At 72.0% G+C, this 55,959-nt stretch carries 53 protein-coding genes, 2 rRNA genes and 2 pseudogenes (1 of these 57 only partly in view); 35 read left to right on the forward strand and 22 right to left on the reverse strand.

Annotated elements, in window-relative coordinates; genetic code table 11:
- The 11 genes from ACF1A5_RS00005 to ACF1A5_RS00055 all read left to right on the forward strand — a co-directional run.
- Positions 1–73, forward strand: a 23S ribosomal RNA gene (locus ACF1A5_RS00005); the annotation flags it as partial.
- An 86-nt stretch (positions 74–159) separates the two neighbouring features.
- Positions 160–276 (forward strand): 5S ribosomal RNA (gene rrf, locus ACF1A5_RS00010).
- A gap of 70 nt (positions 277–346) precedes the next feature.
- Entirely contained in the window at positions 347–991 is a 645-nt protein-coding gene (locus ACF1A5_RS00015; protein ID WP_392190538.1) for an HAD family hydrolase, read from the forward strand.
- A 92-nt stretch (positions 992–1,083) separates the two neighbouring features.
- Complete coding sequence (locus ACF1A5_RS00020; protein ID WP_392190539.1) at positions 1,084–1,872, forward strand: VC0807 family protein; 789 nt, start codon at positions 1,084–1,086, stop codon at positions 1,870–1,872.
- A 146-nt stretch (positions 1,873–2,018) separates the two neighbouring features.
- Positions 2,019–3,245: an MFS transporter gene (locus ACF1A5_RS00025; RefSeq protein WP_392190540.1), complete on the forward strand. Its 1,227-nt coding sequence runs from the start codon at positions 2,019–2,021 to the stop codon at positions 3,243–3,245.
- Positions 3,196–4,368: an acetoin utilization protein AcuC gene (locus tag ACF1A5_RS00030; RefSeq protein WP_392190541.1), complete on the forward strand. Its 1,173-nt coding sequence runs from the start codon at positions 3,196–3,198 to the stop codon at positions 4,366–4,368. The genes ACF1A5_RS00025 and ACF1A5_RS00030 overlap by 50 nt, the downstream gene beginning before the upstream one ends.
- 185 nt (positions 4,369–4,553) lie before the next feature.
- Positions 4,554–5,369, forward strand: a complete 816-nt coding sequence (locus ACF1A5_RS00035) for a phosphatase (RefSeq protein ID WP_392190542.1) — start codon at positions 4,554–4,556, stop codon at positions 5,367–5,369.
- A gap of 129 nt (positions 5,370–5,498) precedes the next feature.
- Positions 5,499–5,711, forward strand: a complete 213-nt coding sequence (locus ACF1A5_RS00040; RefSeq protein ID WP_004984898.1) for a helix-turn-helix domain-containing protein — start codon at positions 5,499–5,501, stop codon at positions 5,709–5,711.
- Positions 5,712–5,866: 155 nt separating this feature from the next.
- On the forward strand, positions 5,867–5,965 hold the full coding sequence (locus tag ACF1A5_RS00045) for a 30S ribosomal protein bS22 (protein ID WP_003948845.1): 99 nt from the start codon (positions 5,867–5,869) through the stop codon (positions 5,963–5,965).
- Between the two features lie 291 nt (positions 5,966–6,256).
- Positions 6,257–7,318, forward strand: a complete 1,062-nt coding sequence (locus ACF1A5_RS00050; RefSeq protein WP_392190543.1) for an NAD-dependent epimerase/dehydratase family protein — start codon at positions 6,257–6,259, stop codon at positions 7,316–7,318.
- 14 nt (positions 7,319–7,332) lie between these two features.
- A complete protein-coding gene (locus ACF1A5_RS00055) occupies positions 7,333–8,394 on the forward strand; it encodes a lysophospholipid acyltransferase family protein (RefSeq protein ID WP_392190544.1) in 1,062 nt (353 codons plus the stop codon).
- An 82-nt stretch (positions 8,395–8,476) separates the two neighbouring features.
- Here ACF1A5_RS00055 and ACF1A5_RS00060 read toward each other — a convergent pair whose 3' ends face one another.
- From ACF1A5_RS00060 to ACF1A5_RS00070, 3 genes are all read right to left on the reverse strand, one after another.
- Positions 8,477–9,718 carry a DUF5667 domain-containing protein gene (locus tag ACF1A5_RS00060; protein WP_392190545.1) on the reverse strand — a complete coding sequence of 414 codons (1,242 nt, stop codon included), beginning with the start codon at positions 9,716–9,718 and terminating at the stop codon, positions 8,477–8,479.
- A 234-nt stretch (positions 9,719–9,952) separates the two neighbouring features.
- Positions 9,953–10,777 carry an ECF subfamily RNA polymerase sigma factor, BldN family gene (locus ACF1A5_RS00065; protein WP_392190546.1) on the reverse strand — a complete coding sequence of 275 codons (825 nt, stop codon included), beginning with the start codon at positions 10,775–10,777 and terminating at the stop codon, positions 9,953–9,955.
- A gap of 428 nt (positions 10,778–11,205) precedes the next feature.
- Positions 11,206–12,129, reverse strand: a complete 924-nt coding sequence (locus tag ACF1A5_RS00070) for an HAD family hydrolase (RefSeq protein WP_392190547.1) — start codon at positions 12,127–12,129, stop codon at positions 11,206–11,208.
- 184 nt (positions 12,130–12,313) lie between these two features.
- Here ACF1A5_RS00070 and ACF1A5_RS00075 point away from each other — a divergent pair, with 184 nt between their 5' ends.
- The 5 genes from ACF1A5_RS00075 (at position 12,314) to ACF1A5_RS00095 (ending at position 18,107) form a co-directional block, all read left to right on the forward strand.
- Positions 12,314–12,598, forward strand: coding sequence for a glutaredoxin family protein (locus tag ACF1A5_RS00075; protein ID WP_392190548.1), 285 nt, complete (start codon positions 12,314–12,316; stop codon positions 12,596–12,598).
- A gap of 280 nt (positions 12,599–12,878) precedes the next feature.
- Entirely contained in the window at positions 12,879–13,637 is a 759-nt protein-coding gene (locus ACF1A5_RS00080; RefSeq protein WP_392190549.1) for a redox-sensing transcriptional repressor Rex, read from the forward strand.
- Positions 13,634–15,448 (forward strand): glutamyl-tRNA reductase, encoded by a 1,815-nt coding sequence (locus ACF1A5_RS00085; protein WP_392190550.1) that lies wholly within the window; start codon positions 13,634–13,636, stop codon positions 15,446–15,448. Before ACF1A5_RS00080 ends, ACF1A5_RS00085 begins: the two co-directional genes overlap by 4 nt.
- Complete coding sequence (gene hemC, locus ACF1A5_RS00090; protein ID WP_392190551.1) at positions 15,445–16,404, forward strand: hydroxymethylbilane synthase; 960 nt, start codon at positions 15,445–15,447, stop codon at positions 16,402–16,404. The genes ACF1A5_RS00085 and hemC overlap by 4 nt, the downstream gene beginning before the upstream one ends.
- Entirely contained in the window at positions 16,401–18,107 is a 1,707-nt protein-coding gene (locus ACF1A5_RS00095) for a uroporphyrinogen-III synthase (protein ID WP_392190552.1), read from the forward strand. The genes hemC and ACF1A5_RS00095 overlap by 4 nt, the downstream gene beginning before the upstream one ends.
- 54 nt (positions 18,108–18,161) lie before the next feature.
- Here the strand turns inward: ACF1A5_RS00095 and ACF1A5_RS00100 are convergent.
- Both ACF1A5_RS00100 and ACF1A5_RS00105 read right to left on the reverse strand, forming a co-directional pair.
- A pseudogene (locus ACF1A5_RS00100) lies at positions 18,162–18,308 on the reverse strand (DUF397 domain-containing protein); the annotation flags it as partial.
- 113 nt (positions 18,309–18,421) lie between these two features.
- A complete protein-coding gene (locus tag ACF1A5_RS00105) occupies positions 18,422–18,682 on the reverse strand; it encodes a hypothetical protein (RefSeq protein WP_392190553.1) in 261 nt (86 codons plus the stop codon).
- Between the two features lie 77 nt (positions 18,683–18,759).
- On the opposite strand from ACF1A5_RS00105, the gene hemB reads away from it, so the two are divergent.
- Together hemB and ACF1A5_RS00115 are read left to right on the forward strand one after the other, a co-directional pair.
- Positions 18,760–19,752 (forward strand): porphobilinogen synthase, encoded by a 993-nt coding sequence (hemB, locus tag ACF1A5_RS00110; protein ID WP_392190554.1) that lies wholly within the window; start codon positions 18,760–18,762, stop codon positions 19,750–19,752.
- 164 nt (positions 19,753–19,916) lie between these two features.
- Positions 19,917–20,819, forward strand: coding sequence for an SAM-dependent methyltransferase (locus ACF1A5_RS00115; protein ID WP_392190555.1), 903 nt, complete (start codon positions 19,917–19,919; stop codon positions 20,817–20,819).
- A gap of 66 nt (positions 20,820–20,885) precedes the next feature.
- Here the strand turns inward: ACF1A5_RS00115 and ACF1A5_RS00120 are convergent, their stop codons facing one another.
- From ACF1A5_RS00120 to argS, 4 genes are all read right to left on the reverse strand, one after another.
- Positions 20,886–21,767: a DUF4253 domain-containing protein gene (locus ACF1A5_RS00120; protein ID WP_392190556.1), complete on the reverse strand. Its 882-nt coding sequence runs from the start codon at positions 21,765–21,767 to the stop codon at positions 20,886–20,888.
- A gap of 174 nt (positions 21,768–21,941) precedes the next feature.
- Complete coding sequence (locus tag ACF1A5_RS00125; RefSeq protein ID WP_392190557.1) at positions 21,942–22,346, reverse strand: hypothetical protein; 405 nt, start codon at positions 22,344–22,346, stop codon at positions 21,942–21,944.
- 92 nt (positions 22,347–22,438) lie between these two features.
- Positions 22,439–22,951 (reverse strand): hypothetical protein, encoded by a 513-nt coding sequence (locus ACF1A5_RS00130; protein WP_392190558.1) that lies wholly within the window; start codon positions 22,949–22,951, stop codon positions 22,439–22,441.
- A gap of 384 nt (positions 22,952–23,335) precedes the next feature.
- A complete protein-coding gene (gene argS, locus ACF1A5_RS00135; protein ID WP_392190559.1) occupies positions 23,336–25,099 on the reverse strand; it encodes an arginine--tRNA ligase in 1,764 nt (587 codons plus the stop codon).
- A 291-nt stretch (positions 25,100–25,390) separates the two neighbouring features.
- Between argS and lysS the strand changes: the two genes are divergently transcribed.
- Positions 25,391–27,133, forward strand: coding sequence for a lysine--tRNA ligase (gene lysS, locus ACF1A5_RS00140; RefSeq protein ID WP_392190560.1), 1,743 nt, complete (start codon positions 25,391–25,393; stop codon positions 27,131–27,133).
- Positions 27,134–27,201: 68 nt separating this feature from the next.
- Here lysS and ACF1A5_RS00145 read toward each other — a convergent pair whose 3' ends face one another.
- From ACF1A5_RS00145 to ACF1A5_RS00155, 3 genes are all read right to left on the reverse strand, one after another.
- Complete coding sequence (locus ACF1A5_RS00145) at positions 27,202–28,557, reverse strand: DUF2637 domain-containing protein (protein ID WP_392190561.1); 1,356 nt, start codon at positions 28,555–28,557, stop codon at positions 27,202–27,204.
- A gap of 151 nt (positions 28,558–28,708) precedes the next feature.
- The gene (locus tag ACF1A5_RS00150) at positions 28,709–29,572 is read right to left on the reverse strand and encodes a DUF3558 domain-containing protein (RefSeq protein ID WP_392190562.1); all 864 of its coding nucleotides are present in this window, start codon (positions 29,570–29,572) and stop codon (positions 28,709–28,711) included.
- Positions 29,573–29,692: 120 nt separating this feature from the next.
- Complete coding sequence (locus ACF1A5_RS00155) at positions 29,693–30,580, reverse strand: DUF3558 domain-containing protein (protein WP_392190563.1); 888 nt, start codon at positions 30,578–30,580, stop codon at positions 29,693–29,695.
- Between the two features lie 206 nt (positions 30,581–30,786).
- Here ACF1A5_RS00155 and ACF1A5_RS00160 point away from each other — a divergent pair, with 206 nt between their 5' ends.
- Positions 30,787–31,980, forward strand: coding sequence for an RtcB family protein (locus tag ACF1A5_RS00160; RefSeq protein WP_392190564.1), 1,194 nt, complete (start codon positions 30,787–30,789; stop codon positions 31,978–31,980).
- A gap of 120 nt (positions 31,981–32,100) precedes the next feature.
- Here the strand turns inward: ACF1A5_RS00160 and ACF1A5_RS00165 are convergent, their stop codons facing one another.
- From ACF1A5_RS00165 to ACF1A5_RS00175, 3 genes are all read right to left on the reverse strand, one after another.
- The gene (locus tag ACF1A5_RS00165) at positions 32,101–32,253 is read right to left on the reverse strand and encodes a hypothetical protein (RefSeq protein WP_392190565.1); all 153 of its coding nucleotides are present in this window, start codon (positions 32,251–32,253) and stop codon (positions 32,101–32,103) included.
- Positions 32,250–33,029, reverse strand: a complete 780-nt coding sequence (locus tag ACF1A5_RS00170; protein ID WP_392190566.1) for an SDR family NAD(P)-dependent oxidoreductase — start codon at positions 33,027–33,029, stop codon at positions 32,250–32,252. The genes ACF1A5_RS00165 and ACF1A5_RS00170 overlap by 4 nt, the downstream gene beginning before the upstream one ends.
- 98 nt (positions 33,030–33,127) lie before the next feature.
- Positions 33,128–33,466, reverse strand: coding sequence for a YnfA family protein (locus ACF1A5_RS00175; protein ID WP_392190567.1), 339 nt, complete (start codon positions 33,464–33,466; stop codon positions 33,128–33,130).
- 78 nt (positions 33,467–33,544) lie between these two features.
- Here ACF1A5_RS00175 and ACF1A5_RS00180 point away from each other — a divergent pair, with 78 nt between their 5' ends.
- The 6 genes and pseudogenes from ACF1A5_RS00180 to ACF1A5_RS00205 all read left to right on the forward strand — a co-directional run bounded on the left by ACF1A5_RS00180 (position 33,545) and on the right by ACF1A5_RS00205 (position 40,680).
- Entirely contained in the window at positions 33,545–34,891 is a 1,347-nt protein-coding gene (locus ACF1A5_RS00180) for an MFS transporter (RefSeq protein WP_392190568.1), read from the forward strand.
- A gap of 33 nt (positions 34,892–34,924) precedes the next feature.
- The gene (locus ACF1A5_RS00185) at positions 34,925–36,016 is read left to right on the forward strand and encodes an LLM class flavin-dependent oxidoreductase (protein ID WP_392190569.1); all 1,092 of its coding nucleotides are present in this window, start codon (positions 34,925–34,927) and stop codon (positions 36,014–36,016) included.
- Positions 36,013–36,694: pseudogene (locus tag ACF1A5_RS00190) on the forward strand (CE1759 family FMN reductase). Before ACF1A5_RS00185 ends, ACF1A5_RS00190 begins: the two are co-directional and overlap by 4 nt.
- 201 nt (positions 36,695–36,895) lie before the next feature.
- The gene (locus ACF1A5_RS00195; protein ID WP_392191178.1) at positions 36,896–37,609 is read left to right on the forward strand and encodes a response regulator transcription factor; all 714 of its coding nucleotides are present in this window, start codon (positions 36,896–36,898) and stop codon (positions 37,607–37,609) included.
- Positions 37,610–39,079 (forward strand): ATP-binding protein, encoded by a 1,470-nt coding sequence (locus tag ACF1A5_RS00200; RefSeq protein ID WP_392190570.1) that lies wholly within the window; start codon positions 37,610–37,612, stop codon positions 39,077–39,079.
- A 197-nt stretch (positions 39,080–39,276) separates the two neighbouring features.
- A complete protein-coding gene (locus tag ACF1A5_RS00205; protein ID WP_392190571.1) occupies positions 39,277–40,680 on the forward strand; it encodes an ArgE/DapE family deacylase in 1,404 nt (467 codons plus the stop codon).
- 242 nt (positions 40,681–40,922) lie between these two features.
- Here ACF1A5_RS00205 and ACF1A5_RS00210 read toward each other — a convergent pair whose 3' ends face one another.
- Positions 40,923–42,740 (reverse strand): phosphatidylglycerol lysyltransferase domain-containing protein, encoded by a 1,818-nt coding sequence (locus ACF1A5_RS00210; RefSeq protein ID WP_392190572.1) that lies wholly within the window; start codon positions 42,738–42,740, stop codon positions 40,923–40,925.
- A gap of 223 nt (positions 42,741–42,963) precedes the next feature.
- On the reverse strand, positions 42,964–43,434 hold the full coding sequence (locus ACF1A5_RS00215; protein WP_392190573.1) for a hypothetical protein: 471 nt from the start codon (positions 43,432–43,434) through the stop codon (positions 42,964–42,966).
- Between the two features lie 333 nt (positions 43,435–43,767).
- Between ACF1A5_RS00215 and ACF1A5_RS00220 the strand changes: the two genes are divergently transcribed.
- Positions 43,768–44,217, forward strand: coding sequence for a hypothetical protein (locus ACF1A5_RS00220; RefSeq protein WP_392190574.1), 450 nt, complete (start codon positions 43,768–43,770; stop codon positions 44,215–44,217).
- On the opposite strand, the gene ACF1A5_RS00225 is transcribed toward ACF1A5_RS00220, so the two are convergent.
- Both ACF1A5_RS00225 and ACF1A5_RS00230 read right to left on the reverse strand, forming a co-directional pair.
- Positions 44,144–45,259 (reverse strand): sensor histidine kinase, encoded by a 1,116-nt coding sequence (locus ACF1A5_RS00225; protein WP_392190575.1) that lies wholly within the window; start codon positions 45,257–45,259, stop codon positions 44,144–44,146. The two genes, ACF1A5_RS00220 and ACF1A5_RS00225, sit on opposite strands and share 74 nt — an antisense overlap.
- Positions 45,256–45,960: a response regulator gene (locus ACF1A5_RS00230; RefSeq protein WP_392190576.1), complete on the reverse strand. Its 705-nt coding sequence runs from the start codon at positions 45,958–45,960 to the stop codon at positions 45,256–45,258. Before ACF1A5_RS00230 ends, ACF1A5_RS00225 begins: the two co-directional genes overlap by 4 nt.
- 440 nt (positions 45,961–46,400) lie before the next feature.
- Here ACF1A5_RS00230 and ACF1A5_RS00235 point away from each other — a divergent pair, with 440 nt between their 5' ends.
- The gene (locus ACF1A5_RS00235) at positions 46,401–47,522 is read left to right on the forward strand and encodes a DUF418 domain-containing protein (protein WP_392191179.1); all 1,122 of its coding nucleotides are present in this window, start codon (positions 46,401–46,403) and stop codon (positions 47,520–47,522) included.
- On the opposite strand, the gene ACF1A5_RS00240 is transcribed toward ACF1A5_RS00235, so the two are convergent.
- The gene (locus ACF1A5_RS00240) at positions 47,515–47,949 is read right to left on the reverse strand and encodes an arsenate reductase ArsC (protein WP_392190577.1); all 435 of its coding nucleotides are present in this window, start codon (positions 47,947–47,949) and stop codon (positions 47,515–47,517) included. The genes ACF1A5_RS00235 and ACF1A5_RS00240 overlap by 8 nt on opposite strands.
- A 102-nt stretch (positions 47,950–48,051) precedes the next feature.
- Here ACF1A5_RS00240 and ACF1A5_RS00245 point away from each other — a divergent pair, with 102 nt between their 5' ends.
- Positions 48,052–48,360, forward strand: a complete 309-nt coding sequence (locus ACF1A5_RS00245) for an ArsR/SmtB family transcription factor (RefSeq protein ID WP_392190578.1) — start codon at positions 48,052–48,054, stop codon at positions 48,358–48,360.
- A complete protein-coding gene (arsB, locus tag ACF1A5_RS00250) occupies positions 48,357–49,466 on the forward strand; it encodes an ACR3 family arsenite efflux transporter (protein WP_392190579.1) in 1,110 nt (369 codons plus the stop codon). The genes ACF1A5_RS00245 and arsB overlap by 4 nt, the downstream gene beginning before the upstream one ends.
- 110 nt (positions 49,467–49,576) lie before the next feature.
- On the opposite strand, the gene ACF1A5_RS00255 is transcribed toward arsB, so the two are convergent.
- Positions 49,577–49,957: an ArsR/SmtB family transcription factor gene (locus ACF1A5_RS00255; RefSeq protein WP_392190580.1), complete on the reverse strand. Its 381-nt coding sequence runs from the start codon at positions 49,955–49,957 to the stop codon at positions 49,577–49,579.
- 197 nt (positions 49,958–50,154) lie between these two features.
- On the opposite strand from ACF1A5_RS00255, the gene ACF1A5_RS00260 reads away from it, so the two are divergent.
- The 3 genes from ACF1A5_RS00260 to ACF1A5_RS00270 all read left to right on the forward strand — a co-directional run bounded on the left by ACF1A5_RS00260 (position 50,155) and on the right by ACF1A5_RS00270 (position 53,439).
- On the forward strand, positions 50,155–50,634 hold the full coding sequence (locus ACF1A5_RS00260; protein ID WP_392190581.1) for a DinB family protein: 480 nt from the start codon (positions 50,155–50,157) through the stop codon (positions 50,632–50,634).
- Positions 50,635–50,801: 167 nt separating this feature from the next.
- Positions 50,802–52,163: an FAD-dependent oxidoreductase gene (locus tag ACF1A5_RS00265; RefSeq protein WP_392190582.1), complete on the forward strand. Its 1,362-nt coding sequence runs from the start codon at positions 50,802–50,804 to the stop codon at positions 52,161–52,163.
- Positions 52,164–52,560: 397 nt separating this feature from the next.
- Complete coding sequence (locus ACF1A5_RS00270) at positions 52,561–53,439, forward strand: hypothetical protein (RefSeq protein WP_392190583.1); 879 nt, start codon at positions 52,561–52,563, stop codon at positions 53,437–53,439.
- Positions 53,440–53,486: 47 nt separating this feature from the next.
- On the opposite strand, the gene ACF1A5_RS00275 is transcribed toward ACF1A5_RS00270, so the two are convergent.
- Positions 53,487–54,125, reverse strand: a complete 639-nt coding sequence (locus ACF1A5_RS00275) for a hypothetical protein (protein ID WP_392190584.1) — start codon at positions 54,123–54,125, stop codon at positions 53,487–53,489.
- Between the two features lie 333 nt (positions 54,126–54,458).
- Between ACF1A5_RS00275 and hemL the strand changes: the two genes are divergently transcribed.
- Positions 54,459–55,775, forward strand: coding sequence for a glutamate-1-semialdehyde 2,1-aminomutase (hemL, locus tag ACF1A5_RS00280; protein WP_392190585.1), 1,317 nt, complete (start codon positions 54,459–54,461; stop codon positions 55,773–55,775).
- A gap of 32 nt (positions 55,776–55,807) precedes the next feature.
- Positions 55,808–55,959, forward strand: the start of a protein-coding gene (locus tag ACF1A5_RS00285) for a histidine phosphatase family protein (protein ID WP_392191180.1). It continues 559 nt past the right edge of the window; only the first 152 of its 711 coding nucleotides appear in the window; the start codon lies at positions 55,808–55,810; the stop codon falls past the right edge of the window.

Below are 55,959 nucleotides of genomic sequence, written 5' to 3' on the forward strand. Positions count from 1 at the left end.
GTTGATAGGCCGGATCTGGAAGCACGGTAACGTGTGGAGGTGACCGGTACTAATAGGCCGAGGGCTTGTCCTCAGTTGCTCGCGTCCACTGTGTTGGTTCTGAAACCACGAACAGCCCCGCCCGTAATGGGTGGTGTGGCGTTCACAGTTTCATAGTGTTTCGGTGGTCATAGCGTGAGGGAAACGCCCGGTTACATTCCGAACCCGGAAGCTAAGCCTCACAGCGCCGATGGTACTGCAGGGGGGACCCTGTGGGAGAGTAGGACACCGCCGAACAAATTTTGAAGAAAACCCCGCACCTCACGGTGCGGGGTTTTCTGCGTTCAGGGTCGTCTAGGGTCGAGCCATGCGCTATGACCTCGTCATCTTCGACAACGACGGTGTCCTCGTCGACAGCGAGCCGATCTCGAACCGGCTGCTCGCCGCCCAACTCACCGAGCTGGGTCACCCCACCTCTTACGAGGACTCCATCCGGGACTACATGGGATCCGCGATGCACCGCATCCACGACCTCGTCCTGGAGCGCACGGGAAGGGCGCTGCCGGCCGACTTCGACGACGTCTTCCACGCCCGTGTCTTCGCCGCGTTCCAGCGGGAGTTGAAGCCGGTGGCCGGCGTCGCCGACGTACTGGAGAAGCTGACGGCGGACGGGACGCCGTACTGTGTCGCGTCCTCGGGGAGTCATGAGCGGATCCGGGTGGGGCACCGGACGACGGGGCTCGACCGGTGGTTCGACGAGGACCGGATCTTCAGTTCGCAGGACGTCGGGCGGGGCAAGCCGGCGCCGGACCTGTTCCTCCACGCGGCCGAGCGCATGGGAGTCGCGCCCGGGCGGTGCGTGGTGGTCGAGGACTCGCCGCTGGGCGTGCAGGCCGCCGTCGCGGCCGGGATGGACGTCTACGGGTTCACCGCCATGACGCCCGCGGACCGGCTGACGGAGGCCACGCAACTGTTCTCCCGCTTCGACGAGTTGATGGACCTGCTGATATGACCCGCCCCGTCGTGCGGCACTGACATTTGTCATGCGGAGCTCCGGACGATCGTTTCTACTGCCGAGCGGGGGCCGGCCGCGAAGCTGAGGGCATGACGACGGACACGGGCAAGAGCCAGAGCAAGCTGAAGAACCTCGCGCCGCTGCTCATCGACGTTGCGGTGCCCATCGGGGGCTACTACCTGCTCAAGAACGGGTTCGGGACGAGCACGCTCGCGGCCCTCGGCTGGAGCAGCGTGGTGCCGGCCCTGCGGACGGTGTGGGGTGCGGTCAGGGAGCGGCAGGTCAACGGGCTGGCCGCGCTCATCCTCTTCGTGAACGTCGTCGGACTTCTGCTCACCTTCGTCTCCGGTGACCCGCGGCTGATGCTCGCGAAGGACAGCGGGGTGAGCAGTGCCATCGGGATCGGCATTCTGGTCTCGGTGGCCCTGGGCAAGCCGATGATGACCGTCGGCATGAAGCCGTGGCTGATCAAGGGGCAGGCGAGCCGGGAGGCCGCCTGGACCCGGCTGCGGGACGGGTCCGAGGCGTTCCGGCGGGCCGAACGGCGCTTCTCGCTGGTGTGGGGCGGGGTGCTGCTCGGCGAGTGCGTGGCGCGGGTCGTGGGCGCCTTCACGCTGCCCGTCGACACGATGGTCTGGCTGGGCTCGGTCGTCATGGTGGCCGCGATGGTCCTCGGTTTCCTGGTCAGCGGCGCGGTGGCCGCCGGTCCGATGGCCCGCATGCTGATCGCCGAGGCAGAGGCAGAGGCAGAGGCAGGGACGAGGACCGGGACCACGGCCACGGCGTCCATGGGCGCCGAAGCCGACTCTCCCGCCCCTCGGCCTACCCCCTCGGCGCCCCTGCCCGCCCCCGTGCCGGCCGTGACGCCCGCCCAGTGATGCCCGCTCAGTGACGGCCGCCCGTGCGGCCCCCGCCCCGTGAGGCCCAGCCGCAGGGCGGGCCGAGAACCGAACCGAAAAACTGAGCCGAATTCATCTTTGGCCGGATCTACCCACGGGTAGCCCGGGGTCCTACGCTCGCCGCCATGACAGAAGTGCTGCGGCGCGGCAGGGCCTCGTTGGCGTTCAGCTTCTTCGCGCAGGGCGCCGCCTTCGCCCTTCTCGTGACGCGCATTCCCGCGATCCAGGACCGCTACGGCGTCTCGGACGCGCTGCTCCCCGCCTTCCTCGCGGCCGTGCCGGTCCTGGCCGGCGTCGGCAGCGTGACGACCGAGCACCTGGTGAAGCGGATCCGGCCCAGCCGGGTGCTGCGCTGGTCCCAGCCCGTCGTGATGCTGGCCCTGCTCGGAGTCGGGGCCGGCGGCCAGGTCGCCGAACTGGCCGCCGCACTCGCGGTCTTCGGACTCGCCGTGGGGGCGCTGGACGCGTCGATGAACATGCTCGGGGTGAGCCTGCAGCGGACGTACGGCCGCAGCATCATGCTCGGCTTCCACGCGGCCTACAGCCTGGGCGGGATCGTGGGTGCCTCGCTGGCCTGGGCGGGGGCGCACTGGCATCTGGCACTGGTCGTGTCGTACCTGCCGGTCGTGCTGGTGCTGCTGCCGGCGGCCTTCGTGGGGAGCCACTGGTACGTCGACGGCGACGGCACCGCCGTACCGGACACCGACAGCGGGGCCGGGAGCCCGGGCGGCGGGTCCGTCGTCTTCAGGCTGCTGCTGCCGCTGTGTCTGGTGATGACCTTCGCGTACATCGGCGACTCGACCGTCTCCAACTGGAGCGCGAAGTACCTCCAGGACGTGCTGGGCAGCTCGGAGCAGCTGGCGACGGTGCCGTACAACGTCTACATGGTCACCACGCTCCTCGGGCGGGCGATCGGGGACTTCGGGGTGCGCCGGTTCGGGGCCGTGGCCGTCGTGCGTCTGGGCGCGCTGGTGGCGGCCGCGGGGTTCGCGGTCGTCGCCGGGGCGCCGGGGGCCTGGGCGGGGATGCTCGGGTTCACCCTGGTGGGCCTGGGGCTGTGCGTGCTCGTGCCGCAGACCTTCGCGGCCGCCGGCCGGCTGTTCCCGGGGGCGTCGGACGCGGCCGTCGCCCGGCTCAACATCTTCAACTACGTCGGTTTCCTGGTCGGTTCGCCCTTGGTGGGGGCGCTCGGCGACGCCTGGAACTACCGCGGGGCCATGCTGGTGCCGATGGTGTTGGTGCTGGTGACGTTGGTGTACGCCCGGTCGTTCGCTCGTCAACCGGACCGATACGGTGACCACCATGAGCGGCCGCGCACAGCTGATGTGGGACGAGGCAGTAACGGGCTATGACTTCGGGCCGGACCATCCGATGGATCCGGTCCGGCTGGCCCTGACCCGGAAACTGGTCGACGCCCTCGGGCTCGATCGCGCGGCGCGGATCGTCGCGGCCAAACCGGCCGGTGAGTCGACGCTGCGGCTCGTCCACCGGCAGGACTACATCGAGGCGGTGAAGGCCGCGTCGGCCGCCCCGCAGGCCTGCGACGGGTCGTACGGGCTCGGGACGCTGGACGACCCCGCCTTCGCCGGGATGCACGAGGTGTCCGCACTGATCGCGGGGCAGTCGGTGGGGGCCGCGGAGGCCGTGTGGCGCGGGGAGGCGCTGCACGCGGTGAACTTCGCCGGCGGGCTGCACCACGCCATGCCCGGCAGCGCCTCCGGGTTCTGCGTCTACAACGACGCCGCGCTGGCGATCGCGCGCCTGCTCGAACTGGGGGCGGAGCGGGTCGCGTACGTCGACGTCGACGTGCACCACGGGGACGGTGTGCAGGCGGCGTTCTGGGAGGACCCCCGGGTGCTGACGATCTCGCTGCACGAGCATCCCCGGACGCTGTTCCCGCAGACCGGATGGCCGGAGGAGACCGGGGCGCCGTCCGCCGAGGGCTCGGCGGTGAACGTGGCGCTGCCGGCCGGCACCGGGGACGCGGGATGGCTGCGGGCGTTCCACGCGGTGGTGCCGGAGCTGCTCGCCGGCTTCCGTCCGCAGGTCCTGGTGACACAGCACGGCGCCGACACGCACTTCGAGGACCCGCTGGCGCACCTGGCGGTGTCGCTGGACGCGCAGCGGGCGGTCCAGGTGGCCTGCCACGACCTGGCGCACGAGCACGCCGGCGGGCGCTGGGTGGCGCTGGGCGGGGGCGGGTACGCGGTGGTGGAGGTCGTACCGCGGTCCTGGACGCATCTGGTGGGCATCGCGGCCGGGCGTCCGGTGGAGCCGGAGACGGTGATCCCGGAGAGCTGGCGGCAGGAAGTGTTCGCCCGGACACGGCGGTTGGGGCCGATGCGGATGACGGACGGGCGCTGGCCGGTGTCCTGGAGCGACTGGGAGGCGGGGTACGACCCGGCGGACCGGCTGGACCAGGCGGTCCTGGCGACCCGCCGGGCGGTGTTCCCGCTGCGGGGACTGCTGGCGTAGGCGGGGCGCTTCAACGTTCGTCAGGCTCGACGCCGCTCAGGTTCAAGGCTGCTCAGGTGCAAGGCTCTTCGGGGTCGGCGCTGCTCGGGCTCAATGCTCTTCAGGCTGCACGTCCTTTAGGCCAACTGTGCGGTGTTCCCCTGTTTTCGTGACGCCTGTGTCCGTGGTCCGTCACCATCGCTGGCGTGTTGAGCACCGCGGCGCTGCGCGCCCATCTGGTGGCGGCTCGTCTGGCCGGGACCGTGGCCACCTCCCGGGAGGAGAGCCTGCGGCGGTACCGCTTGTTCGCGGCCCGCGATCCCCGCGCGCTGATCGGCATCGATCCCGAACGCGCTTGGGCGCAGGGGGATTTGATCGCGTTGATGGCCGAGAAGTGCGGCGTCTCGGCGGATCCGGACCATATCTCCGGCCATGATGTGATCGACCCGGAGCTGACCCTCGCCGCCCTGGAGGCCTTCGCCGAGCGGCTCGCCACGGCCGCCCGGCGCGGCGCGCCGGTGCTGCTCGGCACCGGCCACCCCCATCGGCTGCTCGGTTTCTACGCCGCCTTGGCCGACGCCCTGTCGGCGGCCGGATGTACCGTCCTCACCCCGGCGCAGGGTCGCTGTGTCGACATAACGACCCGGTTCGGTCTACGCACGCACAACCTCGCCTACGTACGGGGAGTCGCCCTGGTCCGGCGGCCGGGGACGGAACGCCCCGGTTGTGAGCCCGGCGCGCACACGCACTCACCGCTGCCGGTTCGGCTCGCCCTGGCCGCGGCCGCCGACGCCGGCGGTCCGCTGCCCGAGCTGGTGATCGGTGACCATGGATGGGTCTGCGGAGCAGGTCAGCTGGGGTTCGAGGCCATCGGTCTGGCCGACACGGACGACCCGGCGCCGTTCGTGGGGGAGGCGGAGGGGCGCGTGTCCGTCGTCGTTCCGCTCGACGACGCCGTACGGCCCGCTTACTACCGCCCGCTCACCCGCTACGTACTCAATCGAGCGTGTCTGTCACAGTAGGCCGCCGATGGGTGCACCTCTTCCCCACTCGCATCACAGGCCCCTACATTGGGGAGTGAGCACGCAACGACGAAGAGTCACCGGAAGGGGAAGCCGGTGGCCGTCGAGTGCGGAAGGTTCAGGTGTGTCATGGCTGCAGCTGGCGAGAGGCCTCTGAACGAGGTTCAGTTCCTTACCGTGGCGGAGGTCGCCTCGGTGATGCGAGTGTCGAAGATGACCGTGTACCGGCTGGTGCACAGCGGTCATCTGCCCGCGATCCGGGTGGGGCGGTCCTTCCGCGTCCCCGAGCAAGCGGTTCACGAGTACCTTCGCGAGAGTTACGTGGGGGTGGAAACCGCCTGACGACGAACCGGCGGGATCCGGTACCGAGCACTTCCCGGGTCCCCCGGTCACCTCGATTACGACCTCAGCGCTCGGACGGGTAGGCTGGCCCCTCGTAGGTCGTATGGGCCCATGGCGCCCAAACACCGAGTGATGAGAAGTGAGCGAGGGTAGTCGTGGGCTCTGTAATCAAGAAGCGGCGCAAGCGGATGGCCAAGAAGAAGCACCGCAAGCTGCTCAAGCGCACCCGCGTCCAGCGTCGCAACAAGAAGTAGTGACGCCAGTCGCTACGAGGTAGCGCGACATCGCGAGAGCGTGTCCGTGGCCCCCCACCGCATCAGGTGGGGGGCCACGCGTCTGTCCGGGCCCGTCCGCGGCGCGGCCTCTTCGGCGGCCTGGTTCCGGCCGTCGGCCGTCCCCGTCCGGCGGCCGGGTCTGTTCGTACGTTTGCGCGTATCGTCACTTCACGCATCGGGTGGTCATCACAGCGCAACATCGACCCGATAGGTTGGCCGCAGACGGGGAACGCGGCGGGATACGGGGTCCTGGAGAGGAAGGCGCTGATCTTGGGACAGATCGTGCTGGTGACCGGAGTGGCCCGTCAGCTGGCAGGCCGGTTCGTACGGCGGATCCAGCGTGACCCGCAGGTGGACCGGGTCGTCGGCGTGGACGCGGTCCCGCCCGAGCACCATCTGGGCGGTGCCGAGTTCATCCAGGCGGACATCCGGCAGCCCGGCATCGCGCGCGTGCTCGCCGAGACCTCCGCCGACACGGTGGTCCACATGGACGTCTCGGGCACCCCGCTCGGCAGCGGCAACCGGGCCACGGTCAAGGAGACCAACGTCATCGGGACCATGCAGCTGCTCGGCGCCTGCCAGAAGTCGCCGGGCGTCCGGCGGCTGGTGGTGAAGTCCAGCACCAACGTCTACGGGTCCGCGCCCCGGGACCCGGCCGTGTTCACCGAGACCACCCCGCCCAAGTCGCTGCCCAGCGGCGGCTTCGCCAAGGACGCGGTCGAGGTGGAGGGATACGTCCGGGGCTTCGCGCGGCGGCGGCCGGACGTCGCGGTGTGCGTGCTCAGGTTCGCCAACATCCTCGGCCCGACCGCCGACGCGCCGCTCGCCTCGTACTTCTCGCTGCCGCTCCTGCCGACGGTGTTCGGCTACGACCCGCGGCTGCAGTTCGCGCACGAGGACGACGTGATCGAGGTGCTGCGGCTCGCCTCGCACGAGCCGCGCCGCGGCACGCTCAACAGCGGCACCTTCAACATCGCCGGGGACGGTGTGCTGCTGCTCTCCCAGTGCGCGCGACGGCTCGGCCGCCCCACCGTGCCGCTGCTGCTGCCCGCGGTCACCTGGACGGGCTCGCTGGTGCGTACTCTGGGCATGACGGACTTCTCACCCGAGCAGATCCGACTGCTCACTCACGGCCGGGTCGTGGCGACGGACCAGATGCGCGAGACCCTGGGTTTTGTGCCGAGGTACACGACCGCGGAGACCTTCGCGGACTTCGCCCGCAGCCGCGGCCCCGGACTCCTGCCGCCGGAGGCCCTCGCGAGGGCCGTCGACCGGATCGTCGCGCTGTCCCCCGGGGACAGCGGCCACCCCCCGACGCACAGCGCCAACTGAGGAGCGCAGCAACGATGGCGGACGCCAAGGTCATTCCGTTCGACGACGACCGGTCCCGCGGGGGCGCCGCGCAGCGGCCGCAGCGGCGCCGGAGCACGGGGAGCCGGCGCACCGGCGGCGAACCGGCCCTGGTCCGGGAGGTCCAGCCCCTGCCCACCAGGGGCGTTCCGCAGGAGGATGTCCCTGTGACCCGGGAGGAACAGCAGCCCCAGGAGCCCCGCCCGCCGCAGTGGCACGGCGGGCTCGAACGGCGCCTCGCGAGCGGCCTGTCGTTCCTGCGCCGCCGCCTCACCGGGGACTACGAGGTCGACGACTTCGGCTACGACGCCGAACTCACCGACCAGGTCCTGATGTCCCTGCTCCGGCCGGTGTACGAGAAGTACTTCCGGGTGGACGTGAAGGGCGTGGAGAACATCCCGGACAAGGGCGGAGCGCTGATCGTCGCCAACCACTCCGGGACGCTCCCGCTGGACGGCCTGATGATGCAGGTCGCCGTGCACGACCACCATCCCGCCGGCCGGCATCTGCGGCTGCTGGCGGCCGACCTGGTCTTCGTGCTGCCGGTGGTCAATGAGCTGGCCCGCAAGCTCGGCCACACGCTCGCCTGCGCCGAGGACGCCGAACGGCTCCTGCGGCAGGGCGAACTGGTCGGGGTGATGCCGGAGGGCTTCAAGGGCATCGGCAAGCCCTTCGGCGAGCGCTACAAGCTCCAGCGGTTCGGCCGCGGCGGCTTCGTCTCCACCGCTCTGCGCCAGGGCACCCCGATCATCCCCTGCTCGATCGTCGGGGCCGAGGAGATCTACCCGATGATCGGCAACGCCAAGACGGTCGCGCGGCTGCTGGGCTTCCCGTACTTCCCGCTCACGCCGACCTTCCCGTGGCTGGGCCCGCTGGGCGCGATCCCGCTGCCGACGAAGTGGACCATCCAGTTCGGGGAGCCGATCCCGACGGACGGCTATCCGCCGGAGGCGGCCGAGGACCCGATGCTGATGTTCAACCTGACCGATCAGGTCCGGGAGCAGATCCAGCACACGCTCTACAAGCTGCTGGTGCAGCGCCGGTCGGTCTTCTTCTGACCTCTGCGCGCTCTGTACGGCCCGCCACGACGACGGGGGCGCCCTCTGGGGAAAGAGGGCGCCCCCGTCGTCGTACGCCTGTCTACGACGCGTTCTCCCCCTCGATGCCGAGGCCGGGGAGGAGGCCCGGCAGCAGCGGCGGGATGGTGACGGCCGGGGCGCTGCTGGGCGACGTGCCGGCGGACGGCGAGGCGCTGCCGGTCTTCGGCGGGTCGAGCAGGCCGCCGGTGCTGCCGCCGATCAGTCCGTCGCTCTCGCTACCGGAGCCGGCCGGCTTGCTGGGGCTGCCGCTGCCGGACTGCCGGCCGCCCGCGGTGGGGCCGCCGCCGGTGCTGGGCTGCGCCGAGTGGGCGGAGCCGGACGAGGCGCCGCCGGACGAGGACGGGGTGGTGCCCTGCCGCCCGCCGTCGCTTCCCCCCTGGCTCGGGGACGGGGGGAGCAGCGACTGCAGCGGGGCCACCTCTTCGTCTATGGCGGCGAACACCGACGACACCTGCTGACTGACGTCCCCGAGCTGCACGGGCAGCCGGTCGCGCAGTGCGCCCCAGGCGTCGCGGTGGGACCGGGAGAAGGTGGAGAGGGCCTGGATGGGGCCCAGGGAGTCGGGGTCGCGCTCGTAGGCCTCGTGCAGCAGGCGGTGGCCCTCCGCAGCGTCGTGCTGCATGCCCACCAGGGTGCGCCGGATCTCGCCGAGGGACTCGTGGTCGAGCGCGCCGCTGCGGCCACGCTCCATCAGCCGGCGGGCCTCGTTCAGCCGGGTGGAGGCCAGGTCGAGGTAGGCCTGGCCCTGTTCGTCGGCGTTCTCGGTCAGGTAGTTGAGCTTGAAGTCCTCGATGCCGCGTTTGAGGCCGTAGAGCGAGTCACCGGGCAGGGCGTCGGAGCTGGCAGCGGCCACTCCGCCGAAGGCGCTCGCCGCCACACCCACGCTGAGCCCGCCCGCGGCCAGGCCCTTGGTCAGCCGGGTGCGCGGCCGCAGTTTCCCCAGGCCGCTCGCCCGGTGGGCACCCCGCGCCCGATGGCCTCGCTGCTCGGGGACCAGCTCGCCCGCTTCGCCGCTCGCGGTGCCCTCCTGCAGCATGGCCTCCATCGCGGCCACCAGTTGGGCCCGCTGGACGACCTTGACCTCGGGGTCCAGCTCCGGCCTGGGCAGTGCGCCGAGACCGGTGGCGAGGGCCAGCAGACGGCCCCGCTCGGTCTGTTCCGCATCAGCCGGGGCCGGTGCCAATCCTTCGGACTGCTCGGCCGCTGTGCCCTGGTCGGACAGCTCCTCCAGGGCCTGGGCGAAGGCGTTCGCCCGCCGGTGCGCCGATACGTTCGCGATCACTGGCGGCACCTCCTCTCGTCATGACGGTCGACTCCCCAGGGGACCTGAGGGTTGCACGTCCACACCCGCGTCCACGCGATCGGGTGACCAGCGTGGGCCAGGACGTGACCACAGGGAGCCTGTATCCCGCACAACGAGCGGCTCGGCAATTGGGTTACGGACGAACGAGGATCAGGTCGGGAAGTCAACGCAGAGCAACAGAACGTGAGTTGAACGTCGCTGAGCGTGTACGGCTCAGCGGGCGTCTTCGGGCAGAAGACGGGCGAGGGTTCGCACGGCCCGGTACTGGAGAGTCTTGATGGCGCCCTCGTTCTTTCCCATCACTCGTGCGGTCTCCGCGACGGACAGGCCCTGCAGGAAGCGGAGCGTCACGCACTCCTGCTGCTGGGGGTTGAGCCGCCGTACGGCGTCCAGCAGGGCGGCGTTGGACAGGGACTCCAGGACGGAGTCCTCCGGGGAGCGCTCGACCTCGTTGGCGTCGAGCATCTCGCCGGTGGTGACCTCCAGCCGGAAGCGGCTGGACTTGAAGTGGTCGGCGACGAGGTTGCGGGCGATGGTGACCAGCCAGGCGCCGAAGTCGCGGCCCTGCCAGGTGAAGGTGCCGATGCGGCGCAGGGCCCGCAGAAATGTCTCGCTGGTGAGGTCCTCGGCCGTCGCCTTCCCGCCCACCCGGTAGTAGATGTAGCGGTACACCGTGTCGCTGTACTGGTCGTAGAGGCGGCCGAAGGCCTCGGCCTCGCCGGCCTGTGCGCGCTCCACGAGGTCCATCATCCGGGCGCTGTCGCTGTCCGCGGCCGGGCGGCGGACCGTGGCCGCGCCGGCCGGGCGCCCTCGCCTGCCGGCTGCCCGCCCGTCCCCCGAGCGGCGTCCGTCGACGACGGCGCTGCGCGCCTGCGCCTGCTCCATGCCGTCGGCCAGCGCGTAGCGTGGGCCCATGGGGGCGGCAGTGGCGAATGCGGGGCCGGCGTACGCGGTGGGGACGAGACCGCGCAGCAGGTCCAGGACCGTAGCGCGGAGCGTAGCCAGGCCCGAGGCGTCAACCCCGACGTTTGCGTACACGGGACTCCCAGAGGCAGAGCTTCCATCACGTGCAGTGCGGAACCGTTCACCCGTCGTAGCGACGGAGGGGTACCGGTTTGCGTCTGAGGAGAATAACGCTTCGTATAGGCGCTGCTACACCGAGTTGCTCAAATCGTCGATTACGTCGCTTCCGTAACCGATTGGCGCCCGATCAAGTGCAACAGAGTGACCGTTTGTTGATCGATCGAGTTCGCGTTCCGGTGACTCCGGGGCATGTTGTGGCGGTGTACGGCCAACAGGAATGGCCAGGCCAGTGCGTGGGTACGTTCGACCGCTTGCCCCGGGAACCGGGTGTGGCGCGGCCCGATCAGAGGCGTCACCCGGAAACGTGCCGTCAACCGAGTCATCCGGCCACCTCGGGGACGGGGTGACGCCGTCCCGCGGGCGGTTGACGCGGGCCGTCCCGGTTACCGGCGTCGCCGGTGCAGCGCGATCGCGGCCGCCGTGCCGCCGGCCACCGCGCCCACGCCCGCCGCCGCGGGGATGCCGACCTTGGCCGCCTTGCGGCCCGTGCGGTAGTCGCGCAGCCGCCAGTCCATCTCGCGGGCGTGCCGGCGGAGCTTGCTGTCGGGGTTGATGGCGTAGGGGTGGCCGACCAGGGACAGCATGGGGATGTCGTTGTGCGAGTCGCTGTACGCGGCGCACCGGGACAGGTGCAGGCCCTCCGCCGCCGCCAGGGCGCGTACCGCCTCCGCCTTCGCCGGGCCGTGCAGGGGCTCGCCGACCAGTCGGCCGGTGTAGACGCCGTCGATCGACTCGGCCACCGTGCCGAGCGCGCCGGTCAGCCCCAGGCGGCGGGCGATCACCTGGGCGATCTCCACCGGTGCGGCCGTGACGAGCCACACCTTCTGGCCCGCGTCCAGGTGGGCCTGTGCCAGCGCGCGCGTGCCCGGCCAGATCCGCTCGGCCATGTACTCGTCGTAGATCTCCTCGCCGATCGACTGCAGTTCGGCGACGCGGTGGCCCTGGACGATGGACAGCGCCGAGTCGCGCGCCTCCTGCATGTGCTCGGGGTCCTCGACGCCGGCCAGCCGGAACCACGCCTGCTGCCAGGCGAACCGGGCCAGGTCGCGCGTCTCGAAGAACTTCCGCTTGTACAGGCCCCGGCCGAAGTGGAACAGCGCGGCGCCCTGCATGACGGTGTTGTCCAGGTCGAAGAAGGCGGCTGCCTTGTCGTCCCCCTGGACCGGGAACGGCGTGGCCTCCGGAGTGGAGGGAACGTCCTGTTCCTGGGTGGACTTGCGCGCTGCCTCCGCCGAGGCCTCGCCTGCCAACACGCTCCGCGCCGTGGCGGAGCGCCTACGGGGAGTGAGCCATCCGAGAGCGGCCATGGCGTGAGCATAGCCAGTGCGCGGGGTGGTTCCGGACGCGTGAGGTTCGCAGCCCGTGAACTCTCCGCGACGGTGTCGTTAAAGAAGTCGCGCGACCGGCGTGTCGGCGCGCGGATCCGGCAGGCCGGGCGTTCGCGGCCCGGCTCGCGCGGGCGGGGTCCCGCACCGCCGCGACGGCGCGAGAATGGCCGACATGAGTCCCATCTTCCGCCGCAAGTCCCCGGCTCCCCAGGACCGGCTCGTCACGCTGATCCGCAAGCCCGGCTGTCATCTGTGCGACGACGCACAGGTGGTCGTGGAGAAGGTCTGCGCCGACCTCGGTGTCTCCTGGGAGGCGAAGGACATCACCCTGGACCACCGGTTGCACGACGCGTACTGGGAGCAGATCCCGGTGGTCCTCGTCGACGGCGCCCAGCACACCTTCTGGCGCGTGAACGAGGAGCGTCTGCGCAAGGCACTGACCGACTAGTACAAACATCGGGAATTTCGCTTAGGATCGACGGCGTCCTGGTCTCGGGGGTGGGGATCGTAGAGGAGAGTGTGCGGTTTTGCCCCCAACAACGAAGGAGCGCGGGCGCCTGTGCGCCGGTTCCTCGCCGGTGCGCCGGGGGCGCGTGACCCCGGTCACGTTGGCCGGGCAAATCGGACACCATCTTTGTGCACGCGTTCACAAAGACATAGCCTGCATTCGACGGGGCGGTCCGGGGACGTATGACCGCCCACAGCCCCGCTCTACCCGCAGGAGCACCGTGGCAACTGGCCGAACTCACCGACCGGCGACCCGCAGCCGAGGGATTCCCGAGGCCACCGTCGCCAGGCTTCCGCTGTACCTCCGAGCCCTGACCGCGTTGTCGGAGCGCTCGGTCCCCACGGTCTCCTCCGAGGAGCTCGCGGCCGCGGCGGGAGTCAACTCCGCCAAGCTGCGCAAGGACTTCTCCTACCTCGGCTCCTACGGGACGCGGGGCGTGGGCTACGACGTCGAGTATCTCGTCTACCAGATCTCCCGCGAACTGGGCCTGACCCAGGACTGGCCGGTTGTGATCGTCGGTATCGGCAACCTCGGCGCCGCGCTCGCCAACTACGGCGGCTTCGCCTCCCGCGGGTTCCGGGTCGCCGCCCTCATCGACGCCGACCCGGCGATGGCCGGAAAGCCCGTCGCCGGCATCCCGGTCCAGCACACCGACGAGCTCGAGAAGATCATCCAGGACAACGGCGTGTCGATCGGCGTGATCGCGACCCCCGCGGGCGCCGCCCAGCAGGTCTGCGACCGTCTGGTGGCCGCCGGGGTCACCTCCATCCTGAACTTCGCCCCGACCGTGCTGTCCGTCCCCGACGGCGTCGACGTGCGCAAGGTCGACCTCTCCATCGAGCTGCAGATCCTCGCCTTCCACGAGCAGCGCAAGGCCGGCGAGGAGGCCGCCGCCGACGCGCTGCCCGCCGCCGCTGCCCGCGGCGGGTCCGCCGACCAGGGACCCGACGGGGACGTGCCCGCCGTGATGCCGGCATGAGTCTCCTCGTCGTCGGGCTGAGCCACCGCAGCGCCCCGGTCAGCGTCCTGGAGCGGGCCTCGCTGAACCCGGACGCGCAGTGCAAGCTGCTGCAGGACACCGTCGCCGCCGAGCCGGCCGCCGAGGCCGCCCTGCTGGCCACCTGTAACCGCATCGAGCTGTACGCCGACGTGGACAAGTTCCACGCCGGTGTCGCCGAGCTGTCCACGCTGCTCGCCCAGCACAGCGGGGTCGGCCTGGAGGAGCTCACCCCCTACCTCTACGTGCACTACGAGGACCGGGCCGTCCACCACCTGTTCTCGGTGGCCTGCGGCCTGGACTCGATGGTCGTCGGCGAGGGCCAGATCCTCGGCCAGATAAAGGACTCGCTGGCCAGGGCGCAGGAGCTGCACACCGCCGGACGCCTGCTGAACGACCTGTTCCAGCAGGCGCTCAGGGTCGGCAAGCGGGCCCACTCCGAGACCGGCATCGACCGCGCCGGCCAGTCCCTGGTCACCTTCGGCCTGGAGCAGCTGTCCGCGGGCGCGGACGTGCAGACCTGGGCCACCGGCAAGAAGGCCCTGGTCATCGGCGCCGGGTCGATGTCCTCGCTGGCCGCCGCGACGCTCGCGCGCGCCGGGGTCGCCGAGATCGTCATCGCCAACCGCACCCACGACCGCGCCGCGCGCCTCGCCCGGATCCTCACCGAGGGCGACGACACGGACGTGCTGGCCCGCGCGGTACCGATGGACGCGGTGCCGTTCGAGCTGACACGTGCCGACGTCGCCGTCTCCTGCACCGGCGCGACCGGGCTGGTCCTGCCGGCCGGGACGATCGCCGCGGCGGTGGAGGGCCGCACCGGACGGCCCGTCCCGGACGCCGGCGGCGAGCGCCGGACCGAGGACGCCGAGGACCGCCGTACGCCGGCCGGGAAGGACGTCCGGGACACGCCGCTGCCGCCCACCGGCGTGGGCGGCGAGGAGAACTGCCCGCTCGACCTGACCGCCGTGCAGGCAGGTTTCTCCGTGATGGGCGATGCCGCCGTGGCCGGCATGGACGCGGCCACCCTGGAGCAGCACGCCACCTGGGTGGACAACGGCACCGTCGACCGCCGCGAGTCCGGCCGCCGCAGCGCCGAGGCCGACGCCGAGCTGATCACCGCGCTCGCCGCGACCGTCGCCACCGTCGGCCGCATCCCCGAGCGCCGCAAGCCCGAGCAGGTCACCGAGGCCCCGCGGCCGGAGCCGGTGCTGTTCCTCCTCGACCTCGCCATGCCGCGCGACGTCGACGCGGCCGTGCACCGGCTGGCCGGGGTGCGCCTGGTCGACATCGAGTCCCTCGCGGAGGCCTCCGCGGACGCGCCGATGGCGGCCGACGTCGACGCCGTACGGCGCATCGTCTCCGACGAGGTCGCCGCCTTCGGCGCGGCCCTGCGGGCGGCGCACATCACGCCCACCGTGGTCGCGCTGCGCAGCATGGCCGCCGACGTGGTGGCCGGTGAGATCGCCCGCCTGGAAGGGCGGCTGCCCGGCCTCGACGACAAGCACCGCGCGGAGATCACCCAGACCGTGCGGCGCGTCGTGGACAAGCTGCTGCACGCGCCGACCGTCCGGGTCAAGCAGCTCGCAGCCGAGCCCGGCGGCGCCGGGTACGCGGACGCGCTGCGCACCCTGTTCGACCTCGATGCCGAGACGGTTGCCTCCGTCTCCCGGGCGGACGGCGAAAAGAACATCGACGACAAAGTCGACGCGACCGTCAAGAGCGTCGACTCGAGCGTCAGGAAAGTCGGCGCGAACGTCGACACGAACGGCAGGAACCGAGGGCCGGCATGAGTGACAAGGCACTGCGGCTGGGGACCAGGCGAAGCAAGCTCGCCATGGCCCAGTCCGGGCAGGTGGCGGACGCCGTGAGCCAGGTGACCGGACGGCCCGTCGAGCTCGTCGAGATCACCACTTACGGTGACACCTCGCGCGAGCACCTCGCGCAGATCGGCGGCACGGGCGTGTTCGTCACGGCGCTGCGCGACGCGCTGCTGCGGGGCGAGGTCGACTTCGCGGTTCATTCGCTCAAGGACCTGCCGACCGCGCAGCCGGAGGACCTGGTCCTGGCCGCCATACCGGAGCGCGAGGACCCGCGCGACGTGATCGTCGCCCGGGACGCGCTGAAGTTCACCGACCTGCCCCGCGGGGCGCGCATAGGCACCGGCTCGCCGCGCCGCATGGCGCAGCTGAACGCGTACGCGCGCAGCCACGGGCTGGACATCGAGACGGTCCCGATACGCGGCAACGTCGACACGCGCATCGGCTTCGTCCGCGGCGGCGAGCTGGACGCGGTCGTGCTGGCCGCGGCCGGCCTGAACCGCATCGGCCGCGGCGACGAGGTGACCGACTTCCTGTCGGTCGACACGGTTCTGCCCGCCCCCGGCCAGGGGGCCCTGGCGATCGAGTGCGCCGCGGACAACGCGGACCTGATCGCCGCGCTCGCCGAGCTCGACGACCCGTTCACCCGGGCCGCCGTGACCGCCGAGCGATCACTGCTCGCCGCCCTGGAGGCCGGTTGCAGCGCCCCTGTGGGCGCGCTGGCCGACCTTCTGGCCGACGGGCAGATTGTCAAGGAAATGCGCCTGCGCGGCGTCGTCGGCACGACCGACGGCACCTCGCTGGTGCAGCTGTCCACCACCGGTCCCGTACCCCGGACGCATGAGCAGGCGATGGCGCTCGGTCGCGAACTCGCCACCGAGATGCTTGCCCAGGGCGCGGCCGGTCTGATGGGGGAGCGAGCACAGTGAGCCCCACCACCCTTCCCGCCGGTCCTGAACACGGGCACGTCACCTTCCTCGGTGCCGGACCCGGAGATCCGGGACTGCTCACACTCCGCGCCGTCGAGGCGCTGGCGAACGCGGACGTCCTCGTCGCCGAGCACGAGGTGCTCGACGTCGTACGCACGCACGCCAGGCAGGGCGTCACCGTCGTGCACACGGACGGCGGTCCTTCCTCGGACCAGGCTCCGGGCACGGGCACGCCCCAGCTGACGGTCGTTGACGGCACGTCAACATCCGCTGGGGTTCCCGCAGTGCGGGATGCCGCACATCTTGTCATGGAGGCCGCGCGGGGCGGCAGGCGGGTCGTCCGTGCGGTGTCCGGGGACCCGGGACTTGATACGTACGCCGCCGAGGAAATGCTCGCCTGCGCCGCCGCGGGTGTGCCCTTCGAGGTCGTCCCCGGCATCGCCAGCGCCGTCGGCGTGCCCGCGTACGCCGGTGTGCCGCTGCGCGACGCGCAGGGTGCCGACGTGCGGTTCGTGGACGCCCGTACGGCGTCCGACCGCTGCTGGACCGAGGTCGGCGCCTCGGACGGCACGGTCGTGGTGTCGACCACGCTCGACTCGGTCGCCGCGGCGGCCGGGGAACTGGTGTCGGCGGGCCGCAAGCCGGACACCCCGCTGAGCGTCACGGTCGCCGGTACGACCACCCGCCAGCGCACCTGGACGGCGACCCTCGGCACCATCGCGCAGACCCTGAAGCAGGCGAAGGTCCTGCCGTCCCCGGACGGCGGGCGGCCGGTGATAGCCGTGGTCGGTGAGCGTTCCGCCGCGGCGCAGCGCGACCAGCTCTCGTGGTTCGAGTCCAAGCCGCTGTTCGGCTGGAAGGTGCTCGTGCCGCGCACCAAGGAGCAGGCGGCCTCGCTCTCCGACCGGTTGGTGTCCTACGGGGCCGTGCCGCACGAGGTCCCGACCATCGCCGTGGAGCCGCCGCGCACGCCCCAGCAGATGGAGCGGGCGGTCAAGGGCCTGGTGACGGGCCGCTACGAGTGGATCGCGTTCACGTCGGTCAACGCGGTCAAGGCGGTCCGCGAGAAGTTCGAGGAGTACGGCCTCGACGCCCGCGCCTTTGCCGGCATCAAGGTCGCGGCGGTGGGCGAGCAGACCGCCAACGCGCTGATCGCCTTCGGTGTGAAGCCGGACCTGGTGCCGAGCGGAGAGCAGTCCGCCGCCGGTCTGCTGGAGGACTGGCCGCCGTACGACCCGGTCTTCGACCCGATCGACCGTGTCTTCCTGCCGCGCGCGGACATCGCCACCGAGACGCTCGTCGCCGGGCTGATCGAGCTGGGCTGGGAGGTCGACGACGTCACGGCCTACCGGACCGTGCGCGCCTCGCCGCCCCCGGCGGAGACCCGTGAGGCGATCAAGGGCGGCGGCTTCGACGCGGTGCTGTTCACCTCCTCCTCCACGGTGAGGAACCTGGTGGGCATCGCGGGCAAGCCGCACAACGTGACGGTGATCGCGTGCATCGGCCCCGCCACGGCCAAGACGGCCGAGGAGCACGGCCTGCGGGTCGACGTCATGGCCCCGGAGCCGTCGGTGCTCAAGCTGGCCGATGCCCTGGCCGACTTCGGCGCCCGGCGCCGCGCCGCCGCGCTGGAGGCGGGGGACCCGGTGACCCGCCCGAGCGAGCGCCGTCCCGGGGCGCGGAGGCGTCGGTCGACGACGTGAGAGACGGCGGAGCGTTCCTTCACAGGGGCGCTCCGTCTGCTCCGTCAGCCGCCGTCAGCGCCCGGAGGCGTACGGCAGGAAGGTCGCCCGGGCGGCGGGGGCGGTGGTGAGGCGGGCTCCTCGGGGGGCCTTGGAGTCGCGGACGAGGATGCGGTCGGGGACGGCCGCCCCTTCGACGCAGCCGGGGCCTTCGTCCGTGCTGTAGCCGCACTTTTGGCCCGGGCACGGCTGGGCCGCCTACCCGGAGGAGGCGGCCCGTTGCCTGGCGCCTGAGGCGGACGGGGTCTTGGCGGTGGGGCTTGGTCGCTGATGCGTCAGCAGCCCGGCACTGTGCTTGGGGTGCCGCACTGGTCGGGGATGTTCGCCACCACGGGGCTGGTGATGCGGGTGACCGTCCCGAAGTTGAGGATGCCGCCGCCCCTGGCGTTCGTCCCGGTGGCGGTGTTGCCGGTGACCGCGCTGCCGGTGAGGTTCAGCGATCCATATGCGGCGATGCCGCCACCCTCGGCGTTTGTCCCGCCGGCGGTGTTTCTGCTGACCGGGCTGCCGAAAGTTGGCGCGTGTCCGGCCGTCACCGTGCAGGAGTCCCGCCTCCCGGCGTCCGACAGGGCGTCGGCAAAGGCACGGGAGTGGCGGGCGTAGCGTAGGAGATATGACGAAGTACGGATCCTTTCCCGGTACGCGTCCTCGTCGGCTGCGGACCTCGCCCGTCATGCGGCGGATGGTCGCCGAGACGCGACTGCACCCCGCCGACTTCATCCTCCCGGCGTTCATCCGGGAGGGCGTGAGTGAGCCGGTGCCGATCTCGGCGATGCCCGGGGTCGTGCAGCACACGCGGGACAGCCTCAGGAAGGCGGCCGTGGAGGCCGTCGAGGCCGGGGTGTCCGGGATCATGCTCTTCGGGGTGCCGGAGGAGTCGAAGAAGGACGCGGCCGGGACGTGCGGTACCGATCCGGACGGAATTCTCCAGGTCGCCCTGCGTGATGTGCGCGCCGAAGTGGGGGACGACCTGCTCGTCATGTCCGACCTGTGCCTGGACGAGTTCACCGACCACGGTCACTGCGGCGTCCTCGACGCCGAGGGGCGGGTCGACAACGACGCCACGCTCGAGCGGTACGCCGAGATGGCGCAGGTGCAGGCCGACGCGGGCGCCCACATCGTCGGGCCCAGCGGGATGATGGACGGTCAGATCGGCGTCGTCCGGGACGCGCTCGACCAGATCGGGCGCGAGGACGTCGCCATCCTCGCCTACACCGCCAAGTACTCCTCCGCTTTCTACGGGCCCTTCCGCGAGGCGGTCGGTTCCTCGCTGCAGGGCGACCGGAAGACCTACCAGCAGGACCCGGCGAACCTGCGTGAGTCGCTGCGGGAGCTGGCGCTCGACCTGGAGGAGGGCGCGGACATGGTCATGGTCAAGCCGGCCGGGCCCTACCTGGACATCGTGGCCCGCGTCGCCGACGCCGTGGACGTGCCCGTCGCCGCCTACCAGATCTCCGGCGAGTACTCGATGATCGAGGCCGCCGCCGAGAAGGGCTGGCTCGACCGCGACCGGGCGATCCTGGAGACCCTGACCGGCATCAAGCGGGCCGGCGCGCGCACGATCCTCACCTACTGGGCGACGGAGGTCGCGCGGAAGCTGCGCTGAGCCCCCGCCGCCCTCGGCGGCCACCGTCGTCCGCCGGTGGCCGCGGGGGGACGCGCGCGGATGTGGGTCACCGGGGTGTGGAAAGCCTCAAGTCGCCCCGGAAACTGGGTGGTTGACTAGTAGTTGCTCGTTGAAGAGACTGACCACCTCACCAGGAGACCCCCATGTCCGGTGACGCTCTCAGCCAGGATCCCGTCGCGCCCCAGAGAAGCATCGACACCACGAAGGCGCATCCGGCCCGGGTGTACGACGTCTTCCTCGGCGGCAAGGACCACTATCCCGTCGACCGCCGGGCGGCCGCCGCCGCGCTCGCCGCCAACCCGCGCGGGTATCTCGACGTACGACACAACCGCGACTTCCTGCGCCGCGCCGTGACCGAACTGGCGGACCGGGACGGCATCCGGCAGTTCCTCGACATCGGCACCGGTCTGCCCACGGCCGACAACGTCCACCAGATCGCCCAGCGGATCCACCCGGACACCCGGGTGGTCTACGTCGACAACGACCCAGTCGTGCTCGCCCACGCCCGCGCCCTGCTCACCAGCGGCCCCGAGGGCCGCACCGACTACATCGACGCCGACCTGACGCACCCGGCGCGCATCCTCCAGCAAGCCGCCGAGATCCTCGACTTCGATCAGCCGATCGCCCTCTGCCTGGTCGCCGTCCTGCACTTCGTCGAGGACGCGGAAGCGCACGCCATCGTGCGCGAGCTGCTCGCCGCGCTGCCCTCCGGCAGCCGTCTGGTCGTCAGCCACCTCACCGAGGACCTCAACCCGGAGAACGTCCGCGCCGTCCAACGCACCTACACCGAGCGCGGCTTCACCTTCGTGCTGCGCTCGAAGGCGGAGGTGGAGCGCTTCTTCACGGACAACGCCCTCGAACTCGCCGCCCCCGGCGTCGTCCCCGCGCACCGCTGGCGCCCCGACCACGCGGCCCCCGTCCCGGAGCAGCCGGACGCGACGTACCTCGCGACCCTCGACGACATCGACAAGGTCCGCTACCGCGACATCAACGACGCGACCGACGCCGACATCAACGTGTACGCGGCGCTGGGCGCCAAGCCCTGACGGCCCGGGCCGGCCCCGCCCGGTTCCGGTCGGCCGGCCCTCGCCGAGGACCGGCCGGAGCCGCGGTCAGTCCCACCAGAACGACCACATCCGCTCCCCGACCAGCTCCTCGGCGTAGGCGCGCAGGGTCTCCGCCTCGCCCTGGGTGATGTTGTCCGGGCAGAACGCGAAGTGCTCCGCCGCCACCGCCTCCGCCTCGGTGAGGGTGGTCGGCGGGGCCGCCACGGAGACGACGAGGATGTCGAAGCCGAGCGCCACGACCCGTATCCCGAAGCGGTCCTCCCAGGAGCGGAGCACCGCGCACAGCCGGGCCACGTCGCTCTCGTAGTTGACCGGGCCGCTCCAGCCGATCGCGGCGGGGATGTCGGCGGAGCGGCGGGCCGGGACCAGGGCCAGACGGGGCTGCTTGAACCAGTCGCCCCGGCCGTCGCTGAGCGCGTCGGCGACGCCGGCGGCCCTGACGTCGGGATCGGCGGCGAGCACGCCGGCAGGGGCGAGGCCGGGCCATCCCGGGCCGAAGGGGGCGACCCGCTCCTCGTACGTCGCCGACTCCCCGAAGTGCTCCACGACCTTGTCCCGGCCGGGGTAGTCCTCACCGGCGCCGGCCTCGTAGGCCGCGTACTCGTCCCAGTAGGAGGCCAGCACCTCCTCGGCGTCGTGGTCCCCCGGGTACGACGTCTGACGGGGCCGCAAGTGCCAGTGCTCCAACCCGCCCTGCGTGCTCCCCACGTCCACGATGAGCGGCAGCAGGCCCACGCGCGCCGCCGGAGCGCCGAGCGCCGCCCAGTTGCCGGGGGACGCGTCCCGGCCCGCGTGCCACAGCAGCGGTTCGTCCGCCGGACCGTAGTACGTCGTGTCGAGCAGGACACCGGGCGGGAGTTGCAGCCCGAGCGAACGCCCGCTCGGGTCGGACGCCAGCTTGGGCAGCGGGTTCGGAAGAGTCGCCATGCCGGTGACTGTAGGGGCAGCCACTGACAACCGGCCTCGGCGCAGAGGTGGTTGCCCGTCCCCGGACACCACCGCCCGCCCGGGGTCGAGCGGGAGGCGTGCGAGCCGGAAGGCGGACGTCCGCGCGAGACGCTCATCCGCAACCGGCTCGCACCTCCGCCGCCTGCCCCGGGCTCAGGAGTTGCTCTGGGCGGCCCCGCCGGAGCCCCGGCGGTTGCGGCCCGTGGCACCGACGGACTGATGTGTCCCGCCGTTGGGCGAGACTCCGTGGTGGGTCAGGACCTTCATGATCTCCGAGGCCAGAGACTCCGCCAGGGCGGGGGCGAGGGACTCGGCCAACGCCTTCGCGAGAGTCTGCGCGAACAGCATCCTCTCCAGTTCCGAGGACCGGGGGGACGGCGGTTGGGACAGTGACGCCATGGCCGCTTCCACCAGGGCGGCCGCCATCGGGTCCCTTCCGTACCTCATACCGGTGGTGCCGTGCGGACCTCCGGCCTCGCGCACCATCTCCTCGAAGACCTCGTCGATGAAGGTCTCCAGGGGATCCCGTTCCGAATCTCCGCCGGACTCAGCTGCCATTGTGTGGTTCCTTCGATTCCTCGGTTGCGTTACGGGGCCTGCCCTCCGAAGGCGACGCTCGCCACCTTCGGAGGGCAGGGGGCTGCCATGTCCTAGCGGCGCATCAGTGCGGCGAGGAGCAGCGGGTGCTCGATCAGGGACTCGCCCCCGCGCTCCTCGCGGCGGCGGCGCATCAGTGCGGCGAGGAGGAGGGGGTGCTCGATGATCGACTCCTCCCCGCGCTCTTCGCGGCGGCGGCGCATCAGTGCGGCGAGGAGGAGGGGGTGCTCGATGATCGACTCCTCCCCGCGCTCCTCGCGGCGGCGGCGCATCAGCATCGCGAGGAGGAGGGGGTGCTCGATCACCGGCTCTTCGCGCTCCTCGCGGCGGCGCATCAGCGAGGCGAGGAGGAGAGGGTGCTGGATCAGCGCTTCGCCGCGCTCTTCGCGGCCGCGCATGAGCGCAGCGAGGAGAAGCGGGTGCTCGATGATCGACTCTTCCCCGCGCTCCTCACGACGGGCCAGCATGGCCGCCAGCAGGATGGGGCCGATGCCGGTTTCCTCTCCGACCTCTTCCGCGTCGACCTCTGTCTTTTCCCGCGTGGGGCTCTCCGTCGTTGCCGTCATGTTTTCCTCTTTCTGTGGCGCATGACTCGGCGGAGTGCTCGGCCGTCAGCGGCCGGCCGCTCCGCCCTTCACCGTCATCGTGGAGGGGGGCGGGGCGGGTCGCATTTCGATCTTGCGCCTCAGGTCCGGGGCCGTCGCGGGGGCGTGGGGAGCCGGCCGGCCTGCTCGCCATGGGGACCAAGGTCGTCCCTTGCCCCGGAGGTATGTCCGTACCCTCCCCCAAGCGGGTGACGACCTCACCGTCGCCAGGTCGCCGAGGAGGGCCCCCGCACGAGGAAGGCCCGAGAACGAGGAAGGCCCGAGAACGAGGAAGGCCCGAGAACGAGGAAGGCCCCGGCCTGTTGTGAGCAACAGGCCGGGGCCTTCCGGCGGAGCGAGCGCCGGTCAGAGCCGCTCGGGCGTCCTGATGCCCAGCAGGGCCATGCCCTGGTGCAGGGTGCGGGCCGTGACGTCGCACAGGAACAGGCGGTTCTGCACCTGCTCCGGCGTCTCGGCCTTCAGCACCGGGCACTTGTCGTAGAACGTCGTGTACAGCGACGCCAACTGGTACAGGTACGCGGTCAGCTTGTGCGGGGCGTACTCCGCGGCCGCCTCCGCGACCGTCTCCGCGAAGGCGTCGGCGTGCAGGCCCAGCGCCCGCTCCGCCTCCGTCAGCCCCAGCTCCGGGTGGGCCGCCGGGCGGACCTCCCCGGCCTTGCGGAGGATCGACTGGATACGGGCGTACGCGTACTGGAGGTAGACGGACGTGTCGCCGTTCAGCGAGACCATCTGGTCCAGGTCGAACTTGTAGTCCCGGTTCGCCGAAGTCGACAGGTCCGCGTACTTCACCGCGCCGATGCCCACCTGGGCACCCCGCTCGGCGATCTCCTCCTCGGACAGGTCCTGGGCCTTCTCCCGCACCACGGCCGACGCCCGGTCGATCGCCTCGTCCAGCAGATCGACCAGCTTGACCGTCTCGCCCTCACGCGTCTTGAACGGCTTGCCGTCCTTGCCGAGGACTGTGCCGAAGGCGAGGTGGAACGCCTTCACGCCGTCGTTCAGCCAGCCGGCCCGGCGGGCGGTCTCGAAGACCATCCGGAAGTGCAGGGCCTGGCGGGCGTCCACGACGTAGAGCAGCGTGTCCGCCTTCAGATTGAAGACGCGGTCGCGGATCGCGGACAGGTCGGTGGCCGCGTAGCCGAAGCCGCCGTCGGACTTCTGCACGATCAGCGGGACCGGCTGGCCGTCCGCGCCCTTGATGTCGTCGAAGAAGACGCACAGCGCGCCCTCGGAGCGGACCGCGACGCCCGACTCCTCCAGGAGGCGGCAGGTCTCGGTCAGCATGTCGTTGTAACCGGACTCGCCGACGATGTCCGGGTCCTGGATCTCCATGTCCAGCTTCTCGAAGACGGAGAAGAAGTAGATCTTCGACTCGTCGACGAACTTCTGCCACATGGCGAGCGTGCGCGGGTCCCCGGCCTGGAGGTCCACCACCCGGCGCCGTGCCCGCGTCTTGAACTCCTCGTCGGAGTCGAAGAGCCTGCGCGCCGCCTTGTAGAGGCGGTCGAGGTTCGACATCGCCTCCTCGCCGCTGATCTCGGCGGCCTTGTGGTCCAGCTCGTGCGGGTGCTCGTCCAGGTACTGGATGAGCATGCCGAACTGGGTGCCCCAGTCGCCGATGTGGTGCCGGCGGACCACGTTCTCGCCGGTGAACTCCAGGAGCTGGGCCACCGAGTCGCCGATCACGGCGGACCGCAGGTGGCCGACGTGCATCTCCTTCGCCACGTTCGGCTGGGCGTAGTCGATGACCGTCGTGCCCGGGTGCTCCGCGTACGGCACGCCGAGCCGGCCCTCGGGGTCGGCGGCGCGCGCGGCCAGGTTCCCGGTGATCGCCCGGTCGGCGACCGTGATGTTGAGGAAGCCGGGCCCGGAGACCTCGATGTCCTCGATCAGGTCACCGGTGGTCACCTGGGACACGACCTGCGTGGCCAGCTCCCGCGGGTTCGCCTTGGTCTTCTTCGCCAGCGCCAGGATGCCGTTGGCCTGGAAGTCCGCCCGGTCGCTTCGTCGCAGCAGCGGGTCCGCGCCGGCGGCCTCCGGCAGGGTGGCCGAGAGGGCGGACGCGAGGTGCTGGTGGACGGAGGCGGTGAGGGACGTGACCGAGGCCATAGGAGTGGGTGCCGTTCTCCTCGACGAATGGTTAGACCCGGCCAGTATCCCACGCGGGGTAAAGCGAATTTTCCGGTCGGCGGGTGAACGCCGGGCCGCTCCCGCCCGTCCCACGGGGTGGGCACGGCGGCACGGCGGCGGACGAGGCGACACGATGGGGGCGGGCGCGGGCACGACCCCGATAAGGCGTTTTCGTGGAAGTGGTCCCGCCTGGGACAATGGAGCGGTCAGCCGTGCGACCGTACCGGCTGCTCGCGGAGAAACCTCCAGAGAACTCTTCAGAAAGAGGACGTGCCGATCGTGGCTCAGAGCACCGAGACCACCGACTGGGTCTCCCGTTTCGCGGATGAGGTCATCGAGGAGTCGGAGCGTCGGGCCCCGGGCAAACCGGTCGTCGTCGCGTCCGGGCTGTCGCCGTCCGGGCCCATCCACCTGGGGAACCTGCGCGAGGTCATGACCCCGCACCTCGTCGCCGACGAGATCCGCCGCCGCGGGCACCAGGTGCGGCACCTGATCTCCTGGGACGACTACGACCGGTACCGCAAGGTGCCGGCCGGTGTCGCCGGCGTGGACGAGTCGTGGGCCGAGCACATCGGCAAGCCGCTGACCTCGGTCCCCGCCCCCAAGGGCTCGCCGCATCCGAACTGGGCCGAGCACTTCAAGGCGGCCATGGTCGCCTCGCTCGCCGAGCTGGGCGTGGAGTTCGAGGGCATCAGCCAGACCGAGCAGTACACCACCGGCGTCTACCGCGAGCAGATCCTGCACGCGATGCGGCACCGCGGCGACATCGACGCGATCCTCGCCCAGTACCGGACCAAGAAGACCCCCGCCAAGAAGCAGCAGCAGAAGGCGGTCGACGAGGCCGAGCTGGAGGCCGAGGAGGGCTCGGGCGCCGCGTCCGAGGACGACGGCAGCTCCGGCTCCGCCGGGTACTTCCCGTACAAGCCGTACTGCGGCAACTGCGAGAAGGACCTCACCACCGTCACCGTCTACGACGACGAGTCGACGGAGCTGACGTACGGCTGCACGGCGTGCGGTTTCTCCGAGACGGTCCGGCTCAGCGAGTTCAACCGCGGCAAGCTGGTCTGGAAGGTCGACTGGCCGATGCGCTGGGCCTACGAGGGCGTGATCTTCGAGCCGAGCGGTGTCGACCACTCGTCCCCGGGGTCCTCCTTCCAGGTCGGCGGGCAGATCGTCGGGATCTTCGACGGCAAGCAGCCCATCGGTCCCATGTACGCCTTCGTCGGCATCTCCGGCATGGCGAAGATGTCGTCGTCCCGCGGTGGCGTGCCCACCCCGGCCGACGCGCTGCAGATCATGGAGCCGCAGCTGCTGCGCTGGCTGTACGCCCGGCGCCGGCCGAACCAGTCCTTCAAGATCGCCTTCGACCAGGAGATCCAGCGGCTCTACGACGAGTGGGACAAGCTCGCCGCCAAGGTCGCCGAGGGCTCCGCGCTTCCCGCCGACGTCGCCGCGTACACCCGCGCGGTGGGCACCGCCGCCGGTGACCTCCCGAAGACGCCGCGCCCGCTGCCGTACCGCACGCTGGCGTCGGTCGCCGACATCACCGCCGGCCACCAGGACCAGGCGCTGCGCATCCTGTCCGAACTGGACCCGGCCAACCCGCTCGCCTCGCTCGACGAGGCCCGGCCCCGGTACGACAAGGCCGAGGCGTGGATCAACACCCACGTCCCCGCCGACCAGCGCACCATCGTCCGTGAGGAGCCCGACGCCGAGCTGCTGAAGTCCCTCGATGAGCAGGCCCAGCAGTCGCTGCGCCTGCTGCTCGACGGCCTGGAGGAGCACTGGTCCCTCGACGGCCTGACCCACCTCGTCTACGGCGTGCCCAAGGTCCAGGCCGGGTTCGCCGCCGACGCGACGCCCAAGGAGCTGCCCCCGGAGATCAAGACCGCCCAGCGGACCTTCTTCGCGCTCCTCTACCACCTGCTCGTGGGCCGCGACACCGGCCCCCGGCTGCCCACCCTGCTCCTGGCGGTCGGCCAGGACCGGGTGCGGGCCCTGCTGGGCGAGTAACACGGTGACACGACGAGGGGGGCTCCCGGTGCACACCGGGAGCCCCCCTCGTCGTACCGCGTGGGCGTCTACGCGATGTGGTCGTCCTCCAGCTCCGCGGTGTGGCGGTTCTGGAAGCGCATGACCATCTTCTTGGCCTCGGCGTCCAGGACGGGCACGCCATAAGTCGCCTCGACGTTGTCGCTGAACTCGCGCGGCGTCGGGTAGCCGCTGCCGTTGATCGACTGCTTGAACACCTGGTAGTACGCCTCTTCGTCCGGCTCGACGGGCGGGGTGCCGCCGCCCTCACCCAGCTGACGGGTGCGGTTCGGGCCGGACGGGATCGGGAAGCTGCCGGTCTCCTCCGGGCCCGGCTCCGCGAACTCCTGGGCGGAGGGGTCCTCGTACCGGGCGGCGGCCTGGTACTGGTCCGCCTGGTACTGCTCGGCCTGCTGCTGCTCCGCGTACCACTGGGCGTACCGCTCCGGGTCGTACGTCGGGTCGTAGTCGCCCTGGTAGTCGACCGCCGCCGGGGTCTGGAACCAGGGGCTCTGGTCGTCCGCCGGCTGCTGCGCGTACTCCGGCTCCGGCTCGGGGCCGGCGGGCTGCCGCTGCTGTTGGGCGACCAGCTCCGGGCGCGACGACGACTCGCCCGCCCGCGCCGGCCGCTGCGCCGCGGACGCGGGGTGGGCCGTGCGCGCCTCCGCGGTCGCGGCGTCGAGCTCCTGCCGCGGCGCCGGGGGTATCAGCGCCGGCTCGATGCCCGCCGCCGCCAGGCCCGCCGGGGCCGTCTCCGCCAGCGGAACGCCGTAGCGGGCCAGCCGCAGCGGCATCAGGGACTCCACCGGAGCCTTCCGCCGCCAGGTCCGGCCGAAGCGCGAACGCAGCCGCGCCTGGTAGACCAGGCGCTCCTGCTCCAGCTTGATGACCTGCTCGTAGGAGCGCAGCTCCCACAGCTTCATACGGCGCCACAGCAGGAAGGTCGGGAGCGGCGAGAGCAGCCAGCGGGTGAGCCGGACGCCCTCCATGTGCTTGTCGGCGGTGATGTCGGCGATCCGCCCGATCGCGTGCCGGGCCGCCTCCACCGAGACCACGAACAGGATGGGGATCACCGCGTGCATGCCGACGCCCAGCGGGTCGGGCCACGCGGCGGCGCCGTTGAACGCGATCGTCGCCGCCGTCAGCAGCCACGCGGTCTGGCGCAGCAGCGGGAAGGGGATGCGGATCCAGGTCAGGAGCAGATCGAGGGCGAGCAGGACGCAGATGCCCGCGTCGATGCCCACCGGCAGGACGTAACTGAAGTTGCCGAAGCCCTTTTTGAAGGCGAGTTCGCGGACGGCCGCGTACGAACCGGCGAAGCCGATCCCGGCGATGATCACGGCACCGGTCACGACCACGCCGATGAGAACGCGGTGCATCCGAGTCAGCTGCAGTGGCGCGGCCACCCGTACTCCCTTCCCATTGCGTGTTGTTGCGCGCAACAGGGTGGCACATCCGTACGAGGAACGGGTGGCCGGATCCGATTGCTCGGATCTGTCCGCCTGCCGGCCTGTCGGTTCTTCGCGCGCTGACCTCCGGTTCCTGGAGGCCGACGTCTCAGTTCTTCGAGGCCGACGGGGACGCCGACTTGGAGGGCGACTTCGAGGCCGACGGTGACGCCTGCTTCGAGGGCGACCCGGACGCCGGGCCGGACGGGGACTTGCCCGGCTTCGAGGCACCGGAGCCGCCGTTGGCGTCGGCCACCGCGGCCACCACTTCCCGGGCCGCCTTCTCCGTGTCCTTGGCCAGCTCGGCGGCGTCCGGCGCCTTGTCGCCGGCCAGACCCGCGCCGTTGTAGTCGACGGTGACGACCACGTTCTCCACCCGCGCCACGACCGTCTGCTGCTTGAAGGTGCCTTCCTTCTTCTTCAGGTCGTAGCGGATCGCCGTCGCCTCGTCGCCCGTCCCGGACAGGGGCTGCGACTTACTGTTCTTCGCGCCCGTCACCGACGCCGCGTCACGCACCTGCTTCTGGTAGTACGCCCGCGCCTGCTTGTCGCCCGCGCCGCGCGAGGGGTCGGACTCGAAGCGCAGCAGGGAGACATTCAGCCAGCGGAACTGCGAACCCTTCACGCCGTTGTTGTCCAGGCTGTTCCAGGAGCAGTTGCCACGCGTGGAGACGTCGCTCGACGTGCCCTCCTTGCCCGACTTCGCACCCTTGGGAACCAGTTCACCCAGTGTCTTCCCCGACAGGACCTTGCACGCCTCCGGGAGCTTGCCGTACGCAGCCGCCTGCACCGTCGGTGAAGCGCTCGCGCTCGTGGACCCCTTCGCGTTCCCCGCCGGGGTCTCCTCGGCGCCGTCGGAGGAGCCGGAGCCGGAGGAACAGGCCGCGGCCAGGAACATCACGGGGACGGCGGCCGCGCAGACGACGGCACGGTTCAGACGCTTCACTGCTCGCTGCATGGTTCCTTCACTCATGACGCTCGGTGATTCCTTGCGGTCGGATCGGTTCCGAGGGGCCACGGTACGCGGTGGGACAGCCGAGCGTTCGAGGTTCGCGTGCTGTGCGCCGGGGCGTGAAGGCGTGCGGAACGGCGGTCAGCCGCTGAGTGAATCGGCCAGTTGTGCCGCCAGTTTCCGGGCCCTGTCCTGCATTTCCTTGCTGTCCGGGACCACGCCGACGGTCGCCGGCTGCTCCTCGTACTCGATGGTCACCACGACGTTGGACGTGCGGAACGCCACAGTCACCGTCCGCTGTTTCGCCGTCGAGCCGGAGCTGCTGAGCGCGTCGTCGAGGAACGCCTCGTCGCCGAGGTCGCTCAGGACGCGGGGCTGGAGGTCGGCCGACGCGGCGCTGCGGGAGGGGGACACCGACGTGGAGGACGAGGAGGTGAGGGAGGGGGAGGACGGGGCGGAGGCGGTGGGCGAGGACGGGGCGGCGGAGGAGGAGGGCGGTCCACCGGCGGCGCCGGTGCCGCTGCTCGGGCTGCCGCTGGTGCCGGTGCTGGTGCTGGTGCCGGAAGTGGTGGCGGTGGGCTCGGGGAGGTCGGCGGCCGCCTGCTTCGCCGCGAAGACCGACTGGGCCTGGCTGTCGTCGCTCATGCCGTTGTCGTAGGAGACGACCCGCTCGAAGTCGACCGACAGATGGTCGGTGGCCTCCGGGCCGTCGACCTTCCACCGGCAGCCCACCCTGCGGTCGGTGTCGTACGTGAGCGTGGCCTCGCCTTCGTACGCCTTGGTGCGCTGGTCCAGGTCCGTGAGCTGTTTGATGCCGGGCAGCATCGCGTCGAGGGTGCCGTGACCGACCGCGCCGCAGGGCTCCGGCAGCGTGCGGTACTTGCCCGGCTGGGCCGCCACCGTCGCCGTACCGGCGTCGCCCGGGTTGGAGTCGTCCGTGTCTGCGCTGCCCGGCGAGCCCGAGGTGCAGCCGGCCAGCAGCGCCACGAGAAGCGCGGCCGACCCGGATACGTACGCCTTCCGCAGCACGGGCGGGCTCCTCTCGACGATGTCCGTTCACGGGGTGGTCTCGGCGGTCCCCGCGGCTTATTCGCTTGCCGGGCGGGGGCGCCCCCTGGAGACAATGTGTATCGCACGCACTGCCGTGGACGCCGGTCCGTAGTCCTGTTTCGTCGACCTTGGCGCCGGTATTGCGATTCAAGGCTTCTGTAGATGTTCGGGGGAATGAGGACGATATGTCGTACGTGGAAATGCCGGGCGCGAAGGTACCCATCCGTATGTGGGCCGACCCCGCGACGGTCGAGGGCGCGGCGATGCAGCAGCTCCAGAACGTGGCGACCCTGCCCTGGATCAAGGGCCTCGCGGTCATGCCGGACGTCCACTACGGCAAGGGCGCCACGGTCGGCTCGGTGATCGCGATGCGGGGCGCGGTGTGCCCGGCGGCGGTCGGGGTCGACATCGGCTGCGGGATGTCCGCGGTCCGCACCTCCCTGACGGCGAACGACCTGCCGGGCGACCTCTCCCGACTGCGCTCGAAGATCGAGCAGGCGATCCCGGTGGGCCGCGGGATGCACGACAGCCCGGTGGACCCCGGCCACTTCCACGGCTTCGCGACCTCGGGGTGGGGGGACTTCTGGGGGCGGTTCGACGGCGTGGCCGACTCGGTCAAGTTCCGCCAGGAACGGGCGACAAAGCAGATGGGAACGCTCGGCAGCGGCAATCACATGATCGAAGTGTGCCTCGACGAGTCGGGCGCGGTCTGGCTCATGCTGCACTCCGGTTCGCGCAACATCGGCAAGGAACTGGCCGAGCATCACATCGGTGTGGCCCAGAAGCTTCCGCACAACCAGGGTCTCGTCGATCGCGACCTCGCCGTCTTCGTGGCCGACACCCCACAGATGGCCGCGTACCGGAATGACCTGTTCTGGGCTCAGGAGTACGCCCGGTACAACCGCGCGATCATGATGTCGCTCTTGAAGGACGTGATTCGCAAGGAGTTCAAGAAGGCGAGGCCGACCTTCGAGCCGGAGATCTCCTGCCACCACAACTACGTGGCCGAGGAGCGGTACGAGGGGATGGACCTGCTGGTCACCCGCAAGGGAGCGATCCGGGCAGGCTCGGGCGAGTACGGGATCATCCCCGGTTCCATGGGCACCAGTTCGTACATCGTGAAGGGTCTCGGCAACGAGAAGGCCTTCAACTCCGCTTCGCACGGGGCGGGCCGGCGGATGAGCCGTAACGCGGCGAAGCGGCACTTCACGGTGAGGGACCTGGAGGAGCAGACGCGGGGTGTGGAGTGCCGCAAGGACTCCGGCGTGCTGGACGAGATCCCGGGTGCCTACAAGAACATCGACCAGGTCATGCGGCAGCAGCGTGACCTCGTCGAGGTCGTGGCGAAGCTGAAGCAGTTCGTGTGTGTGAAGGGCTGACGCGCGTGGCTCCCGGTGCCGACCGGGAGCCACGCCGCGCGGGCTGGTGGTCGACGGACAGAGGGACTTGGCCGGTCCGCGGCCGCCAGAGGCGGATGTGGCACCTCGTGAGTGCGGGTGCTACTTGGCGTGGCGGACCGCGTAGATCATGACGAAGGCCATGATGTGGATGCCGAAGAGGAAGTAGGCGAGGTAGTACCAGACCTGGCGTTCGCGCTTCGTCTCCAGGGCCAGGCGTTCGCGCTCCGCCCGGCGGTCGGGGGTGTCCGTCACGGCCGCTCCCGGTAGACCTTCGTGTTGGACGCCTGGGCGCGCGGGCGCACGATCAGCAGGTCGATGTTGACGTGGCTGGGGCGGGTCACCGCCCAGGTGATGGTCTCGGCGACGTCGTCGGCGGTGAGCGGCTCCGCGACGCCCTCGTAGACCTTGTCCGCCTTCTCCTGGTCGCCGCCGAAGCGGGTCAGCGCGAACCCCTCCGTCTTCACCATGCCGGGCGCGATCTCGATGACGCGGACGGGTGTGCCGACGATCTCCAGGCGGAGGGTCTCGGCGAGGACGTGGGCGCCGTGCTTGGCGGCGACGTAGCCCGCGCCGCCCTCGTAGGTGGCGTGCCCCGCGGTTGACGACACCACGACGACGGTGCCGTCGCCGCCGGCCTCCAGTTTGGGCAGCAGGGCCTGGGTGAGGTTCAGGGTGCCGAGGACGTTCGTCTCGTACATGGTGCGCCAGTCGGCCGGGTCGCCGGTGGCGACCGGGTCGGCGCCGAGTGCGCCGCCCGCGTTGTTGACCAGGACGGCGACGGTCTTGAAGGCGGTGGCGAACTCGTCGACCGCGGTGCGGTCGGTGACGTCCAGCTGGTACGCCGTCGCCGCGTGGCCGGCGGCGTTGATCTCCTCGGCGAGCGCCTCGATGCGGTCCTTGCGGCGGGCGGTCAGTACGACGCGGTAGCCGGCCGCAGCGAGTTGCCGGGCCGTGGCGGCGCCGATGCCGCTGCTCGCACCGGTGACGACGGCGATGCGGGAGGCGGCGGACGGTGCGGCGGTGGCCATGGGCTGCTCCTCGGGCTGCGGCGGTTCCTGCTGCCCAGAGTAGGCGACGGGGGCGGCCGTCCGAGTGGGCCTTCCGGCCCCGGCTCGCTGGTCGCCGGTCAGTTGCCGCCGCGCGGGGCCCACATGATCAGCGCCATGCCGGCGAGGCAGATCAGGGCGCCCGCGAGGTCCCAGCGGTCGGGCCGGTAGCCGTCCGCGACCGCGCCCCACAGGAGCGAACCGGCGACGAAGACCCCGCCGTACGCGGCGAGGACGCGGCCGAAGTGGGCGTCCGGCTGGAAGGTGGCGACGAAGCCGTACGCGCCGAGGGCGAGGACGCCGCCGCCCGCCCACAGCAGGCCGCGGTGTTCGCGCACGCCCTGCCAGACCAGCCAGGCGCCGCCGATCTCGAACAGCGCGGCGACGGCGAAGAGGGCGGCGGAGCGGAGGATCGTCATGCGGGCAGCCTCGCACGGAGCCCGCGGCCCTTTCTGCTTGGATGCCGGTGGTCGCGGTGCGGAGGAGGTGTGGCCGGGGTGGCGAGCCGGGGGCTGGGGCGGCGGTTCGGGTGGCTGTGGGCGGCGTACGGGGTCAGTACGTTCGGGTCGTGGCTGGCGTTCGACGCCTTCCCGATGATCGCGGTGCTGGTGCTGCACGCCGGGTCGGCCGAGGTGTCGCTCCTGGCGGCCGTGGGGCTGGCGGTGGGCGCGGTGCTGGCGGTGCCGCTCGGGCCGTGGATGGAGTTCCGCCGCAAGCGGCCGGTGATGGTCGCGACGGACCTGGTGCGGTGCGCGGCGCTGCTCAGCGTGCCCGTGGCGTTCGTGTTCGGCGGGCTCGGCTTCGCCCAGCTGCTGGTCGTGTCGGTGGTCGTGGCCGCGGCCGACATCGCCTTCGGCGCGGCGAGCGGCGCGTATCTGAAGACCCTCGTGCCTCCTGAGGACCTGCTGGCCGCCAACGGCAGGTTCGAGTCGACGACCTGGACGGCCAGCGTGCTCGGACCGCCGGCCGGGGGCGCGGCGATCGGGCTGTTCGGGCCGGTGGTGACGGTGGCGGCCGACGCGGTCAGCTTTCTGCTGTCGGCCGCCGGGATCCGGGCGATCGGCGGGAGGGAACCGCGCCCCGAGCCCGCGGCCGCACCGGCGCGGCCGCGGGCGGGCGATCTGCTCCAGGGATGGCGGTTCATCCTTTCCCATCCGGTGCTGCGCCCGCTGTTCTTCAACACGGTCCTGAACAACGGCCTGATCATGGCGGTCTCGCCGCTGCTCGCGGTGCTGATGCTCGGCCCGCTGGGGTTCGCGCCGTGGCAGTACGGGCTGGCCTTCGCGGTGCCGTGCCTCGGGGGTCTGGTCGGCTCCCGGCTGGCCCGGCCGCTGGTCGCCCGGTTCGGGCAGGGCCGGGTGCTGCTCGGCGCCGGGGTGCTGCGCGCGTGCTGGCCGGTGGGGCTGGTGCTGGTCCGGCCGGGCGTGCCCGGGCTGGCGCTGGTGATGGCGGTGGAGCTGATGCTGATCACCTGCTGCGCCGTGTTCAACCCGGTGTTCGCGACGTACCGGCTGGAGCGGACGCCCTCGGACCGGGTGGCCCGTGTGCTGTCGGCGTGGTCGGTGACCGGCAAGGCGACGGTCGCGGCCCTGACCGCGCTGTGGGGCCTGCTGGGCGCTGTGGCCGGCCCGCGGACCGCGATCGGAGTCGCGGGTCTGCTGCTCCTGGCGACTCCGCTGCTGCTGCCGGGTCGGCGCGAGCTCGCCTCCGAACCGGCCTCGGGGCGGGCGTCGAACACCTCGGGTCGGCCCACCGGCGCCGCGGACCAGCCCACCGAAGCCGCGGGTCGGCCCACCGGTGGGGAAGGGAATACCGCCGACGGGGCGCCCGTTCCAGGGATATAGTTGAACAATCAACTACCTGGAGGGTGAGCGACCATGCAGTTCGGGATCTTCAGCGTCGGCGACGTCACGCCGGACCCCACCACGGGCCGTACGCCGACCGAGCGCGAGCGCATCAAGGCCATGGTCGCCATCGCGCTGAAGGCCGAGGAGGCCGGCCTGGACGTCTTCGCGACCGGCGAGCACCACAACCCGCCGTTCGTGCCGTCGTCGCCGACCACGATGCTCGGCTACATCGCCGCGCGGACGGAGCGGCTGATCCTGTCCACCTCCACCACCCTCATCACCACCAACGACCCGGTGAAGATCGCCGAGGACTACGCGATGCTCCAGCACCTCGCGGACGGCCGGGTCGACCTGATGATGGGCCGCGGCAACACCGGGCCGGTCTACCCGTGGTTCGGCCAGGACATCCGCCGGGGCATCGACCTCGCCGTCGAGAACTACGCGCTGCTGCACCGGCTGTGGCGCGAGGACGTGGTCGACTGGGAGGGGAAGTTCCGCACCCCGCTCCAGGGCTTCACCTCCACCCCCCGCCCGCTGGACGGCATACCCCCGTTCGTCTGGCACGGCTCCATCCGCTCCCCGGAGATCGCCGAGCAGGCCGCGTACTACGGCGACGGCTTCTTCCACAACAACATCTTCTGGCCCGCCGACCACACCAAGCGGATGATCGAGCTGTACCGCTCCCGCTACGCCCACTACGGGCACGGCACGGCAGAGCAGGCGATCGTCGGCCTCGGCGGCCAGGTGTTCATGCGGCGCAACTCCCAGGACGCGGTGCGCGAGTTCCGCCCCTACTTCGACAACGCCCCGGTCTACGGTCACGGCCCCTCCCTGGAGGACTTCACCGGCCAGACCCCGCTGACCGTCGGCTCCCCGCAGCAGGTGATCGAGAAGACCCTTTCCTTCCGCGAGTACGCCGGCGACTACCAGCGTCAGCTGTTCCTGATGGACCACGCGGGACTGCCGCTGAAGACCGTGCTGGAGCAGATCGACATGCTCGGCGAGGAGGTCGTGCCGGTGCTGCGCAAGGAGTTCGCGGCGGGCCGCCCGGCGGGCGTGCGGGACGCGCCGACGCACGTGTCCCTGCTGGCGGACCGGACGTCGCAGGAGGCCGCCGCATGAGGCTCGTCGTCGTCTCCGCGGGGCTGAGCGTCCCGTCCTCCACCCGGCTGCTGGCCGACCGGCTGGCCGCCGCGGCGGAGCGGCGGGCCCCGGCCGGCGCCCTGGACGTGCGGGTGGTCGAGCTGCGTGACCTCGCCGTCGAGATCGCCCACCACCTCACCAGCGGTTTCCCCGGCAAGGCGCTGGCCGGCGCGCTGGACGCGGTGGCGGCCGCCGACGGGCTGATCGTGGTCACCCCGGTGTTCGCGGCGTCGTACAGCGGACTGTTCAAGTCCTTCTTTCGACGTCTTGGACAAGGACGCCCTGGCGGGCAGGCCGGTGCTGATCGCGGCGACCGGCGGTACGGCCCGCCACTCGCTGGTGCTGGACCACGCGCTGCGTCCGCTCTTCGCCCATCTGCGGACGGTGGTCGTCCCGACCGGCGTCTACGCCGCCTCGGAGGACTGGGGCGCCGAGGGCCTGCCCGAGCGGATCGAACGGGCGGCGGCCGAGCTGGTCACGCTGATGACGGGCCTGTCGGGTACGCCGGGTCCCTCGGCCGGTCCCGAGGCCGGTCTCCCGGCGTCCGCGTCGGCGGGGGCCTCGGCGCGGGAATCCGCGCCCGAGGCCGCGCCGGAGGAGGCAGGTGGCTTCCGGGTGGTGCCGTTCGAGGAGCGGCTCGCGGCCCTGCGGACGTGACGGCGCGCGGGCCGCGCCCGGACCCTGGGGCGCGGTCACCGGGGTCCTGCGGGTCGCGCGGCGCGAGGTGAGGGGACGGCGGGCGCCCCGTCCCGGGTTGCGTCCGGGACGGTGAGAGCCGGGTAAAAAGGGTGATCGTAGACCTGTTCGCCCCGGCCACGGCGTCGTGGGCCTTGGCAGACTGGACCCGTGCCTCAGACTGTGCTGCTCGCCGAAGACGACCGCGCCATCCGCCACGCCCTGGAGCGGGCTCTGACCCTGGAGGGCTACGCGGTGACGGCGGTCGCCGACGGCGTCGAGGCACTCGCCCAGGCCCACAAGACCCCGCCGGACGTCCTCGTCCTGGACGTGATGATGCCGGGCATCGACGGCCTCCAGGTCTGCCGGGTGCTGCGCGCCGAGGGCGACCGCACCCCGATCCTCATGCTCACCGCCCTCGTGGAGACCGCCGACCGCATCGCCGGTCTGGACGCGGGCGCCGACGACTACGTGGTCAAGCCCTTCGACGTGGAGGAGGTCTTCGCCCGCCTGCGCGCCCTGCTGCGCCGCACCAGCCCCAACGGCGGCGGCGCCCCCGCGGGCGAGGCGCCGGTGAGGGAACCGCAGCTGCCCGACCGGCAGGTCGAGGCGGCCGGCATCCGCATGGACCTGCAGGCCCGCCGCGTGTGGCGGGGCGAGCGGGAGCTGGAGCTGACCCGCACCGAGTTCGAACTGCTGGAACTGCTGGTCCGCAACGCCGGCATCGTCCTCGACCACTCGACCATCTACGACCGCATCTGGGGCTACGACTTCGGCCCCGGCTCCAAGAACCTCGCCGTGTACGTCGGCTACCTGCGCCGCAAGCTCGACCAGCCGGACGCGCCGCAGCTCATCCACACCGTCCGCGGCGTGGGTTACGTGCTGCGGGAGGACTAGGTGGGCCGTCTCGGGCGGCTGCTGGACCTGCCCCGGCCCCGGCTGTCGTCGCTGCGCACCACGTTCGCGGTGTCGTTCGCCGCGGTCACCGCCGCCGTCACCATCCTTGTCGGCATCGTGTCGTACAGTTCCGCGGCGCGGCTGGTGCGGGTCGACCAGCAGTCCGTGTTCACCCAGGTCGTGCAGGACGTGCAGGACGAGGTGCGGCGCTACGACCGTACGCCCGAGGACTTCTCCTCCTCCCGCCCGGGCCACGAGGTCGTCCGGCCCAGCCGCACCGATGTGCAGGTGCTCGGCCCGCGCGGTCAGATCGTCGACCACGGCAGCCCCGTGCTGCCGGTCACCGCGAAGGACCGGGCGCTGGCCGCCGCCCGGGCCGACGGAAGGACCGCGGAGTACAAGGACGTGGTCGTCGCCTCGGACGTCTACCGCATCGCCACCGTGGCGCTCGGCGACGGGCGCGGCGCCGTGCAGGTCGCGCAGGAGTTCAGCGACACCGAGGACCTGCTGCGGGCCCTCCAGCAGCGCACCCTCGTCCTGATGGGCGTCGTGGTGATCGCCGCGGGCCTGTGCGGCTGGTGGCTGGCCCGTCGCATCACGCGCCGGCTGGTGATCCTCACCTCCGCCGCCGAGGACGTCGCCCGCACCCGGCAGCTCGGCATCGAGGTCCCGGTCACCGGCTACGACGAGGTGGGCCGCCTCGGCCGCTCCTTCGACCACATGCTCGGCCGGCTCGCCCAGTCCGAGGAGGACCAGCGGCGGCTGGTCCAGGACGCGGGCCACGAACTGCGGACCCCGCTCACCTCCCTGCGGACCAACATCTCCCTGCTGCGCCGCATGGACGAACTCCCGCCCGCCACCCGCGAGGAACTCGTCGCCGACCTCACCCAGGAGGCCCGCGAGCTGACCGACCTGGTCAACGAGCTCGTGGACCTCGCCGCCGGGCAGTCCGACACCGAGCCGCCGCAGCGGGTCGACCTCGCCGACATCGCCGAGGACGTCGCGGGCGCCGCCCGCCGCCGTACCGGGCGCACCGTCGTGGTCCGCGCGAGCGGCGACACGACGGCCGAGGGCCGCCCGGGGATGCTCCAGCGCGCGCTGTCCAACCTCGTCGAGAACGCCGCGAAGTTCGACCGCGGCGGCAGGGCGCCCATCGAGATCACGGTGGCCGGGCCGGCCCGGCCGGGTCCGGTCCGCGTCGAGGTCCTCGATCGTGGGCCCGGCATCTCCGAGGGGGACCTGATCCGCATCTTCGACCGCTTCTACCGCGCCGCCGACGCCCGCTCCCTGCCCGGCTCCGGCCTCGGCCTGTCCATCGTGCGGGAGGTGGCCCTGGCCCACGGCGGCGCGCCGTTCGCCTTCCGGCGCGCCGGGGGCGGTGCCGTGATCGGGTTCACGGTGGGCGTGGACCGGGACCGCGGCCACCACGACACCGGCGGCGCCCCGAACGAGGCACGCGGGGGGAGCTGAGGCCCGGAGGGGTGCGGTGGGGACGGCGGGCGGGGCGGCCGGGGTGCGCGGGCTTCCACTGGCGCCGGCTTCCACTGGCGCGGGCTTCCACTGGCGCCGGCTTCCACTGGCGCGGGCCTTCACCTGCGCAGGCATCTGTTCGAGGCGGCCGGGACGGCCCGATGATCGGGGGCACCGGCCGACCACGAGGAGCGCCCATGACCATCACCGGCGACGAGTTGAACAGCGAGGGCCTGGGCCAGGAGGGCCCGGCTTCCTCGGAGCCGAGGCGGGGGAGTCTGAGCCGGAACGGCCTGGCCTGCGAGGAGCCGGGCCGGGACGGGCTGGGCCGTGCCGGGCTCGGTCGTGCCGAGGCCGCCGCGCTGGACGAGGTCGACGAGGCGGCCGTGGCCCGGGCGTTGCAGGAGCTCATCGCGATTCCGAGTGTCACCGGAAGTCCCGCCGAGTCGGAGATCCAGCACCACCTGGCCGGGCGGCTGGAGCGGCTCGGGATGGACGTCGACCTGTGGTCCATGGACCTGCCCGCGCTGCGCGCCCACCCCGGCTTCCCCGGCGCGGAGGCGCCGCGCGAGGAGGCGTGGGGCCTGGTCGGCACGACGCCGGCCGGCGGCGACGGGCCGGTGCTCGTCCTCCAGGGGCATGTCGACGTCGTACCGCCGGGTGACCATGCCGCCTGGGACGGCGACCCGTTCGTGCCGAGGGTGAGCGGGGACCTGGTGCACGGGCGCGGCGCCTGCGACATGAAGGCCGGGCTGGTCGCGCACCTCGCCGCGCTGGCGGCGATCCGGTCGGCCGGGGTGCGGCTGCGCGGCCGGGTCGCCGCGCACTTCGTGGTCGGCGAGGAGGACGGCGGCCTCGGCGCGTTCGGCACGCTGCGCCGCGGCCACGGCGGGGACGCGTGCGTGATCACCGAGCCGACCGGCGGCACGCTGATCACCGCCAACGCGGGCGCGCTGACCTTCCGGCTCACCGTGCTCGGCAAGGCGGCGCACGCCAGCTCGCGGGACGCCGGGGTCAGCGCGATCGACGCCTACCTGCCGCTGCACCGGGCCCTGGCCGAGCTGGAGCGGGCCCGCAACGCCGACCCCGCCCCGCTCATGGCGGAGTACCCGATCCCGTACGCGCTGTCGGTCGGCACGCTGCGCGCGGGCGACTGGGCGAGCAGCGTGCCGGACCTGCTGGTCGCCGAGGGACGGCTGGGCGTACGGCTGGGCGAGGACCCGGCGCACGCCCGCGCCGAGCTGGAGCGGTGCGTGGCCGACGCCTGCGCGGCCGACCCGTGGCTGCGGGACCGTCCGGCGAGCGTGAGCTGGCCCGGCGGGCAGTTCGCCAGCGGGCGGCTGCCGGAGGGGCACCCGCTGCGGGACGTGGTGCGCGGCGCGCACGCGGACGCCGTCGGAGGCCCGCCGGTGCGCGAGCGCGGGGCGCCGTACGGCAGCGACCTCAGGCTGTACGCGGCGGCCGGGATTCCGACGCTCCAGTTCGGGCCGGGCGACGTGCGGGTGGCGCACAGCGCGCGGGAGCACGTGTCCGTGCGCGAGGTGGTGGCGGTGGCGCGGGCGCTGGTGCTGACGGTGTTGCGGACGGTGGGGACGGGGTGACGACGTCACGCCTCGGCCGTGGGAGGCCGTGCGAGCGAGGCCGTGCGGATGCGCGCGAGACCGCAAGGCGAGACCGCGCAAGGCGTGCGAGACCGCGCAAGGCGTGCGAGACCGCGCAAGGCGTGCGAGACCGTGCGGGACGGTCGGGGTCCCGTCGTGAGTCGTCCCGGGGTGACTGCTCGCCCGGGCGAAGTGGCCCCCCGGTCACCGGGGAGTCCGTTTCCGCCCGGGCGGCGTGACCCTCAGCCGCGGCCGTCCGTTCCCGCGCCTGCCTGGGCGGGCGCGGCGGACTCCTTGCGGCGGGTGAAGGACGGCAGGGCCGGCGGCGTGAGGAAGCCCTCGGCGCGGGCGCTGGCCAGGCCGATGCGCGGGATGTCGCTGCTCTTGGCGAACAGCAGGAACCGGGGCTCCCACACGGGCCGGTACTTGGCGTTGGCGCGGTAGAGGGACTCGATCTGCCACCAGCGGGAGAAGAAGGTGAGCACCGACCGCCACAGCCGCAGCACCGGACCGGCGCCGAGACGGGCGCCGCGCTCGAAGACCGAGCGGAACATCGCGAAGTTCAGCGACACCCGGCGCACCCCGATCTCCCCGGCGCGCAGCAGCAGTTCGACGACCATGAACTCCATCAGGCCGTTCTCGCAGGAGCGGTCCCGGCGCATCAGGTCCAGCGACAGGCCGTGCTCGCCCCAGGGCACGAAGCTGAGCAGCGCCCGCGGCACGTCGTCGGCGTCCCGGCACTCCAGCATCACGCAGCGGCCGTCGGCCGGGTCGCCCAGGCGGCCCAGCGCCATGGAGAAGCCACGCTCGGTGGCGCCGTCGCGCCAGGCGTCGGCCCGCTCCACCAGCATCGCCATCTCGCCGTCGGAGATGTCCTCGTGGCGGCGGATGCGTACGGTGTACCCGGCCCGGCGGACCCGGTTGTGCGCCTGCCGCACGACCCGCATGGCCCGCCCCTCCAGGCTGAACTCGGCGACCTCCACGATGGCCTCGTCACCGAGTTCCAGCGCGTCCAGGCCGTGCCGGGCGTAGATCGTGCCGGCCTCCTCGCTCGCGCCCATGACGGCGGGCGTCCAGGCGTGCCGGCGGGCCTCGGCGAGCCAGGCGTCGATGGCGCCGGGCCACGCCTCGGGGTCGCCGAGGGGGTCGCCGGAGGCCAGGCTGACCCCGTTGACGACGCGGTAGGTGACGGCGGCCTTGCCGGTGGGGGAGAAGATCGCGGCTTTGTCGCGGCGCAGCGCGAAGTAGCCGAGGGAGTCCCGCTCGCCGTGCCGGTGGAGCAGCTCGCGCAGCCGCTTCTCGTCCTCCGCGCCGAGCAGGGCGAGGCCGCGGGGCGAGCGGAAGCAGGCGTACAGGACGAGGACGAAGGTGGCCGCCATCAGGACGTTGATCGTGACGTCCGTCCAGCGGGGGGCGTGCACGGCGGCGACGCGGTCGGCGAGCGGGCCGACGCTGACCCCGCGCAGCATCGTGTACGCGATCTTGTCGGCCAGGGAGGCGTCGGGCACGGTGTTGGTGGCATCGACGAGCAGGGTGCCCAGGGTGCCGCTGACCAGGAGTCCGCCGACGCCCACGGCGAGGGCGAGCCGGGGGTTGGAGCGGTCGCCGATGGCGTTGAACTCACGGCGGCCGATCAGCAGGGCGGCCACGAACAGGCCGGTGAGCGCGGCGGAGAGCCAGTTGAAGACGTGGTCGCGGTAGCGCTCCTGGGTCAGCGCAAGGACGTAGAGCGCGAAGAGGGGCCCGGCGAGCAGCAGGTTGGACAGCCAGGCGGCGCGCTTGCGGCGCCGCATCACCACGGCCAGGAACAGCGCGAGCGCCGCCGAGACCAGGCCGGCGGTGGCCAGGTACGGCGTGAAGAACTCGCCCGCGTTGTGCTCGTGCACCTCCTCGCGGAACGGCAGCGAGAGCACCGCGACGATGTTGAGGACCGCGAGCAGCCGCAGGTACCAGACCGTGGCCGTGGCGGCACGCTTGCGCAGGCACGGGCCCGGCCAGGGGCGCGCCGACTCGCGGGGGCCGCGCTGAGGGGGGATGGGGACCGACTGCTGTGCAGGCATGGTGACACGTCACCTTGGGACTGGGAGCGGGCCGGCGAACCGGCGGGGACGGAGCGGGCGGACGGACGCGCGGCCCGCCGCACGCCCTTGTCGTTGACCCTACAGCTCGTAGGGTAACGGAGGCGCGCCGGACTGGCGGCGGCCGATCCTGGGGAAAATCGGTGAGGATCCGGGGGCGCGCCGGGTGCGGGCCCGGCGCAGGCCTACCCGCGTAGCGCGACGGCTACTCGGCCGGGGCGTGCACGGGCTCGGCTTCGCCCGGCCCCGGCGCGGCACCGCCCGGGCCGTCGCGACCCGGATCGGCGTCACCGGCCCCTCTCCCGCCGGCCCGCCCGTCATCGGCCCCTGGCTCGCCGATCCGCCCGTCGTCGGTCCGTCTCTCGCCGACCCGCCCGTCGTCGGTCCGTCCGCCGCCCGCGGCCGCGCGGCGGCGGGGTGCCGTCAGGATCCAGGCCAGGTTGCCCACCGCCGCGCCCGCCGCCACCGTCGCCACGATGACCCCCGCCGTGGCGAAACCGTCGCTGAACAGATGGGGCCGCCGGTCGAGGCTGTGCAGCCCGAAGCCGCACAGCTGATACACGCCGACCGCGGCGATGGTGAGACTCACGACGAGCAACGCGACGGTCGGGCCGAGCGCACCCTCCGCGTCCTCACCGGCCGGGGCGTCCGGCCCCGGGCTACGTGCTTCCTGCATGGGTCCCCCGTCGACGGTTGGATGGCGAGCCGGACCCTACAGTACGTAGGGACATCCCCGGAGGAAAACCGGCGGCCCCGCGAGGCGTCGATCCGCGCATCGGCACCGCCCTGGTCCGAAGAGGGCGGATACGACACGATCGGGCAGACCCAGGACCCGCCGGCCCGCCCCCGCCGACCGGCTGCTGCTGAGCCTCGGCGCCCGGCCCGTCTCCCTCAGCAAGTACATCGTGGGTCAGTCCCTGCTCACCCCGGGCCTGCCCGACAACGACGCACGCCGCCTCGCCCGCACCCACTTCCGTCCGGGTCCCCCTCTCGAAAGGTCCACCGCCGCGTGAACGCCCTGCGCAGCATCAAGTGGCCGTACGCCCTGATCGCCCTGCTCGCCGTCGCGGCCGCCACCGTCGGCCTGCTGCGGCCCCAGCTGATCCCGGCCGGCTCGACCACCGCGAAGAAGAAGCCCGGCGCGACGGCGCGGATCAAGCTGAACCCGCCCCCCAAGCTGTTCACCGACGCCGAGATAGCCGCCATCGGCGGGCAGGCCGACGCCCAGCGCGCGAAGGCCGACGCCCAGCGCGCGAAGGCCGACGCCTCTTCGCGCACTGGAAGGCCCAGCACGGCACGGCCCGCGACGACACGGCGTTCGCCGCCTGGACCGCGCGGCAGGTCCCCCGCGCCGCCCGCCGCGGTGTGCCCGGCCTCCCGGCCGCTCAGCGGCGTCGCGGCTCGTCGGGCAGCTCCAGGTGCAGGGCGTATCCGCCGTCGGGCGTCGGGCCGGAGGTGACGGCCCCGCCGAGGAGTTCGGCGCGCTGGCGCAGGCCGGCGAGACCGTACTGGGCGCTGGGCAGGGCGAGTGCGTGGCGGGTGGGAGCGGTGTTGGTGATGGTGGTGCGGACGGTGCGGCCCCTGTGGTCGATGCGGATGGTGGCCGTGGCGCCGGGCGCGTGCTTGCGGACGTTGGTCAGGGCCTCCTGGACGGTGCGGTAGACGGCGCGCTGGATGGTGGGCGGGAGGTCCGCCGGGAGCCCGGTCTCCAGTTTCGCCTCGATGCCGCTGGTCTCGACCAGGCGCCGAAGATCGGCGAGGGAGGGCTGGGGGGTGAGTTCGGTGGGGCGGCTGCCGGAGGCGCGCAGCACGCCGACCATGTGCCGCAGCTCGTCGAGGGTCTGCACGCTGAGCCGGCGGATCGTGGCCGCTGCCTCCCTCGTCTCGGGGTCGCCGCTGCCCACCTGGAGCGCTCCGGCCTGTACGGCGATCAGGCTGACCTGGTGGGAGACCACGTCGTGCATCTCGCGGGCGAGCTGCGCGCGTTCCTTCGCGAGGACGCTCTGGGCGGTCAGCAGTTTCTCGTGCTCGCGGGCCTCGGAGATCTCGGTGAGCCGCAGGGACAGGTCGCGCCGGGCCTGTACGAGCTGGCCCAGGAAGACGGGGGCGGCCGCGGTGGCCAGCGTGTAGCTGAGGTGGAAGAGGTTGCCGCTCTGGGTGAACTCGGTGACCCGCACGGCCGACCACGGCCAGGGCAGGAAGTCACCGGCGGCGAAGACCAGCGCGCAGCCGGCCAGCAGCATGCGGTGACGGCTGAGCGAGGCCAGGGTGTACAGCGCGGCCGTGGTGGCGACCGCCGCGTCGGAGATCATGGCGGTGGGGAGGGTGAGCGCGAAGGTGGTCAGCGGCAGCCGGCGCCGCAGCAGCAGCGCGAAGGCGGCCAGCAGCGACACGGACAGCGCCGCCCGGTCCCCGGCGTCGACGTGCACCCACGTGTCCGCCAGCGACACCCCGACGAGGGCGACGTCCACCAGCGGAGCCGGGAGCCTGCGGGCTCTCATCCGGCGCCCTTCCTCTCGACCTCGCCCTCGGCCGCGTCCTGGGCCTCGTCCTGGGGCCGGCCCAGCAGACCCGCACGCTCGGCGATCAGCGCCGCCTGGACCCGGCTGCCGACCCGCAGCTTGCCGAACACCGCGCTGACGTGGCCTTTCACGGTGCCCGTGCTCAGATGCAGCCGGTCGCCGATGTCGTTGTTGGCCAGCCCCTCCGCCATCAGCACGAGCACGGCGCGCTCGCGCTCGGTCAGCCGGTCGGTGAGGCGGACGGCCGAGGGCTCGCGGACGTCGGTGTCGAGGTAGCCGTTCACCACGGTCCGGGCGACCTTGGACGAGAGCACGGGCCCGCCCTCGGCCAGCGTGCGCACGAGATGGGGGAGGTGCTCGGGGTCGGTGTCCTTGAGCAGGAATCCGGCGGCGCCCGAGCGCAGGGCGGAGGCCACGTACTCGTCGGTGTCGAAGGTGGTGAGCATGGCCACCACCGGGGGCTCCTGCAGACGGCGGAGTTCGGCGAGGACGGTGAGCCCGTCCACGTCGGGCATCCGGATGTCCAGCAGGACGACGTCGGGCCGCAGTTCCCGCACCGTGCGGACGGCCCGGCCGCCCGGGACCGCGCCCACGACCTCGATGCCGTCCGCCGCGTTGAGGATGTGGGTGAAGCCCCTGCGGATCAGGGCTTCGTCGTCCACCACCAGGACCCGGATCACGTGCGCTCCACTCGTCGCATGGCCGCCGGTCGATCCGTACCCCCCGGACGCCGGCCGAGTGGTGGGCCGTACGCGATTCCCACCGGTTGGCGGGGTGGTCCCAGCCGGTTGGCCGGGGTGAGTCCGGCCGGTCGGCGGGGTGCCTTCGGAAACCCGCCCCGGTGGCCGGGGGCGGTCCGCCGGTCATACCTCGGAACATGACGCCGAACGCACCGTCGCCCGCGCCGACGCACGAGCCGCTGAGCAATCCGACGCCCGAGCCGCTGAGCACGCCGGTGGTCAATCCGGTCGACAAGCCGCTGGGCAAGCCGGTGGACAAGCCGCCCGGCACGCGAAGCGAGCGCGCGGGGACACGCTCCTCCACCGCCTCCGCCCCGCCGTCCACGTCCACCGGGCGCCTCGTCGGCATCGACCTCGCCCGCGGGCTCGCCGTATTCGGCATGTACGCCGCGCACGTCGGCCCCGATGTGACGGTCGGCGGCCCGGTGGGCTTCCTGCTGGAGACGGCCCGCGGACGCTCATCCGCGCTCTTCGCCGTGCTCGCCGGCTTCTCGCTGGTCATCATCACCGGCCGGCCGCGTCCGCGCACCGGGCGGTCTGGCCGCCAGGCCGTGGCGAGGGTCGTGATCCGGGCCGCCGTCCTGATGGTGCTCGGCTACGCCCTGACGGCCCTGGGCACCGACGTGGCCGTGATCCTCAGCTTCTACGCGCTGCTCTTCCTGGCCGTGCTCCCGCTGTACCGGCTGCGCGCAGGGACGCTCGCGCTGATCGCCGCCGCGGGCGCGCTGGTCATGCCCCTGTCGCTCTACGCGATCAGAGGGGCGATCGAGACAGGGGGCTGGGCGGACGCCGTCACCGCCTGGGACCCGCTGGCCCGGATCAGCGGCACGGACGGCGTCCTGGAACTCCTCTTCACCGGGGAGTATCCGGTGCTCACGTGGATGCCGTTCCTGGTCGCGGGGATGGCGGTGGCCCGGCTCGACCTCACGCGGCCGGGCGTACGATCCCGGCTGGCCCTCGCGGGCGGGACGCTCGCCCTGCTCGGCTACGGCGGTTCCTGGCTGGCCCTGCGCCTGCTGCCGCACGCCCTGTCCACCGTCGCGGCCGCCACGGGCGCCGGCTCGGCGTCGTCCGCCTGGTGGTCCGACACCGTGGGCGAGCCCGAGACCCACACCCCGCTCGCCTGGCTGCTGGTGGCGGCGCCGCACAGCCAGACGACCTTCTCGCTCCTCGGCAACACGGGCGTCGCGCTCCTCGTGATGGCGGCGTGCCTGACCGTGGCCGACCGGATGCCGCGTCTCACGGCCCTGGCCGGGCCCGTCGCGGCGGTCGGCACGATGGCGTTGACCACGTACGCCCTGCACATCGTGGCCCTCTGGTTCCTCGCCGACGTCTGGCACGTACCGGCGGTCGAGGACGACACCATGTCCGCGCTGCCGGTCCTGTTCGCCTTCATCGCGTCGGCGACGCTCCTGGCGACCGCATGGACGGGCCGATTCCGCCGCGGTCCCCTGGAGCACCTGCTCCACATCGCCACCGGGCCCGCGCGGCACGTCAGATAGAGGGGGCCGCGTCCTGCCGCCCGGCGTCGATCTCGGCGATCAGGGCCCCGACCCGCTTCCGGATCTCGTCGCGGATGGGACGCACGGACTCCACGCCCTTGCCGGCCGGGTCCTCCAGTGCCCAGTCGAGGTACTTCTTGCCCGGGAAGACGGGGCAGGCGTCGCCGCAGCCCATGGTGATGACGTAGTCGGACGCCTGGACGGCCTCGGCGGTGAGGATCTTCGGCCTGGCCGCGGAGATGTCGACGCCGGCCTCGCGCATCGCCTCGACCGCGGCCGGGTTGACCTGGTCGCCGGGGACGGAACCGGCGGAGCGGACCTCGATCCGGTCGCCCGCCAGGTGGGAGAGGAATCCGGCGGCCATCTGCGAACGCCCGGCGTTGTGGACGCAGACGAACAGCACGGAGGCGAGCGGGCGGGAGGCCATGGGTTCTTCCTTCGGGTCGGTGAAGTGGGCGACATGCAGGTGCGGGCCCCAAGGATCGGCCCAGGCTGGTATCAGTCTGGGCTGATGTGACAGTATCAGTCCATGCTGACGTCAGTCGACACTGATCTGATCCGGGTGCTGGCCGACCCGCTCAGGCTCCGGATCGTCACCCTGCTCGCCGAGGAGACGCTCTGCACCACGCACCTGGTCGAGGAGACCGGCGCGAAGCAGACGAACCTGTCCAACCATCTGAAGGTGTTGCGTGAGGCGGGCGTCGTCGATACGGAGCCGTGCGGCCGGTACACGTACTACAGGCTGCGCCCGGACGTGATCGCTCAGCTCGCCGGCCGGTTCGCGGAACTGGCCGACTCCGCCCGGAACGCCGCCGACAACAAGAGGGCCTGCCCGTGACCCGCACCGAAGCACCCGCGACGGCCGAAGAGGCGTCGATCGTCGCGAAGCTGTCGACGCTCGACCGCTTCCTCGCCGTCTGGATCCTGCTCGCCATGGCCGTCGGCCTCGGCCTCGGCCGGCTCGTCCCCGGCCTGAACGACGCCCTGGCCGAGGTCGAGATCGGCGGTATCTCCCTGCCGATCGCCATCGGCCTGCTGGTCATGATGTACCCGGTCCTGGCCAAGGTCCGCTACGACCGGCTCGACGCGGTCACCGGCGACCGGAGGCTCATGGTCTCCTCGCTGGTCGTCAACTGGCTCGTCGGCCCGGCCGTCATGTTCGCGCTGGCGTGGACCTTCCTGCCGGACCTGCCGGAGTACCGCACCGGCCTGATCATCGTCGGCCTCGCCCGCTGCATCGCCATGGTCGTCATCTGGAACGATCTCGCGTGCGGCGACCGCGAGGCCGCCGCCGTCCTGGTCGCCCTGAACTCGGTCTTCCAGGTCCTCGCGTTCGGCCTGCTCGGCTGGTTCTACCTCGACCTGCTGCCCGGCCGGCTCGGCCTGGGCCAGGGCGAGCACCTGAACATCTCCATGGTGAAGATCGCTCTGAACGTCGTCGTCTTCCTCGGCCTCCCCCTGCTCGCCGGGTTCCTCACCCGCCGTATCGGCGAGAAGAAGTTGGGCCGCGAGACGTACGAGAGGGGGTTCCTGCCGAAGATCGGCCCCTGGGCCCTGTACGGCCTGCTGTTCACGATCGTCGTCCTGTTCGCACTCCAGGGGAGGACGATCACGTCCCAGCCGCTGGACGTGGTCCGCATCGCCCTTCCGCTGCTGGCCTACTTCGCGGTGATGTGGTTCGGCGTCTTCGCCCTCGGCAAGGCGATCGGCCTGGCCTACGACCGGACCGCGACGCTCGCCTTCACCGCCGCCGGCAACAACTTCGAACTGGCCATCGCGGTCGCCATCGCCACTTTCGGCGTCACCTCCGGCCAGGCGCTGTCCGGCGTGGTCGGCCCGCTGATCGAGGTTCCGGTCCTGGTCGCGCTGGTGTACGTGTCCCTGGCCTGGCGGCGGAAGTTCAGCGCCGCGCGGCAGCTCACGCCGGCACGGCAGGAGGGCTGAAGCACGCCCCGGACCGCTGCGGGGCCGGGGCGCAGGCCGTCGGGCCGGGGTCTGCGCCCGGCGGCACGGCACGAGCGTTCAGGGGACCACCACTTCGGTGTCCCCTGCGCTCACCGGACCGCGGTCGCCGGGGCGGCCAGGAGCCTGCCCATGGTGGCCAGCACGGACGGCTCGACACGGTAGTAGACCCAGGTGCCGCGCCGCTCGGAGGTGAGCAGCCCGGCCTCCTTGAGCTTCTTCAGGTGATGGGACACCGTCGGCTGGGAGACGCCGACGTCGGAGATGTCGCAAACGCACGCCTCGCCGCCCTCGTGCGAGGCCACCGCGGAGAACAGCCGCAGCCGCACCGGATCGCCCAGTGCCTTGAACATGCGCGCGGCCCTCTCCGCCTCCTCCGCGCTGAACGGACGCTCGGTGAGCGGCGGGCAGCACGCCACCGCGGTCTGGCCGGCGGCGGGGACCGGCAGCGGAAGCACCTCAGCATTCGACATGCGTCTATGTTGACACACGTCGAACCAGTATGCCGAGGGTCGGAGCGCCTCGGAGCCGGCCCCGTCGAGAATTGCCGCGCCGGACGGGTGCCGAGGGATGTGGCGAGCCTCATCATGGGTGCGGCAACCTCACCTTCTCCCACCGGGCGGGACCCATGGACAGGGAAGTCGTTCACGAAGAGATGCGACGGGCCGGTGTGACGTTCCATCAGCTTCTCGACTCGGCCACGGCCGAGGACATGCGCCGCCGGAGCGACGGAACCCGCTGGGACAACGAACAGCTGCTCTATCACATGCTGTTCGGCTACATGGTCGTACGGGCGCTGCTCCCGATGGTGCGCCTCTTCGGGCGTCTTCCGCCGGGCGCGAGCCGGGCGTGGGCGCGTGTGCTGGACGCCGCGACCCGGCCGTTCGACGCCGTCAACTATCTCGGTTCCGTGGCCGGCGCCCGGATCTACGGCCGGCGGCGCATGGGGGCCAAGTTCGATCGCACGCTCGCGGTCCTCCACCGCCGTCTGGAGGCCGAGCCGGACGCGGTCCTGGCGCGCACGATGGCCTTTCCGACCCGGTGGGATCCGTTCTTCAAGGACGTGATGACCCTCGAAGAGGTCTACCGGTACCCGACCCGGCACTTCGACTTCCACCGTGCCCAGCTCACCCTCGGTGGTCGGTCATGACCTGAGTCCCCGCCGTCCGGGTCCCGGTGGCCGCGCCGGCGCCCCCCGGGTACGGGGGTTGTCGCGAGGTTTCTGATTCGGTGAATGTCTATGTTGACGCCTGTCGAATCAGGTGCCATGCTGGCCGCGCAAGCCATCGACGAACGTCGAAGCAAAGGGGAAGCCTCGTGAACGCGCCCACCAACGACCAGTTGCCCGTCGTCGTCATCGGCGCCGGCCCCGTCGGACTGGCCGCCGCCGCCCACCTCGTCGAGCGCGGTCTCGAACCGCTGGTCCTGGAGGCCGGCCCCTCCGCCGGCACCGCGGTACGCGACTGGGCGCACGTGCGCCTGTTCTCGGCGTGGGCCGAGGTCACCGACCCGGCCGCCGAGAAGCTCCTCGCCCCCACCGGCTGGACCCACCCCGACGGCGCCGCCTACCCCACCGGCGGCGACTGGGCCGAGCGGTATCTTCAGCCGCTCGCGGACGTCCTCGGCCACAAGGTCCGCTACGGCGCCACGGTGACCGGCGTCGCCCGCGCGGGCCGCGACCGCATCGTCGACGCCGACCGCGACGAGCAGCCCTTCACCGTGCACCTCCGGTCGGCCGACGGGCGCGAGGAGCGGATCGGCGCCCGCGCCGTCATCGACGCCTCCGGCACCTGGGGAGCCCCCGGCCCGATGGGCGCCGACGGCCTGCCCGCCCTCGGCGAGAAGTCGGCCTCCGAGCGCGTCACCTACCGCGTCCCGGACCTGAGGGACCCGGCCGCCCGCGCCCGGTACGCGGGCAGGCGCACCGCGGTCGTCGGCTCCGGCGCCTCCGCCTTCACCGCGCTCGCCCAACTCGCCGAACTCGCCCAGGAACGGCCGGGCACGCACACGACGTGGATCCTGCGCCGCGGCATCGGCGCGAACACCTTCGGCGGCGGCGAGGCCGACCGGCTCCCCGCCCGCGGCGCCCTCGGCCTGCGCGCCAAGGCCGCCGTCGAGGCCGGCCACGCGAGCGCGGTCACCGGCTTCCGTACGCAGGCGGTGGAACGCGACGGCGACCGGCTCGTCCTCGTCGCTGAGGACGGCCGCCGTCTGGATCCGGTCGACGAGGTCGTCGTGCTCACCGGCTTCCGCCCGGACCTGTCCTTCCTCTCCGAGGTCCGCCTCGGCCTCGACGAGCGTCTCCAGGCCCCGACCGCCCTGGCCCCGCTCATCGACCCCAACGTCCACTCCTGCGGCACGGTCCACCCCCACGGCGTGAACGAGCTGTCCCACCCCGAGAAGGGCATCTACCTGGTCGGCATGAAGTCCTACGGCCGTGCTCCCACGTTCCTGGCGATGACCGGTTACGAGCAGGTCCGTTCCATCACGGCGGCGATCGCCGGTGACCGCGAGGCCGCCGAGCGCGTCGAGCTGACCCTGCCCGAGACCGGTGTGTGCGGCGGCGCGGGCCTCTACGACGACCCGGACGCCGCGCAAGGCACCGAGGGCGGCGGTTGCTGCGCGGCCCCCGCAACCCTCCAGATCGGCGTCGGCGCCCCGCCCGCAGGCGGCTGCTGACCCGGGCGGCCGCCGCGACTCGCCGGCCGCGCCGCCCTCTCCCTCACCCTCTCGGCGCTCTCGCCCGCCGCGGCCGTACCGGCGTACCGGCGGCGGGATCGGAAAGCGCGGGTGGGCGGGCTCAGCGACGCAGGGTGGCCTCCCGCCCCATGTGCGCCAGCGTGATCGTGCACCAGCGGGGCGGCTCCTACGAGCCCGGCATGTTCGCCGCCGCGTTCGACCTGACCGGCGCCCGACACGCGGTCTGACCTGCCACACGGTGCGCGTTCGGGATGAGCCCGGGCCCTCTGTGCCACCGTCGTAGATCACGGCCGCTCGGCGGCCGGCTCATCTCACAGGGCGCTCGTCCCGCTTCCTGGGGCGAGCGCCCTGTCGTCGACCGGACAGGAGAGCCGAATTGGAGAAATCGGAGGTCCTCACCGACCTCGACGTGGCGAGCACGTCGCGTACGGCCGAGTCGGTGATGAAGAAGCTGCCCGAGGTCACCCTGGCGTTCTGGATCATGAAGATCGCCGCGACGACCCTGGGCGAGACGGCGGGCGACCTCTTCGCGCAGACCCTGAAGCTGGGCTACTTCCTCACGACGATCGCGCTGTTCCTGGTCTTCGTGGTGACGCTGGCGGTACAGCTGCGGTCCAGCCGCTACAACCCGTTCTTCTACTGGACCGTGATCCTCTCGACCAGCATGGCCGGGACGACGATGTCCGACTTCATGAACCGCGACGCCAGTGCGCGGTACCTCTCGAACGGCGCGACCAGGCTGGGCTGGGGTCCGCAGGGCCTCGGCCTGGGCTATACCGCCGGTGCGGCCATCCTGATCTCGATCCTCCTGGCGATCTTCCTCGTCTGGAAGCTGAGCGGAATGACGTTCCAGATCCGCGACATCGTCACCTTCAGGGGCGAGGCCCTGTTCTGGTCGGCGATCCTCGTGTCGAACACCCTCGGCACCTCCATGGGCGACTTCCTCTCCGACAGCTCCGGCCTCGGCTACGCCGGTGGTGCGCTGCTCGTGTCCGGGTTGCTCGCCGTGCTCGCGGCGCTCATGAAGGCGCCCGTGGTGCCGAACGTCCTGCTGTTCTGGATCGCCTTCGTCCTCACCCGTCCGCTGGGCGCCACAGCGGGCGACTTCCTCACGAAGCCGGTCGCCAAGGGCGGCCTGGACCTGGGCACCGCGGGGTCGTCCGCCGTCCTCCTCGCCGTCCTGTTCGCACTGATGACGTACGCCCGGGTGCAGGAGCGCCGACCCGCCGCCCGGCCGGGGGAGGAGGAGCACTGAAAAGGGCGAGGCCCGAAGGCCCCGCCCGCAACCACTGAAACCCCGGCTCAGGGCCACACCAGGCAGTACGGCTGATGCCCCGCCTCGTGCAGCCGGTGGCTGAAGTCCTGCCACTCGTGCAGCAGCTGGTACACATTGAAGGCGTCCCGGGGGCCGCCGCGGTCCGGGACCGTGGACCAGATGAAGGCGGCGGCGCCGACCGCTTCCTCGCCGATGTCGCGCAGGGGGTCGACGACGGTCATGGGGAGCTTCACGACCGCGTAGTCGGGGTGCAGGACGACCAGCTCCAGGGGCGGCACCTTGTGCAGCGGGACCCCTTCGATGCCGGTCAGCACCATCGCGGCCATCGTCTCCGGCTTGATCTTGGTGAACATGCCGTTCATGCCGAGCTCGTCGCCGCCGAGTTCCTCGGGGCGCATCGAGATCGGGACGCGGGCCGCGGTCGCGCCGTCGGGCGCGCCGAAGTACTTGTACGTCACCCCCACCCGACCACCATTCCTGCTCCCGGCCCGGAGCCGGTCGATCCCGCGCTCCACGCGCCGGTCCGTCCGCTCGGGCTCACTCGGTACACCGTGCGCCTGTCGTGCTTCGGTGGCTTCCTCCACCTCGCGTCGGTGCCTTCCCCGCCGGGCACGTCGAGGACCGAGGTCGTCAGTCCCCTCGCCCAGTCCGCCACCGCGATGCATATCTCCACCCGAGTGCTTTTCTAGGACGCGTGGCCCCCGCCGCGCAACCCGATCATCGTGTCAGTGACCTCCCCCACGCCCGCCCGCCGAAACGTGCGGTGAAACATCAGTCCCCGGGGATCTTCGCGGCCCTCGACACGTGCTTTCGCCATGTTCATACGTACGCGAAGACCAGTTTCGCAGATGGGCGGCGAGGAAAACCGCGGGTCGCCTCTGTGTCCGGTGCCGAGATCGGCCCGGCCCCCTCACCGCACCCGGCCCGTCCGGCCCGCTGGCCTACCCTGAGGAGGTCACTTCCCACCGGATTCCGAGAAGTCGGAGAAGTCGCAGGTCATGAGCGAACTGCCATATCCATACGAAGCCCCCGTCTCGCAGGCGCTGTTCGACCGTGCGGCGGCCGTCACGCCCGGCGGCGTGAACTCGCCGGTGCGTGCCTTCCGCGCCGTGGGCGGCACGCCCCGGTTCATGGTGTCCGGCAGCGGCGCGTACCTGACCGACGCCGACGGGCGGGAGTACGTCGACCTGGTGTGCTCCTGGGGGCCCATGATCCTCGGGCACGCGCACCCCGAGGTGATCGCCGCCGTGCAGGAGGCGGTCGCGTACGGCACGTCCTTCGGCACGCCCGGTGAGGGCGAGGTCGCGCTCGCCGAGGAGATGGTCGGCCGGGTCGCGCCCCTGGAGCAGGTCCGGCTCGTCTCCAGCGGCACCGAGGCCACCATGTCGGCGATCCGGCTGGCCCGCGGCTTCACGGGCCGCACCAAGGTGATCAAGTTCGCCGGCTGCTACCACGGGCACGTCGACGCGCTGCTCGCCTCCGCGGGCTCCGGCCTGGCCACGTTCGCGCTGCCCGACACCCCGGGCGTCACCGGCGCTCAGGCCGGCGACACGATCGTCCTGCCGTACAACGACCTCGACGCGGTGCACGCCGCCTTCGCCGCGCACCCCGGCGAGATCGCCTGCGTGATCACCGAGGCCTCGCCCGGCAACATGGGCGTGGTGCCGCCACTGCCCGGCTTCAACCAGGGGCTCAAGGACGCCTGCGCGCAGCACGGCGCCCTCTACATCTCCGACGAGGTGATGACCGGCTTCCGCACCAGCCGCGCCGGCTGGTATGGCGTCGACGGCGTCCGGCCCGACCTGATGACCTTCGGCAAGGTGATGGGCGGCGGCTTCCCGGCCGCGGCCTTCGGCGGCCGCGCCGACGTGATGGCGCACCTCGCGCCGGCCGGCCCCGTCTACCAGGCCGGCACCCTGTCCGGGAACCCGGTGGCCACGGCCGCCGGACTCGCGCAGCTGCGCCTGCTGGACGACGCCGCCTACACCAGGATCGACGACGTCTCGCGGCGGATCCAGGCGCTCGTCTCCGAGGCGCTGAGCAAGGAAGGCGTCGCGCACACCCTGCAGAACGCCTCCAACATGTTCTCGGTGTTCTTCACCGACCGTCCGGTCCGCTCCTACGAGGACGCCAAGGCGCAGGAGTCGTACCGTTTCACCGCGTTCTTCCACGCGATGCTGGCGAACGGTGTGTACCTGCCGCCGTCCTCCTTCGAGTCCTGGTTCGTCTCCACCGCGCACGACGACCGGGCTCTCCAGCGGATCGCCGACGCCCTTCCGGCGGCGGCCCGGGCGGCGGCGGAGGCCACGGCATGAACGAGACGCAGGACGTGAGCGGGCCGCAGGACATGAGCGAGACCGGGGGCACGAGCGGGACGCGGGGCGACACGGACATCACCGTCGTCCACCTCATGCGGCACGGCGAGGTCGAGAACCCGGACGGCATCCTCTACGGCCGGCTGCCGGGGTACCACCTCTCCGAGCTGGGCCGGCAGATGGC

The sequence above is a fragment of the Streptomyces sp. NPDC014864 genome, from assembly GCF_043081525.1.
Taxonomy (GTDB): Bacteria; Actinomycetota; Actinomycetes; order Streptomycetales; family Streptomycetaceae; genus Streptomyces.

What these genes read in the sequence shown, in the direction of transcription:
- ACF1A5_RS00085 (WP_392190550.1), top strand. Translation starts at nt 13,634, where the DNA reads ATGAGTCTCCTCGTCGTCGGGCTGAGCCACCGCAGCGCCCCGGTCAGC.
- ACF1A5_RS00030 (WP_392190541.1), top strand. Translation starts at nt 3,196, where the DNA reads ATGAGCGGCCGCGCACAGCTGATGTGGGACGAGGCAGTAACGGGCTAT.
- ACF1A5_RS00125 (WP_392190557.1), bottom strand. Translation starts at nt 22,346, where the DNA reads ATGGCAGCTGAGTCCGGCGGAGATTCGGAACGGGATCCCCTGGAGACC.
- ACF1A5_RS00055 (WP_392190544.1), top strand. Translation starts at nt 7,333, where the DNA reads ATGGCGGACGCCAAGGTCATTCCGTTCGACGACGACCGGTCCCGCGGG.
- ACF1A5_RS00275 (WP_392190584.1), bottom strand. Translation starts at nt 54,125, where the DNA reads ATGCATCGCGGTGGCGGACTGGGCGAGGGGACTGACGACCTCGGTCCT.
- ACF1A5_RS00025 (WP_392190540.1), top strand. Translation starts at nt 2,019, where the DNA reads ATGACAGAAGTGCTGCGGCGCGGCAGGGCCTCGTTGGCGTTCAGCTTC.
- ACF1A5_RS00245 (WP_392190578.1), top strand. Translation starts at nt 48,052, where the DNA reads ATGCTGACGTCAGTCGACACTGATCTGATCCGGGTGCTGGCCGACCCG.
- ACF1A5_RS00185 (WP_392190569.1), top strand. Translation starts at nt 34,925, where the DNA reads ATGCAGTTCGGGATCTTCAGCGTCGGCGACGTCACGCCGGACCCCACC.
- ACF1A5_RS00040 (WP_004984898.1), top strand. Translation starts at nt 5,499, where the DNA reads ATGGCTGCAGCTGGCGAGAGGCCTCTGAACGAGGTTCAGTTCCTTACC.
- ACF1A5_RS00175 (WP_392190567.1), bottom strand. Translation starts at nt 33,466, where the DNA reads ATGACGATCCTCCGCTCCGCCGCCCTCTTCGCCGTCGCCGCGCTGTTC.
- ACF1A5_RS00215 (WP_392190573.1), bottom strand. Translation starts at nt 43,434, where the DNA reads ATGCAGGAAGCACGTAGCCCGGGGCCGGACGCCCCGGCCGGTGAGGAC.
- ACF1A5_RS00225 (WP_392190575.1), bottom strand. Translation starts at nt 45,259, where the DNA reads ATGAGAGCCCGCAGGCTCCCGGCTCCGCTGGTGGACGTCGCCCTCGTC.
- ACF1A5_RS00120 (WP_392190556.1), bottom strand. Translation starts at nt 21,767, where the DNA reads ATGGCGACTCTTCCGAACCCGCTGCCCAAGCTGGCGTCCGACCCGAGC.
- hemB (WP_392190554.1), top strand. Translation starts at nt 18,760, where the DNA reads ATGACGAAGTACGGATCCTTTCCCGGTACGCGTCCTCGTCGGCTGCGG.
- ACF1A5_RS00130 (WP_392190558.1), bottom strand. Translation starts at nt 22,951, where the DNA reads ATGACGGCAACGACGGAGAGCCCCACGCGGGAAAAGACAGAGGTCGAC.
- ACF1A5_RS00075 (WP_392190548.1), top strand. Translation starts at nt 12,314, where the DNA reads ATGGCCGACATGAGTCCCATCTTCCGCCGCAAGTCCCCGGCTCCCCAG.
- ACF1A5_RS00210 (WP_392190572.1), bottom strand. Translation starts at nt 42,740, where the DNA reads ATGCCTGCACAGCAGTCGGTCCCCATCCCCCCTCAGCGCGGCCCCCGC.
- ACF1A5_RS00020 (WP_392190539.1), top strand. Translation starts at nt 1,084, where the DNA reads ATGACGACGGACACGGGCAAGAGCCAGAGCAAGCTGAAGAACCTCGCG.
- ACF1A5_RS00115 (WP_392190555.1), top strand. Translation starts at nt 19,917, where the DNA reads ATGTCCGGTGACGCTCTCAGCCAGGATCCCGTCGCGCCCCAGAGAAGC.
- ACF1A5_RS00235 (WP_392191179.1), top strand. Translation starts at nt 46,401, where the DNA reads ATGTACGCCGCGCACGTCGGCCCCGATGTGACGGTCGGCGGCCCGGTG.
- ACF1A5_RS00255 (WP_392190580.1), bottom strand. Translation starts at nt 49,957, where the DNA reads ATGTCGAATGCTGAGGTGCTTCCGCTGCCGGTCCCCGCCGCCGGCCAG.
- hemC (WP_392190551.1), top strand. Translation starts at nt 15,445, where the DNA reads ATGAGTGACAAGGCACTGCGGCTGGGGACCAGGCGAAGCAAGCTCGCC.
- ACF1A5_RS00015 (WP_392190538.1), top strand. Translation starts at nt 347, where the DNA reads ATGCGCTATGACCTCGTCATCTTCGACAACGACGGTGTCCTCGTCGAC.
- ACF1A5_RS00150 (WP_392190562.1), bottom strand. Translation starts at nt 29,572, where the DNA reads ATGAGTGAAGGAACCATGCAGCGAGCAGTGAAGCGTCTGAACCGTGCC.
- hemL (WP_392190585.1), top strand. Translation starts at nt 54,459, where the DNA reads ATGAGCGAACTGCCATATCCATACGAAGCCCCCGTCTCGCAGGCGCTG.
- ACF1A5_RS00205 (WP_392190571.1), top strand. Translation starts at nt 39,277, where the DNA reads ATGACCATCACCGGCGACGAGTTGAACAGCGAGGGCCTGGGCCAGGAG.
- ACF1A5_RS00170 (WP_392190566.1), bottom strand. Translation starts at nt 33,029, where the DNA reads ATGGCCACCGCCGCACCGTCCGCCGCCTCCCGCATCGCCGTCGTCACC.
- ACF1A5_RS00160 (WP_392190564.1), top strand. Translation starts at nt 30,787, where the DNA reads ATGTCGTACGTGGAAATGCCGGGCGCGAAGGTACCCATCCGTATGTGG.
- ACF1A5_RS00070 (WP_392190547.1), bottom strand. Translation starts at nt 12,129, where the DNA reads ATGGCCGCTCTCGGATGGCTCACTCCCCGTAGGCGCTCCGCCACGGCG.
- ACF1A5_RS00240 (WP_392190577.1), bottom strand. Translation starts at nt 47,949, where the DNA reads ATGGCCTCCCGCCCGCTCGCCTCCGTGCTGTTCGTCTGCGTCCACAAC.
- argS (WP_392190559.1), bottom strand. Translation starts at nt 25,099, where the DNA reads ATGGCCTCGGTCACGTCCCTCACCGCCTCCGTCCACCAGCACCTCGCG.